Source organism: Pseudoxanthomonas daejeonensis (assembly GCF_010093205.1).
GTDB classification, from domain to species: Bacteria; Pseudomonadota; Gammaproteobacteria; order Xanthomonadales; family Xanthomonadaceae; genus Pseudoxanthomonas; species Pseudoxanthomonas daejeonensis.
Genome location: NZ_PDWN01000009.1, coordinates 1 through 57,671, shown reverse-complemented (window position 1 = coordinate 57,671; position 57,671 = coordinate 1). Strand labels below are relative to the sequence as shown.

Here is a 57,671-nt window from a genome sequence, read left to right as displayed (position 1 = left end):
ACAGGCCTACCAGATTACTGAGCGTGGCCGCGTGATCTGACTTGGTCCGCAGCGCGGTCAGGTAGGCACGTTCGGCACCCCGGGAGTCGCCCTGGCGCAACAGGAGCACACCCATGTTGTTCCAGGCCGGGACGAAATCGGGCGCGTCGGCCAGCGAGGCCAGCAGCGCGGAGCGGGCGCCGAGCGGATCGCCGGCGGCCATCAGCTCGGCGCCCCGGTTGTTGTGGAAGTGCGCCATGGCGCGCTGGTCGGTGATCCCGCGCGGGCGGTTGCGCGCGGCAAGGATGTTGGTATCCACGTCCACCACCTGCCATTGCATGGTGGTGCGCACGCCGACATTGACATGGTTGGCGTTGTAGATCACGCCTTCGTCCTGGTACCACGCCAGCACCTCGCCCACTTCCTGCACCTGCGCCTCCAGCCCGGCTTCGCGCGCCAGTGCGACGAACAGCAGGGTGAAGGAGAGGCAGTTGGCCTTGCGGTCGCGGTAGACCTCGGAAACCGTGCGCGTGGTTTCGTTGTCGTATTCCAGCGCAAGGCCATCGTCGCCGAAGACATAGCCGGCCAGGCGTTCCAGCTTCTGGTCGCGCGACCCGCCCGGCAGCACGACCCGCTGCCTGACCTGCTCGCGAAGTTCGTCGGGGACGGCCATCACCTGCGCGGTCGTGGGCACGGACGCCGGCGGGGGCGGATGACCACCGTCATCGGGGGCGGCGGCAGGCGCAAGCGCCAACGCAGCGATCATCGTCCAGCTGTTCAGCATGGCAATCTCCCGGTGTCCTGCGTGCGGCCAGTGTATGCCTATCCGTGGGCGGTGGCGGTGACCGCACCGGTGCCGGTCCGGGTGTCTACCGGCTCCGTTGCAGGTGAGGTCGGCGCGCTGGCCGGCGGCGCGGCCAGCGCATCCGGCACGGCGTCCGGGGTGCGGTTCAGCACGACGATGCTGATCCGGCGGTTGATCGGCGCACGCGGGTCATTGCGGTCGAAAGGCACCGACGAGGCCAGCCCGACCACGCGCGCGATCCGCTCTTCGTCCAGGCCGCCCTCGAGCAGGGCACGGCGCGCCGCATTGGCGCGATCGCTCGACAGTTCCCAGTTGCCGTACCCGCGCGGGGCCTGGAACGGCGTCTCATCGGTGTGGCCGGCGAGGGCGATCTTGTGCGGCGTATTCGAGAGCAGCGTGCCGAGCTCGTGCATGACCTCGATGGTGTAGTCCTTCATGCTCGAGCTGCCCAGGTCGAACATCGGCCGGTTGAGCCGGTCCACGATCTGCACGCGCAGGCCTTCGGGAGTGAGGTCGATCAGCAGCTGGTCCTTGAACGGAGCCAGCGCCAGGCTCTTCTCGACGGCCGCTTCCAGGTCCTTGCGCAGTTCCTCCAGCTGGCGCCGGTCTTCTGCCGCGGCGGCGGCACGCGCATCGGCGTCGGCTTCGCTCGGGATCCGGCTGCGGGTGGCCTCGCCAGGCTCGCCCACTTTCGGCCCGATGCCGCCGGGCATCGACAGGGCATTGGCCGTGGGGATCAGCTTGTCGGACGCGCCGCCCGGGCCGAGCGAACTGGTGCCCGGGATGGCCGCGGTGCCTTCGACCGCGCTGGGATTCTTGAAGTACTCCGAGACCGCGGCCTTCTGCTCCTTGCTGGCGATGCCGACCAGCCACATCACCAGGAAGAACGCCATCATTGCGGTGACGAAGTCGGCATAGGCCACCTTCCACGCGCCCCCGTGATGGCCGCCGCTGACCTTCTTGACCCGGCGGATGATGATCGGCTGGTTCTTGTCCATGGCCGGTCAGCGGTTGCTGCGCAGGTGTGCTTCCAGGTCGGCGAACGCCGGGCGCACGTCGGAGAACAGCAGCTTGCGCGCGAACTCGACCGCCACGCTCGGCGGATAGCCACGCAGGCTCGACACCAGCGCCATCTTGATGATCTCGAATGCCTTTCCTTCCTCGTGGGCGCGGTGCGCCATCGACGCAGCCAGCGGGCCGACGAATCCATACCCCAGCAGGATGCCCAGGAACGTACCGACCAGCGCGGCGGCGACATGGTGGCCGATGGTGGCGACATCGCCACCGATCGACGCCATGGTCACCACGATGCCCAGCACCGCAGCCACGATGCCGAAGCCGGGCAGGGAGTCGGCCAGCACCTGCAGGGCGTGCGCCGGCTCGGCGGCTTCCTGGTGGTGGGTCTCGACCTCGATCTCGAGCAGTTGCTCCAGTTCGTGCGGCTCCATGTTGCCGCTGACCATCAGCCGCAGGCAGTCGGTGGTGAACTCCATCAGGTGGTGGTCGGCCAGCAGCTTGGGATACTTGGAAAACACCGGACTGGACCCGGGATTGTCGATGTCCTTCTCGATCCCGATCATGCCTTCCTTGCGCGCCTTGACCAGCACGTCGTAGACCATCGACAGGATGTCGACGTAGTCGTTGCGCTTGTAGCGGGCGCCCTTGAGCAGCCCGGGGATGCCGATGATCGCCGCCTTGACCACCTTGAGCGGGTTGGCGACCAGGAACGCGCCGAACGCCGCGCCGCCGATGATCAGCACCTCGTAGGGCTGCCACAGCGCGGCGAGCTTGCCGTGCGACAGGACGAAGCCCCCGAGCACGCTGACGATGACGATGATGAAGCCGATGATGATGAGCATGACGGCGCGCGGTTGGGGTCGGTCCGGTATCGGCACGGTCGCGGCGAAGTTGAGGCGAAGTTGGGGCCCGCGACCTGCGCTAGACTCCGGGAACCGACGACTCGTCCACAGGGGGACGCGATGGCCAGGCGGAACAGGAGCGGGATCATTGCCGGCGCACTGCTGGCGTTGCTGGCGACCACCCATGCCGGCGCGGCCCCGGTGGTGGACAGCATCGAGCTGAATGGCGCCACGGTGTGGAAGACCAGTGCGATCCCCGACGGAGTCGTGGGCGAGTATCTCTACGAAAAGCAGGGCGAGCCGAAGATCGTGCTCGCCGCCGACGGCACCGGCAGCTTCCAGGCGCACATGGTCGCCCCGATCCCGATCCGCTACTGGGTCCTCGCCAACGAGGCGGGCGAACCGGTGAAGGAATCGGGCGGAGCCAACTACCGGTACACCATCGTGCTGCAGTACGGCCCGGGTGGAGGCGGCAACTATCCCGAGGGCGGCTTCGACAGCTGGTACTGGACGTGGCTGGCCGATGATGGCTGCGCCAACATCCTGGGCGAGCGGTTCAAGTGCGGCTGAGCCCACGGCTGCCGTGACCAGGGCGCCGGTACATCGGGTATCCGTGCGCTGATCGACCGATGCGGACGCCATGACCGAACCAAAGACACGCCCGACCGGTGAGCCTGTCGAGGATTTCCTCGGCAGGTTCGTCGAACCTCGCCGCACCGAAGCGCGTGCGCTGGTGGAGCTCATGCAGGAAGTGACCGGCGAGCCACCGGTGGTGTGGGGCGGCGACATCGTCGGCTTCGGCCAGTACGCCCAGCGCTATGCCGATGGCCGCCAGTTGCCCTGGCCACTGCTCGCTTTCTCCCCGCGAGCGAAGGAACTGTCGATCTACCTGATGGACGGCTTCGACGGGCGCCAGGCGTTGCTGGCCGAACTGGGGCGCCATCGCGCCGGGAAATCATGCCTGTACCTGCGACGGCTCTCGGATGCCTCGCCCGAGGTATTGCGGCGGCTGCTCGCCGCCAGCGCCGCGACGCTGGAACCCCTGCGCATCCGCTGAAGGCCGCCGGTGTATGCTGCGCCGCCGTCGCGGTCAACCGCCGACGTGATTCCCGAGACCCTCGCAAGGAGCCCCCCCATGATCCAGCGTTTCGAAGTCGGTCCGCGCATGTCCGAACTGGCCGTCCACAACGGCGTCGCCTATCTCGCCGGACAGATTCCGGAAGACACCTCGCAGGACATCGTCGGCCAGACCCGCCAGGTCCTGGAGGCGATCGACGCGCTGCTTGCCCAGGCCGGTACCGACAAGTCGCGCATCCTGCGAGCCGAGATCTTCCTGGCCGACCTCACCGAGTTCGCCGGCATGAACCAGGCCTGGGACGGCTGGGTCGCCGCCGGGCACACGCCGCCGCGCGCCACGGTGCAGGCCGCGCTGGCCAAGCCCGACTGGAAGGTCGAGATCGTGGTGACCGCCGCGGTCTGAGGTGCGCCGCCTTCGGGCGGCATCCCCTCAGGCGGAAGGCGGCTGGAGTCGTCCCAGCGCCCGGTGCGCGCGGTGGGCAAGGGCGCCGTACAGCAGCGTGCTGGCGATGGCACAGGCGATCGCCGCGCCGGTTGCGCCCAGGCGCGGCACCAGCAGCATCAGCAACATGACTTGCAGCAGCGCGGCGACGGCCACGCTGCGGAACAGCGCGCCGTTATCACCGCGATGCTTGAGATAGGTCGGCGCCATCGCCAGCACCGTGCTCAACGCGGTGCTGGCAGCCAGTATCCGCAGCGCAGGCGCACCATCGGCGACGAATTCCGGCCGGAACAGACCGATCAGTTCCGGCGCGAAGGTGAACACCACCAGCAGGTAGACCAGCAGCGGCATCGCCAGCCAGCGCAGGCGCTCGCGGCGCAGGCGACGGATCCCGTCGATGTCGCCCCGCTCCAGCAGCAGCGACAGCCGGCTTGCATAGACCCGGTTGGTCGCGGTGGCCAGCACCTGCGCGATCGCCGCGGTACTGAACGCGGCGGCGAAACCGCCCACCGCGCTCGCCGGGGCCTGCCCCCACTCCAGGGCGATGATGCCCCCTTGGGCGAAGATCGCGAGCGAGACGCGGTAGGCCCAGAACGGCCGCGCCTCCCGCGCCCAGCGCTCCGCTTGGACGACCGGCGCGACCGAATACACCGGTGGCGGCAGTGCGCGGCGGAGCTGCCATGCCATCAGCACCAGCGCCACGCACCAGGACACACCCCAGGCGGCGATCGCCGCCGGCGCATGCAGTTCCAGCGACAACGCGAGGGCGAGGCCGACCAGCGCGAGCACGGTGCCAGGCACCACCAGCCGGAACACCCGCGTGGCCGGCATGGCGCGGCCGGATGCGGCCAGCACTTCCAGCACCAGGTGCACCAGGGCGCCGGCCGGCAGCGACACGCAACTGATCACGATACCCAGGCGGGTCTGCGCATGCAGGTCCTGTGCATGCCACGCCCACAGGCCGACCGGGATGCCGACCAGCGCGCTGCCCAACAGGATCCGCCGGCAGGAGAAGCCGAGGAAACCACGCAGCACGTCGTGCTGCCGGTGTTCCAGCAGCGTCGGCACGAGCTTGAGCGTGAACTTCTCCAGGCCCTGCGGAACCAGCGTCACCATCAGGATGAACGCCGCGGCCGCCACCACGTAGCTCTCGAAGCCCGCCACGCCCAGCTGCCGGGCCAGGACGATTCCCAGCGCGTAGGACACCGCCTGTCCGGACAGCGACAGCAAGGCAAGCCGGGTTTCCCAGCTCGGGCGGATCACGGCTTACCCGTGGCCACGGACGCGAAAGGCGCGCAGCGGGCGCATGCCGGCCGGAGGGCGGAGAGCCACGACCCCGGCCGGCATGCACGTGTCAGAAGGTCAACCTGCCGCGCATGCTGAACACCCAGATCGCGTCCGTGGAACGGTTGAGCGCCGGGTCCACCTGCACCTGCAGGTCGGGGGTGATCGCGAAGTGCGGGGTGACGTGGAAGCGGTAGAACACCTCGGCGGTGTACTGGTTGCGCAGCTGCGGACTGGCGGGCTGCAGTCCACCGATGGCGACGCCGAACAGGTCGGAGAAATGCTCGGTAGGGCGCCAGCCGATGCCTACGGCCGCGTTGTTGTCCACGAACCAGCCATCGGACCAGCCGGCACGCGCGAACCACATCATGCTCGGCCCGATCATGTAGTTGGCGTTGAACGCCAGCCCCTTGGATCGCGGCAGGCCACCCTGTTCGGGATCGCGATACCAGGCGGTGAGGTGGATGTTGTTGGCGTCCATCGCCGCCCGTGCCTGGATCGGCGTGCCGGTCCGGGCCAGCGCGCTCCAGCCGACCTCGAGCATGTAGAAATGCTCGTCCTTGCTGAAGAAATCGTCGATGGTGCTGCCGGTGTCGTCGCTGTGGACGGTGAAGATGCCGGGCTTGAGGTAGAACCCGGTGGTGGTCGGATACCACGCCGCGACCGCACCGAAGCCACGCAGTGGCGCGGCGATGCTTGGGCTGGTCGAGAACGCCTGGGTCAGGAACTGGCGGTTGTCGTCGAAGAACGGATAGGCGTTGAGGAAGTTCGGCGCGAAGATCTTGCCGATCGTGTACTGGAAACGGTTGTCGGCCAGGTTCTGGCGGATGTAGGCCTGGGTCACGCCGAGGCTGAAATCACCGTAGGTGGCCGCGGTGGGAATCAGCGAGCCGGTGGCCATGCCCGCCTGCAACGGCGCCAGGTCGGTGCCCACCGGGCGCCGGTCCTCGACCGCGATGTCGAACGACAGCGCATTGGCCTGGCCGCGGTTGAACAGGTCGTACGAGGCATTCAGCGTCAGCTTGCTGCCGACCGCGTTGTGCTCGTCGATCAGGCTGTGGGAGTAGTTCTGCCACAGCATCATCCAGGAACCGCCGATGGTGAGGCCGGTGTCCTGGCGCAGCTGGTTCTTCCAGCCGAACCAGGAGTTCATCCCGGTCTCGCGACGCAGCCAGCCGGTCGGCACCGCGGTGTCTTCCTGCAGGTCGCCCTGTACCGACATCGAAGTGTCGAGCAGGTTGGGGTAGAGCTCGTCCGCGGCGGCATCGGCCAGGGTCAGGTCGAGTGGGGCGGACGCAGCCGCTGCTTCCGCCGGCGGGGCGGGGGGTGCTTCCTGGGCCTGTGCCGCCAGTGACGACATGCCGCAGAGCAGTGCGACCGCCAGCGCGTGGCGGCGCCATTCGGGGGAGGAAACAGGGCGATCGCGCATCCTTCAACCCTCCCAGCGCGGCAGGTCGCTGCCGCGCACGGTCACCAGCGGATCGCGCCATTGCCCGGGCGTCTTCGACAGGCGCACCTGCGGCACGAGGCGTTCCACTTCGCCGTAGGGTGTCTGCCGCTTCATGGTCTCCGGTGGCGACATGCGGTTTTCGGGGCGCGAGGCATCGAAGCGGATGTCGGCGAAATGGCCCAGGTCCTGGAACCACATCGCCGCCCGGGCCAGGTTGACCCGCACGTGCCAGGTGCCGCCTTCGACGGCCTGGCGACGCAGTGCCGCGAGGATGCCGGCCGCGCCGATGTAGCCGGTGATGTAGTCGTTCATGACCAGCGTCGGCGGGAAGCGCGGGACGCCGGTTCCGCCGCCCTCGGTCATGGTGAAACCGGTGGTGGAGACGCCCTCCATGTCGAAGGCGGCGCGATCACCCCATGGTCCTTCCCAGCCGTAGCCACGCACCGACAGGTAGACGATGCCGGGCCGCTTGGCCGCCACCTCCTCCACGCCGAAACCCAGCCGTTCCATCGAGCGGCCGCGGAAGCCTTCGATGAACACGTCCGCATCCGGCAGCAGGCCGGCGAAGTTGGCGTTCTGGGCCTTGTTGCGCAGGTCGACCCAGGCCGAACGCATGCCGACGTTGACGTCCACCACCAGCGCCTCGTGCTCGAAGCTCTGGTCGCGGGCGATGTGCAGCACATCGGCGCCGTACTCGGCGAGCGTTCGCGCCGCCGTGGTGCCGGCGATCACGTGCGTGCAGGAGATCACTTTCATGCCCGACAGTGGCCGGGCGGCCTGTGGCGCGAACTTGCGGGGCGGGGCATCGCCGACCTTGACCAGTTCGATCAGCGGCGTGCCGGCCAGGTACTTGCCCTGCGGGTGCGCCAGCCATTCCTTGCGGGTGCGATGCAGGGCGGCCACGCCGTTGCTGGCGGCGAGCGTGTCTTCCAGTTCCTGTCCATCCCACTTCTTGACCGCCGCGCGGATCGCGGTCTGGTCCGCCGTGACCTTGAGCACGTTGAGGATGCGATCCATCAGGTGCGGGTAGATGCCCGTCAGGTTGATGAAACGGCCATCGCGCGTCTCGAAGGCCTGGAACGACAGCGGATTGTCCAGGCCGATCGGGGCCTGCAGCATCAGTCCGTTGACGCTGGGCTTCCACGCGGTGAGCGCGGCCGGGATCGGGTCGCTGGCCGGGATCAGGCCGACCGCCTGCATCTTGGTATGGACCATGCCGATCAGCGGATTGGTGTTCCACACCGCCTGGCGCAGGTCCACGCTCAGGTCCTGGCCCTCGCCGGTGCGCTGGCGCCAGATGGCGGCCGCGCCGACGCCGGCGGCCATCGCCGGGATCGCCATGCACGCGCCGATGCGGAAATGGCTGCGCAGCAGCGGGTCCGATCCGGTGAACTGCACCTTGCCGCCGGCATCGGTGGCAGCGCCCCCGATGTCACGCATGAAGTCGGCGAAACGCGTGTCGATGTCGAACGTGGTGGCTGCCTGGGCCATCGCCGAATCCATGGGGAAGCGCATGGCAAGCGCGGCGCCGACGGCCGCGCCAGTACCCACCTTCAGAAACGTGCGGCGATCCGGATCATATTGCGACATACAGCCTCTCCTTGAGGGGGAACATGCAGCCGGGCTCGGGATTACGGTTGTTTCCGTGGTGGGTACTTTCAACGTGCGGGGTGCGGCCTCGCGATCGTTACCCTGCAAAGTTCCTGTCGCGGCCGGATCTGGCGGGCCTTGGGCGCGATGTCGCAGGAAACGGCGGGCCGGCATTGCCGGCGTGCAGGACGCGGATTGCCGTCGTGCACGACGCGCTATTCCTCTTCCGGCGTTGCGTCGGCGGGTCGATCGACCACGCTGGCCTCGCGCAACTCCCGCTTGGCGTCGTTGATGGCGCGGCCGTCGAGCGGACGGGCACTGGCGATGCGGCAGGGCGGGGCGATGGTCGAACCGTTCGCAGCCCGGGGCTGCACGCTGTCCATGCGCACGTTGACCATTCCCAGCGAGTTGCTGATGGTGATCGAACTGGCGAAGGACAGGCCGGAACAGCGCGTCCGGAATTCGATCAGGTAGCCCTGGTTGGGCGTGTTCCAGATGGCCAGGGCCTGGTCGCCCAGCGGCGTCCAGCGGGTGACCCCGGCGATCCTGTCGATGTTGAAGCTCCCGACCGGTGGGCCTGCATGCGCGCGATAGAGCTCGAGGCGGTCGGCGCTGCTGAGGGCCGCGCCGGAGTGTGCGCATCCGGTGGCAAGCAGGGCGAGGGCGAGCACGAGCAGGATCCGCTTCATGACGATCACTCCATCCCGGAACGATGGCTACTTCAATACCGCGAAACACCGTCCCGGCTCAAGAGCGCGTGCGGCAGGCGCCCCTGGCGAACGTCCCGCCCAGTCAGGCCAGGCATTTGCATGCCCAGCGGCCTTGTGGCCAAACTGCCGGGAACATCAGGTGCCTGCGCATCCGGATCCGGGGAGGGTGGGGCGCAGGCGACCGGTGCCACGACGCGGTGCATGCGACGCGTGCCCGGTCCTGTCCATTACCCAGAATCCCCGACGCATGGAAGGCCGCATGCCCGCATCGGTTCCGAAAACACGCGCTGGCGGATTCCCGCTTGCGGCAGTCCGCAGCCTCGTGCTCGGATTCGTCATCGCCGCAGCGATCCCGGGATGTTCGTCGCTGCCGCGCAACCCGGTTCCTCCCGCACTGGTCGAGCAGGCGCAGATTCCCGGCATGCCCGACGTGCGTGCCCGTGCCGGGCGGCCGGCACCTGCGATGGAGCGCGACTACCTGCTATCGCTGCAACAGGAATCGCCCGAGGATTTCCCGGTCGCCGCGGACGGGATCATCCACTACCCGCACCTGGCCCTGTCCGGTGGCGGGGTCAATGGCGCCTTCGGCGCGGGTTTCCTCAAGGGCTGGACGGAGACCGGTACGCGCCCGGTGTTCAAGATCGTCACCGGCGTCTCCACCGGCGCGCTGATGGCGCCTTTCGCCTTCCTCGGCCCCGGGTACGACGAGTCGCTGCACAAGTTCTACACCACCACGACCACCGCTAACGTGTTTACCGAGCGCTCCCGGCTCATGGCGCTGATGCGCGGCGACGCGCTCGCCGATACCGCGCCCCTGGTAACGCTCATCGAGCGCTACATCGACACGGCCTTGCTCGAACAGGTCGCCCAGGCGCACCGGCAGGGCAGGCGGCTGTTCATGGGTACGGTCGACCTGGATACGCGCAGCTTCATGGTCTGGAACATGGGCCTGATCGCCTGCCAGGCCGACGATGCCGCGCTGGCCCTGTTCCGCAAGGTCATGCTGGCGTCTTCTTCGGTGCCCATCGCGTTCCCGCCGGTGCTGTTCGAGGTCGAGGCCGACGGCAAGCGTTACGACGAGATGCACGTGGATGGCTTCGTCTGGGCCAACGTGTTCCTCAATGGAGGCATCTTCGACCCGGCCAAGCTGCACACCAGCGCCGGTCGCGCCCCTGGCCGCGAGGACATCTTCGTCATCCACAACGGGCAGTTGAGTGCGCCTCCCGCTTCGACCACGCGCTCGCTGCGTGGCATCACCGTGCGCACCATCGACATCTCCGGGCGCGCCGGCATCGTCGGCGACCTGTTCCGCGAATTCACCTTCGCCCAGCGTAACCAGGCCGATTTCCACTGGGTCACGATCGACGAAAGCGTCGTGCTGCCGGACCTCACCGCGTTCGATCCCGCGCAGATGGCTTCGCTCTACCAGGCCGGTTACGACGCGGCGCGGGCGGGGCCCGCCTGGCGGACCCAGCCTCCCGGTATCCGGGGAGAGTAGGGCGGCACTGTCGCGCTGCGATGCAACCACGCGTTCAAGCCGCCGCGCCTACTGCTGCGACGGATCCGTGCGCGGGTCCGGCTCCACGGGCAGGCCGTCCCAGTACGCGCGCGGTACCAGCTTGGGGCTCTCCGGATCGGCCTCGTAGTTGGGCGACATGATCTGCACGCCCGCGGCGTTGAAAGCGTCCTGGATCTGCGCGTGCAGTTCGCTGAGCACCAGGGCACGACGCAGCGCCTCGGCCACGCGCACCCGCAGGCGATAATCCACGTAGAAGTCAGAAAGCGCGGTCTGCAGCACGAACGGCGGCGGATCGACCGCCACGCCCGGGGTGCGCGAGGCGGCCTGCAGCAGCAGCCGGTGCACCTGGCGCCAGGGCGCGTCGTAACCGATGGTGACGCCAGTCTCCATCCACATCCCCGGACCCTCGGGATGGCGCGAATAGTTGTGCAGCTGTCCGCCGAGCACGACGTTGTTGGGAATGCTGACTTCCACGCCGGCAACGGTGCGCAGGCGCGTGGTGAACAATCCGATCTGCATGACCACGCCTTCGACCTCGCCGCTGCGGACGTAGTCACCCACGGACATGGTCCGCGAATAGAGGATGGTGAACCCACCCGCCGCCTGGCCGACGATGCCCGACGCACCCAGCGAAATCATCAGGCCGACCAGCACGCTCAGCCCCTTGAACGCATCGGTTTCCGAGCCGGGCAGGTAGGGGTAGGCCATGGCCAGTGCGAACAGCCAGATCACGACATTCACCAGCTTGCGCGTGGGCTCGGCCAGCACCTGGTCGATGCCGAACAGCTGGAACCGGCCATCCTGCACGCCGCGGAAGGTGATGGTCACCGAGTGGGTGAGCAGGCGCGCCAGCACGAAGATCAGGACCGCGGCCACCAGGCCCGGCAGCGCCGCGGCGGTGGACTGGGCCCAGCTGCGCAGCAGGTCCAGCATCCAGCCGGTCATCGCTTCGGCCCACGGCCGGGTGAAGCCGAATTGGCCCAGGACGAACCGCACCCATTCCTCGATGATCACGAAAATGGTCAGGGCAATGAACACGCGCATCAGCCAGCCGATGACGATGCGTATGCCACCCACCAGGTGGCGTATCGCGTCGCGCTCGATCGTTTCGCTGCGCGCCTCGACCAGGCGCTTGAGCCGATCCCGGATCCGGCGGCCCAGCCACAGCACGCCCACGGCCAGCGCGATCGCGATGACGGTAGCCAGCAGCGACCACAGCAGGCCCTGCAGCAGCCGGGCCGGCGCCTGTTCCCGCCGCGCCGTGTCGACGGCCTCCTGCAGGCGCCCGGCGATCGCGATGCGGGCCTGGCCCATCGTCTCGCCATGCAGTACGTCCAGGTCGCCGGTCGTGAACATCATCACCAGCTCGTCGGACAGCAGCACCAGCAATCCCTCCGAGGACTGCTTGAAGTTGACCTTCACCGGACCGGACTCTTCGACCACGCGGCGGATGGCCGCCTCGGTGGTGCGGGCACGCAGCTCCGGCGTCCGGCCCAGGAACTCGGCGCGCAGGGTCACGATGTCGCGGTTGTAGAAGCGGACCGTGGCCTCGGAGTCTGCCGGGGTCTCGACCGCGGGAGGCGGCGCGGCGCCCGGGAGTGCCGGCAAAGGCGACGTGGCCGGTGCCGCACCCAGTGCCACGGCCAACGAAAGCAGGCCCAGGACTGTTACGCCACGCAGTGCTGCGAGCAGATGGCGTCGGCCACCGGGAGACGACTTCGCGTTCGGTTCCATAAGCGCCCCAGGAACGTACACGGGGATTCCGGCTCCATCGCCAACCGCGGCCACGACCCCGATCCGTGGTCGCGCTAGGTGTACCGCAGAAGCCGACTGGGCCGCCATTGGCAGAAGGGGCCTATGGATTCCTTCCCTGCGGCCCCTAGGTCGACATAATGTGCATTATGCGAAATACAAGATGGCTGCGATACGTGGGCCGTGTCCTCTTCGGTTTCTACCGCTATGGGCTAAAGGTCTAGTCACTTGCACGCCGCTGCGACGTACTCATCCCACGATCTGAGTGATTCAATGGAATGCCCTTGACGTGGCCGCGACGCTTGCAGATTAGCGTCTCGCGTTCGCTTCGCTGCTTCGCATTGACCAATGCTCGACGGCATCGAATAACCTTGGGATCCCGAATTCGTAGAGCGCTCTGCGCGCCTAGATCGGTCCAAGTAGCGCTGATCGGCGGTCACGCTCGCTTGAGCTTGCGCAGCCGTCATGCGGTCACGATCACGCGCATCGCCAGTGCCCTCAAACTCGGCATTCCAACCGGCTTCGGTGGATGGGCAAGGGCTCGACGAGTATGCGACCGCGTCGGTGCGCGGATGCTTGCATTTATTGATCGACTGTCCGTGTGCTGCCGGCGACAGCGCCAGCAGGATCAGCAACGTTCCCCGAAACATCCATTCCCCCCGAAATGGTGGCCAGTACGACCAGGTGCCCGACATAGTATCCGAGGAAGGTCCAGCGCCAGCGCGGCAGCTCCGCCTTGGTTTTCCCCAGCACCCGGATTAGCGGGAGCGCCACCAGCACCCAGCCATTGCCGTTGTAAGCGCAGATCCCGGCCAAAGCGGCCAAAGCGGCTGGGAGTGCTCTCCCCTCCCCTCGCAGCCACTGCCAGGCGGCGAAGGTCAGCGCCACGCCGGCAGCTCCGTAGTCCACCCACAGGGAGGCGACCAGGCCGACCCGACTAGAACTTGCACGCCTGGGCCACGTATCCGTCCCACTTGCGCAGATCCTGCATCTTCCGCCATGGCCCCAGCCGGTAGAGCTCGCGATCACGGTGGGTTTTGGCGTCCTGGCAACGCCCGATCGTGGATGTGCGCTTTGTACTGGCCTGGGGCTGGGATCGTCGGACCTTGCGCGAAGCCTGCGAGGTCATGTCGCGCGGTCGGTTCGCTTGCTCGATCTCGCGGATTCGCTGCAGGTCTGCCTCCCGAGGTGGCTCATAGCTTCCATGGCTCCAGGCCTTCACGGTGGTCGCGCCTTCCGCGCAAGGCGCCGACTGGTAGGCGACCTGATCACCTGCGACGCATTTGTACACGTGCTGCGCGCATGCATCCGAAGAAACCAGCCCCACCACAAGGCAACTCAACTGGAGCGCATGCATTCCCATAGGGGAATCGTATCCCCGACTCCGCAGCGGTACCCGGTGCGAAGTACCGACTGGAAGGTCGGAATTTCCTGAAGTTCCTGTAGGACACGCACGGCGGATGCCCGTGCATCGCCCGACGCATCATCCAGTTCCAGCGCTCATCGATGTCCGATCGATCAGAGCGTCGTCTCCACGTATGCGTAGATGTAGTTCGAGCCACCATTGACGCTGCCCAGCAGGCGCGAGCTGGCGAAGATGCCGGAACGGTGCGAGATGCCCAGACCGAAGTAGGTCTGTTTCCAGTCCTTGTTGCCAAACAGGTCGCCCAGGCTGATGTCGATGGTCGGGTCCAGGTAGTTGAGCAGCTTTGACGTCGGGCGTTCGCGCCGCGCCTGGCTGGTGACTTCCGGCGATGGCACGTGGTTGGAGTACGAGATACCCGCGCCCATGCCGAACCGGGTGTTGACCCGGTGGCTCCACGGGAAGCCGTAGAAGAAGCCCTTCATGTAGGCGTCGAACTGCCACGCATCGGGTGCGATCGTGTTCATTTCGTTGCGATAGAGGAAGCCGGCATAGCCATGGAAGTCGATCGGCCAGCCGTTGATCCGCTCCACGAACGGCTTGCCCAGGTGCACGCCGGTGACGCTGCTCGGGTTCTCGTGGTCCAGCGACGTGCAGCTGAGCGTCATGATCTTGGCCATGTGGCAGCCATCGCCCGACGCCCGGCCGTAGAACACCTTCATCAGCAGCGGTACGTCTTCGTCGTCCCAGCGTGCGATCGCGGTGCCGAAGTCGTAGACGGCGCCGGCGAAGATCGCCGGCTGCAGGCCGTCGCGGATGATCGGGCTGTCCTCGATGACGCTGTCGTGCGCGGTCACCGCGACGCCGCCGATCAGGCGCCAGTTCTTGAGGAAGCCGTAGGTGCCGTACAGGCCCACGGTGACGTCGGTGCCGCTGCCCGGCGCGTAGGCCGGCCGGTCGACCGTGGCCTCGTAGGGCCTCACGCCGTAGTAGTAGTTGTTGAGGTCGGCGTCGCGGAAGGACACGCTGACGTCCGGGCGCAGGCTCCAGCGGTCGCCGCTCCAGGTGTACGAGTAGCCCAGCCGCAGTTCACTGCCGTTGGAGGTGCTGCTGACGTCGGCCAGCGCGGTCGCGCGCAGGGTTCCCCAGTCCAGGCTGTGCCGGTAGCGCATGCCCAGGTCCGCACCGGCGTTGCGCGGCACCATGCCTTCGAGGATGTCCGGAATGTCGTCTTCGGCGAAACCTTCCAGCCGGCGCGACAGGAAGGCATCCAGGCGATGGGTGCCGTCGTCGACGAACTTGACCCCTGCCCGGTCCGCGTTGAGGTAGAAGCGCTCGCCTTCGTACAGGTACAACGGCAGCAGGTCGCTACGTTGGCCGGCGTCCTTGTAGGGCGATTCCTCGAAGCGGTAGAGGAAACCCAGGCCCGCGCTCCCGGGCTCGTCGATCAGGTCGGAGATCGCATCGGTATCGACCTGCGCCAGCGCGGGCGCGCTGGCCAATGCACCGGCGATCGCCAGCGCGAGCAACGATCCGCCGCGCAGGCCGGGATGGAGCGAATGCAGGAAACCGGTGTGCCGCGCGCGCGTGGTGTTCATCAAGCTCCCGTCTCGATCGTTGCCTGTTGCGTACGAGGGACCCGGCGCCATGCAGCCATGCCTCCCTCCCCTTGTCGCCGGTCCGGCTGGATCAGAAATCCACGCCGTCGCGGATCAGCGGACAGGTCATGCAGTGGCCGCCCCCGCGACCGCGGCCCAGTTCCGCGCCGACGATGGTGATCACCTCGATGCCTTCCTTGCGCAGCGCGGTGTTGGTGGTCGGGTTGCGGTCGTAGGCCATGACTACGCCCGGCGACAGCGCCACCAGGTTGTTGCCGCTGTCCCACTGCGAGCGCTCGGCGGCGTAGTGGTCGCCACCGGCCGCCACCATGCGCAGCTTCTTCAGCCCGAGCGACTCGGCGACCACGTCGTTGAAATGCTTCTTCTCGACGGTCACCTCGAAACCCGGCGCCTTGTCGCTGGGACGCAGCGAGATCGGCGTGATCTGGTCGACGATGTGCGGGAAGTAGGTCGCCACGTCGCGGTCGGCGAAGGTGAATACCGTATCCAGGTGCATCGCCGAGCGCAGCTTGGGCATGGAGGCCACCACCACCCGCTCGGCGGCCTTGTTGTCGAACAGCGCCTTGGCCATCTGCAGGATCGCGGTGCGCGAGGTGCGTTCGCTCATGCCCACCAGCACCACGCCGTTGCCGGGCACGAGCACGTCGCCGCCCTCGAGGGTGGCATTGCCGTGGTCGACGGTCGGGTCGCCGTACCAGGTCGGGAAATTCGCCGTCGCGAAATCCGGATGGAACTTGTAGATGGCGGTGGTGAGGATGGTCTCCTCGTGGCGCGCCGGCCAGTACAGCGAGTTGACCGTCACGCCCTGGTAGATCCAGCAGGTCGTGTCGCGGGTATAGAGCATGTTCGGAAGCGGCGGCAGCAGGTAACCGAACATGTCCGGCACCTCGCGCGCGGCCCTGAGGATGGGGCCGGCGAAATCGTCCGGGACATCGAGCACGCTCAGCCCGCCGATCAGCGTGATCGCCAGTTCCTGTGGCGAGAGGCTCTCCAGGTAGGCGCGCACGTCGACCATGACATCCAGGCCGACTTCGTTGGCGTTGATCTGGTGGTCCAGGATCCACTTGCGCGCCTCGGGCAACGCCGCGGTCTCGGCAAGCATCTGGTGCATCTCCACGACATCCACGCCGCGGTCGCGCATCTTGGAGACGAAATCGAAGTGGTCGCGCTTGGCGTTGTCCACCCACATCACGTCGTCGAAGAGCAGGTCGTCCTTGTTCCTGGGCGTCAGGCGCATGTGCGCCAGGCCGGGGGAACAGACCAGGACCTTGCGCAGCGTGCCGACTTCCGAGTGAACGCCATAGACAGGTGCGGACATGCCAATCTCCAAGCTGGACGTGGAATGTGGTGGTGCCGCCGCCCTTCCGCCCGTAGCCATGTCCTGGGCGATGCGCTTCGCGGCCCTGATCGTTCAGCTCATCTTGACACCGGCCACGGTCGCCTGTCGATCACACCCCGGGGTGGATACGGGGCATGCCCTTGCGCATGCCGTCGCATGGGGAGTATGAATGTCCGGGCAATCCGATGCCGTTATGAACCTGCGTCCCGACAACCAGCGTGTCCGGAGTATCGCGTGTTCCCGGAAGACAAGGGGGGAAGCGAGGCGCCACTCGCAACCGAATTCTTTCAACGGAGGAACCTGATGAAGCAGACGAAGATCATTGTTGGTGCAGCGCTGGTCCTGGGTATTGCCGCCCTGTCCGGATGTGCGACCCATAACAACCCCAACACGTTTACCCGTTCCGAAGCCGGAAGGGCGCAGCACGTCGAAACCGGCACGGTGACTGCGGTGCGCGCGGTCCAGATCCAGAACGATTCGCGCGGCGTTGCCACCGCCACGGGTGCGGTCCTGGGTGGACTGGCCGGAAGCACCGTGGGCGGTGGACGCGGCCAGACCGCGGCGACCGTCGGCGGCGCGGTGGCGGGCGGTGCGGCGGGCAATGCCGTGGCCGGCACCACGCGTCCTGGCGTGGAAGTCACCGTGCAGCTGGAGTCGGGCAGGACCATGGCGGTCGTGCAGGAAGGCACCCCCGACCAATTCCGCGTCGGCGACCAGGTGCGCGTGTCTTCCGACGGCGTCACCACCCGCGTTTCGCGCTGAGCACTCCCTGCCCTCGCGGGCTGGGACTGGCGCGAACAATCAAAGCCCCGGCGATCCGCCGGGGCTTTTTTTCTTGCATCCTGCCGCACTGCCTCGATCGTTACAGGACGATGTAACCGGTGGCGATCCAGTAGATGCCGACGATCGCACCGAGCGTGGCCAAGGCCAGGATCACGATGTCCGAGGTGCGCTCGAATACCTTCTTGCCCTGCTCGCGCCGCGCCCAGACGTACAGCAGGCTGCCCGGCGCATACAGGATGGCCGACAACACCAGCAATTTCAGGCTGCCGGCATAGAGCAGGTAGCCGGTATAGACCGTGGCCACCGCGGCGATGAGGATGTGCCGCGAGCGCAGCGCCGAGCGTTCCTGCTCGTAGGTTTCGCCACGCGTAGTCAGCTGCAACGCATACCCGGCCACCAGCAGGAACGGGACCAGGGCCATCGAGCTGGTCAGGTTGAGCATCAGCCCAAAGGCGTCGGTCGACCAGTAGGTGGTGATCACGATCACCTGGATGACAATGCTCGTCGCCCACATCGCCACTACGGGCACCTTGTTCTTGTTCTCGCGGGCGAAGATCGCCGGCATGGCGCGGGTGCGCGCGGCGGCCGACATCACCTCGGCGCAGATCAGCGCCCACGCCAGGTAGGCACCGAGCACCGAAACCAGCAGGCCTACGCTGACGAAAACCGCACCCCAAGGGCCGACAACCGCCTCGAGCACGCCAGCCATGGAAGGCTGGCGGATGCCGGCGATGTCCTCGCGCGGCATCACCGCGTAAGGCAGCAGCGTGACCAGCACCATCAGCGAGGTCACCCCGACGAAGCCCACGATGGTGGCGAAGCCGACATCGCGCCGCTCCTTGGCGTAGCGCGAATAGACGCTGGCGCCCTCGATGCCGATGAACACGAACACCGTGACCATCATCGTCATCCGCACCTGCTCGAATATCCCGCCATCCAGTCCGCCGCCGTAGAAATTGAAGCGGAACATCTCCATGCGGAAGGCGAAGAACAGGATCAGGATGAACACCACGATCGGAATGATCTTGGCGATGGTGACGATCATGTTCAACGCGGCGGCCTGCTGGATCCCGCGCAGGATCATGAAATGGAACAGCCAGATGCCGATCGACGACACCAGGATGGCGACCAGCGTGTTGCCTTCGCCGAATACAGGGAAGAATGCGCCCAGGGTCGATTTGATCAGCACCCAGTAGGACACGTTGCCGATGCAGCTGCCGATCCAGTAGCCGAACGCGGACAGGAAGCCCGGATAGTCGCCATAACCGGCCTTGGCGTAGGCGAACACGCCGGCGTCGAGGTCCGGCTTGCGCTCGGCCAGGAACTGGAACACCCGCGCCAGCATGTACATGCCGGTGCCGGCGATCAGCCAGGCGATCACCGCACCCAGCGGGCCGGTGGCGCCTGCGAAGGTGCGGGGCAGCGAGAAGATCCCCGCGCCGACCATGCTGCCCACCACCATCGCGGTGAGCTGGAACCGGGACATTTTCGCGTCAGCTGATGCCATACCCCACCCCTTCAATGGGCCGCGGCTGCGGCAGTCAGGACCATGCTGTGCGGCGGACGGACCAAAAGTAAACCGGGGCCCGCGATCCGTACCGGCAGGTACGGGCCATGATCGCGGGCCACCGGCGTGTTCATCTTGCATGTGGCCGCAGCTTTGGCGCCCTTGCGTTCGAGGAGAGGCAACAGTCGTTTCCTCCCCGTAAGGCCACCTCCGGATGCGCATGCGTCCGTGCGGTCGCCATGTCACGCGCGGCACCCTATTGGAGGGCCCACGGATGGCCGACACCGTCGCTCCCGAGTTCGTCCGTTTCATCGAGACCGAACGCAGCGCAAAGCGCCTGCCACAGGCCGCGGCGCGAACGAAGATCGCCGAAGGCGATGTGTTCCCCACTGTGTTCGTCCCCGCCACGCGGCTCACGCCGCTGTTGCGCGTGGGGGCGGGTCGCGCCGCCGGTTTCTTCCGTGCGACGAAGAAGACTGAAGTCATCTGGGTCCAGGGTGACAGCGAGCTGGCCGTGGGATTCGCCGCAGTCGACGTGAAGCTGGCCGACGGTGCGCTGCAGGTCAGCATCCCGGTGCGTTGCGACCAGATCGGCAAGGGCACGGTCACCATGCTGTTCGTGGTCGGTTCGGCGGCCTCGCCTTCCGGACTGTATGCGGCCACCGCCAGCAGGCCGATCGGCCCCGAGCCGGTGGTGGCGATCTGGAGCGAGGCGCTGGTCGCATTCGCCTGGAACTGCCTGCTCGAACTGGTCGGCGGCATGGCCGCCGCGGTGGGCAAGGACCAGCGCGGCAACCTGCTGGTGCCGGTCGAGCTTTCGGCCCGCAAGCAGGGCATCGAGATCGTGCCGATGGCGCGGTTCCGGTTCTCCGGCACGAGTTCGCTGAAGAGCACGGCGGTGCGCTCGTGAGCCTGGGCAGCGGTGATTTCGGAGTCCTCGGCAACCTGGGCAAGGCGCTGGGCATATTCGATGCCGAGGGCGATCCCAACCAGGACTGGTTCGCCAACCCGGAACATTCGCTCAGGACCATCCTGGCCAGTCCCGCGCAACGCGAGGCCCTGATGGCCTTCGTCGATGAGGCGATGGGCGGCGCGGAGCGCAGCACAGACAACGGCCTGACCTGGTTGCCGCTGCTGCAGATCGAGGACCCGCCGCTGCAGGTGGCCGTGACCGTCGACGAACGACCGACGGAAGGCCTGCACATCGGCCTGGGCCTGCGTTGTTCGACCACCGACCCGGGCTCGGCCACCACGCTGGCGATCCCCCTGTTCCGCGCACAGAAGGAAGGAGGCTTGCCGGTCGAGCCCCTCCTGCTCGGCTCCAGCGGCGGACGCATCCGCCTGGGCAGCACGATCACGCTCGATGCCGCGCCGCCGGTGCCCGGCCAACCGCGGCTGGGCGGCGTGGGCCTGGAAATCGATCTGCCCACCTCGCCGTACGATCCCGCAGCGCCGGTGTTCGCGCTGTTGCTCCAGGGGCTGCAACTGCCGGGTGCACCGACCCCGCGCGACGTCCGCGTCTCGGCCGATGGCACCGATGCACTGGACGATGCCCTGCTCGACCTGGTGCTCTCGCTGGTCAAGGCGCAGGCCGATGCCGCCGCAGCCTCGCCCGAACTTTCGGCGCTTGCCGGCCTGCTCGGCCTGCGCGATGGCGACCAGGTTCCCGACTTCCCGATCACGACGCTGCCGGCGCGCGGCGCGCTGGCGATCGCCGACTGGATCCGCGGCATCCTCCTGGACACCGCTGCGCGTGCCGACTGGCTGGGCCACCTGGCCGGCCTGCTCGGTGGCAGCGTGGCCGCGGGTGCGGCGCGCTTCGATCTTGGGGGTGCGGCACAGCTGGAACTCGCCCTGCGCGTCGACAACGGGCCCAGCGGCAACCCGCGCCTGACCCCGTCGCTTTCGGTACTGCTCGGCACCGGCAATACCCGCGTGGAAGCACGCGCGGACCTGTTGCGCATCGACCTAGTCACGGGCCAGGCCACTGCCCTGCCCTCGCTGGGACTGTGGGCCGCCGCAGGCACGCCGGCCAGCCCGCTGCTGGACAGCACTGAAGCACGAGCCGAGACGCTGCGCCTGGGCTTCGCCCTGGATGGGGCGCGACGCCTCACCTTCGTGCTGGCAGCCGACGGCGTGCAGGTGCGCGGGACTTCCTACGGCACGCTCGACCTGAGCACGCCCGATGCGGTGATGGGGGCCGCCGGCGCCATCGTTTCCGATGCACTGGACGAGATCGCCGACGAGGTACTCGCCGGACTCGGCGACGCATTGGGCCTGGTCCGGCGCCTGACCGGCCTGTCGCCCCCTGCCGGGGTTCCAGCGATTTCCGCGCAGCAGCTGCTGGCCGATCCGCTTGCCGCCGTGGCCGATTACTGGCGTGCCCTGCTGGCCGTGCCCACCGCCGCTGCCAGCGTGCTCGAGGACCTGCGTCGCGCGATCGCCGATGCGGCGCAGGACGCGGTGCCATTGATCGGCGACGGCACCCGTGCCGCGCCCTGGCGCCTGTCCCTGGCCGGACCGCTGAACCTGGAGGTCTGGCGCGACGGTGACGTGCTGGTGGTCGACCTGGGTGTTGAAACCGTCGTCGCCAGCCTCGGTGCGGCCTCGACCGTGCAGTCGCGGATCGCGGCACGGCTGGCAAGGATCGACCTGGCCAATCGCGGCGTTGAACTGCTAGGCCAAGTGGAAGCGCTGCTGGCCACGCGTGCACAGGGCAGCACCCCGCTCGCGCGCCTGGCACTGGCCGACGGCCTGTCACTGGAGGCCGGCCATGCCGGCCTGCGCATGGCCTGGTCGCCGGCGGCCGGATTGTCGGTGGCGGCGGACGTGCCGGCGCTGGCCCTGCATCGGGATGCGACACAGTGGCCGATCCGGCTGCCGGCCATCGCCGCCGATGGCCGCGTGGATCTCGCGCCTGCCGACTGGGATGGCGTGGAGGCGCTCGCCGGCCAGCTGGGCCGCCTGGCGGGTGGCTTCACCGCCGAACTGGTCGCGGTACTGGGCTGGGATGGCCCGCCGGATGCATCCTCCGCCCAGCGGCTGCGTCTGCGAGACCTGGTCGATGACCCTGCCGCGGCGTTGCGCGCGTGGTTGCCCTCGCTGCTGGGCGGCGACCTGCGCGAACGCGCATTGGCCATCGCCGCCGACCTGTTCTCCGGCACCCCGGCATTGCCCGGTGTGCTCGCGGGTATCGGTCGTCCGGATGATCCGTACCGGATCGCGGTCGACCCGGCGCTGCCCGAGCTTGCGCTCTGGTTCGCTCCCGAGGGCATCGCATCCGCGGCGCCTTCGATCGACGACCTGCTCGATGGCTGGCAACCCGGACAGGCCGGGCTGCCGCCGGCCGTACTGCAGGCGGCATTGGTCGCACGTGCCGCGCTTTCCGCCGACCTGCGTGCGCTGCTGTACGGACGCGACGTTGAAGCCGCGCTGGCCGCGCTGCAGCAACGCTGGGCCGGTGGCGACGGGCGCATCGTCATGCCCGCGACCGCACCTGCAGGCGTGACCCTGCATACCGCGCCGCTGTCTGCGGTGCAGTTGCCTGGACGCATCAACCTGCCCGCGCTGCTGGGCCGTCCGCTGACCACCATCGTGCACGTGGCACTCGGCACCGATGCCTGGCCCGATGCCCCCGCCGGTCGACGCATCGACCTGTGCGGCAGCGGGCGCGATGCGTCGATGTTCACCTTGCCCGCTGCGGCCACGGGCGAGTGGTACGTGGCGCTGGGGACGCGCGCCGAATGCCGGGGAACCGGCGGCGGCGACGGTACCGCGGGGCAGGCTGAGCGGCTCGCACGCTGGCTCTCGACGCTGAGTGCGGTGGACAGCCAGGTCGTGGTGGTCGCCGTGGCGGGAGCGGGCCATGCCGCGCGCGTCGCTGCGCAGAAGCCCGAATGCGCTTGCGTGACCGCACTGGTCACCTTGGGTACGCCGCTGACGCCGGTCTCGCTCACTGCCCTGTCGATCCAGCCCACGGCCGATGCGCTGCGGCTGCTGCAACGCCTGCTGCCGGCACCTGACTCTGCCGACTCGGCCGAACTGCAACTGGGCCGCGGCCTGGTCCGCTCGATGATGGAACTGGCCGCCCTGCCCGATCCGGCCGACGACCTGGGCCTGCCCGATGTCCCCCCGCCGCCGCCGCGTGCCGGGCTGGATGTGCGCGCGATCTTCGGCGTCGTCGCGGAAGCGGATGTGGCGCGCGCACTCACCGCGATCGTCGCCGCCGGCCTGGGCGCGCGTACCCAGACAGCGTCCCCTGCCACCGCGATCCGCGCCGGCCTGCACTGGCCGCTACCGTCGGGCGCGGCTGGCACGCTGAACCTCAGCGGCGGCGCCCAGCTCGAGCTTGTCGGCAGCGACATGGCCGGCAATCCGCAACTGGCGCGGGCGCTCCACGTGCAGGTCCGGATCGACGATGCGATCGGCTGGATCGTCGCCACCGATGAGCTGGAACTGCGCGCGGTCTCGATCGCGCTGACCCTGCCGCTGGCGGGCGACCTGCCGGCGTCCGCGCGCGTGGTGCTGCACGACGCGCGCATCTATGGCCAGTCCTGGGAGGCGCTTGCCTGCGGCGGGCCGGCCGATGCGGTGGCCGCGGTCCTGCCGGAAGCGCGCGTGCTGCTGGCGGCTGCGATGCAGCGACTGACCCGCGACACCGCCAGCCAGGCATCACTGGCGCTGTCGCAGCTGCTGAAGGCGCTGGGCATCCTCGATGGCGCCTTCGGTCTGGTCGGCGACGCGCTCGACCAGTTCGTGCACGATCCGGCCGGCCTGGTCCGCCAGCGCATGGCCAGCGCAGGCAGCGAAGTCGCCGCTGCAGTGGCTTCGCTGCTGGGCCAGCGCGGCATCGGCATCGACCTGCCGGCGCGGCGCGTGTACGTGGAAGGCGAAGGTCGCGGCCGCTTCGACTGGTCACTGGATCTGTCGGCGGGCGCCGATGGCCCGGTAGGCCAGGCGCGACTGGGGTCGATCGACGTGCCGGTGACCGGCGGTCTGCAGTTGCAGCTCGACCTCGATCCATTCCGCGTCGCGCTGGACTGGCAATTGCCGGGCGGCGGCTCGGAAGCCGTCGAACTCTGGCCCCTGCCCGATCCGCAGGCACTGGCTCGAATGGCGGCGCGTGCCGCGCCCGGCCTGGCTGCGCAGGCAGCCGTGGAAACGATGCGCCGTGCCGATGTAGCTGTGCGGCCGGTGCTCGACAGCGCGCTGGACACGCTTGGCATGCTGGCCGGTGTTGCCAGCGATGCGCAGCGATCGTTGCGGCCGCTGGTCGGCATGTTCGCCGATCCGGTCGCGTGGCTGCGCGGCAGCGGCGCGCTGGCTACCGATCCGGTCCGGATCCAGGCGTTGCTCGATGCGTTGCGACCGCTCATGGGCTTGCCAGGCAGCGTGGGCCAGTCGCTGGCGCTGGCGCCGGGTGTCACGCTGGCCGTGGCCGCCGACAGCGGTGGCGCGCGCCTGGCCCTGGGTGTGGATTCCTCCTCGTGGAATGCCGCCCCAGCGGTAACCGGCCGGTTGGCCTGTGGCATCGGTGCCACGCTGGCCCTGTCTGCCGGCGCAGCACCACGCCTCGGCCTGGAAACCCGCATCGGCCTGTCCGGGGGGATTGGCGATCGCCAGTCGCTGGCCGTTGCACTTGGCGACAGTGGCCTGCGCGTGGCGCTGCGACCGGCCAGCGGTGCCGACATCGCCTTGCTGCCGTTCGCCGGCCTGGGCTCGCTGGTACAGACCGCGGCCGAATCGGTGTTGCCCTTCCTGCTCGACCGCATTGCCGGCCTGAACGGCACGCCCGGCGATCTGGTTCGCGCGGTTGGCGACGCACTCGCGCTGCGTCGCAATGCGAAGTTCGACGTCGATGCCTTGCGTGCGTGGGCGGCTGACCCGGCTGCGGCCCTGTCCGGGGCGATTCCCACCCTCACCGGCGGCGCACTGCAGGCCATCGCGCCGCTGCTCGACGACTTCCTGCCTGCGGCCGTGCAGGCCACGGCGATCCCGGCCCAGCTCGACGTCACCGTCTCCGGCGTCACCTTGGTCTGGCGTCCGGGCGAAGGTCGCATGCAGGTTCTGGCACCCTCGCTCGCCGTGCCCGGCATCGAAACGCTCGGCTTGAAGCTTGCGGTCAGTGCGGCCGGACTGGACGAACTCGCCGTCGCGGTCGGACCGGCACGGATCGACGCGGGCGGCGTGCTGCTGCGACCGTTCGCCAGCATTGCCGCCGGCAACGCACCGGCCGGTGGCCGCCGCGTGCTGCTCGGCCTTTCGGCCGACGACACGCATCATTTCGCCGCACGCTGGAACCTGGACGGCGGCAGCTTCGACGTAGTTGCCAGCGATGGCGTGCTCGCCGACGCGATCGCGACCACGGACCCGGCCCAGGTCGCTTTGCGCATCGTCGACGTGGTCGCCGACGTGGTCGCAGCGATGGCCATGGCCCAGCAGCCGGTGCAGGACCTGCTCGACACGTCGTTCGGCTCGGCCGCCGGCTCGGATGTGCGCAGGCTGCTGCAGGGCGTGCTGCTGGACGATGCCGATCCGGGCCAGCTCATCGACGGCCTGTTCGATCCGGAGGCTCTGCTCGAACGCGTCCAGCGCCTGTTCCGGAATATTGCCGGCGCCGCATTCGAGATCGATGCCGGCGACCTCAAGCTGGCCATCACCAGCTCCGGCGATGGAACGATCGGCCTGCAGGTCGGCATCGACAACCGCTTCGCCCTGGTCGAGGGCGATGTCTGCCTCTGGCTGGAGAACGATGCCGACTGGATCGAGGATGGCAGCAGCGACCCGGGCGGCGGCGTGTTCGTGGGCCTGATGAAGACCGGACCGCTGGCGTTCACCCCCAGCCTCGCGGTGCGCGGCGTCGGCCTGCGTGTTGGCAAGTCCAGCGGACCGTTGCTGGATGCAGGGATCAGCATCGGTTCGGTGGCGCTGCATGTGTTCGCAAATGTCGATGGCGACACCGCGCCCGACCTCGGCCTGCAACTGCAGTTCTCGGAGCTGGCCGTCGCCACCTCCGGCGCACAGGGCGACAACGGCGTCGCCCAGGGAATCATGCGCGACACCGGCCCGACGCCACCCAAGCCTGCGTTCTCGCCGGCGCTGGCGATCCAGTCGCACGACGGCGGCCCGGTCAACGTGTCGCTTTCGGCCGGCGATGGCGCCGGCCCCTGGTGGATCGGCATCCGACGCGGCTTCGGTCCGCTGTACCTGGAACAGATCGGCTTCGGCGCCACCTCGCTCAACGGGCGCCTGGAGCGCATCTCGCTGCTGATGGACGGCTCGGTGTCCATGTTCGGCCTGACCTGCACGGTCGACGACCTGCAGATCACCTACTTCGCCGGCAACGACGATTTCTTCAACCCCGCCAACTGGCAGGTCGACCTCGCCGGGCTGGCGGTATCGGCCGACATGGCCGGCGTGTCGCTGGCCGGTGGCCTGCTCAAGCAGACCACGCCGAAGGGCACCGAGTACCTGGGCATGCTGCTGGGCCGTTTCGCGGTCTACGGGCTGACCGTGTACGGCGGCTATGGCGAAGGCGAACAGGACGGACAGAAGTTCACCGCATTCTTCGCCATCGGCGCGGTCAACGGGCCGATCGGCGGCCCGCCGGCGTTCTTCCTCACCGGCATCGGTGGGGGCTTCGGCATCAACCGCCAGCTGCGGTTGCCATCGGACCTGGCCCAGTTCGGCGACTATCCGCTGATCCAGGCGCTGGACATCGCCGCGTCGCCCAGCGACCCCATGACCCAGCTGCGCGAGCTCGGCAGCTACTTCCCGATGCAGCGCGGCACGTTCTGGTTCGCCGCGGGCATGTCCTTCAACAGCTTCGCGCTGGTGGATGGCATCGCCGTGGTCGGTGTCCAGATCGGCGATGGACTGGACATCAACCTGCTCGGCCTGGCGCGCATGGCCTTGCCGCGTCCGCAGGCTGCGCTGGTCTCGATCGAGTTGGCGCTGATGGTGCGCTTCTCCAGCAGCGAAGGCGTGCTCTGGGTGCAGGGCCAGCTCACCGACAACTCCTGGCTGCTGTACGAGGACGTCAAGATCACCGGCGGGTTCGCCTACGTGATCTGGTTCAAGGGCGAGCGCGCCGGCGAGTTCGTGCTGTCCCTGGGCGGCTACCATCCCGACTTCAACCGCGACGGCTATCCGGTGGTGCCGCGGCTGGGCCTGCGCTGGAGCATCGGCAGCAACATCGTCATCAAGGCCGGTACCTACTTCGCGCTGACTTCCGAAGCGCTGATGGCCGGTGGCGATTTCGAGGTCTCCGCCCGCTTCGGCCCGGCATGGGCGGAGGTGAAGTTCGGTGCGCACGGCATCGTGTTCTTCGATCCGTTCCACTACGACGTGAGCGCCTACGCGCGGATCGCGGCGGGCGTGACCATCGACACGTGGCTGTTCGGCGAAATCACCTTCTCGATCAACATCGGGGCGCGCATCCACGTGCTGGGCCCGGATTTCCGCGGCAGCGCGACCTTCGAGATCGGGCCGATCGAGCTTACGGTCAGGTTCGGCGGCAGCGAGAAGGCCGACCGCAACCTGCTCGGCGCCGACGCGTTCATCGGCAAGTACCTGGAAGCGGCCGACAACGGCAAGGCCCGCCCGCATGCGGTGATGGTCAACACCGGCGCCCTGCCGGCGCGTGGCGAGGATTCCACGCCGGACGGCTCGGCGTCGCGGCCGTTCGTCGTGGTCAACGAGTTTTCGATGAGTTTCACCACCACCGTGCCCGCCACTGGCGTCGCGCGCACCCAGCCACGCCCGGGGCAGCAGGCCAGCACATCCCATCCACCCAGTGCCGCCCTCGGCGTCGCACCCATGGGCGCGGCGATGACGGCTTCGACGATTGGCCTGGCGTGGCGGGCCGATGGCGCGGACCGACCATTCCCGTTCCGCGACAGTGCACGCCCGCACGGCAGTTTCCCCATGGGCATCTGGGGCCCGGAGCAGGATCCGAACGCGCGCAAGGTGCCCAAGGGCGAGATGGTCAAGGCGCTCAACGAACTTGACCTGGTGTGCAGTGCCGAACCCAGCGGCGGCGGTCCGCAGATCGCCTACCACCAGGTGGAGATCGGCAAGCGCAAGCCGCTGCCCTTCAGTCGCCGCCCGGCCGCGATCAGTGCGCAGCTGGCGGCGGCGCAATCGGTCGCGGCACTGGTGCAGCAGCCCGGCACCACCGCCGCGGCATTTGCCGTTGCCCGCGACTATCTCGCACGCACCGCCACGCCCACCGCGCTGGCCGCGCTGCGTGGCGAACGGCAGTCGCCGCCGCGCGTCGGTGCGCTGACCGAGGGCCTGGAGATCGCGCAGGCCACGACCGTGCCCGCGCCCGCATCGCCACCGGCGGTAGCCGATTACGACCACTTCATCGATGCCCCGGTGGTCGTCGGCCTGCTCGACGGCGTGACGGTTGGCGTGTCGGTCGCGCCCAGGACACGCACGAGCGTCAAGGGATCGGAGCGCGGCTGGCGCATCGCACCGCCCACCCTGGCAGCGGTCGACGCCGGTCGCAGCCGTTCGATCGCCGCGCGACTGACGGTGGTCGATACGCCCGCGCTTGCGAGCCGCAATGGAACCGTGCTCGCGGCCAACACGCTGCCGCCCACCGCGATCGCACACGCGGCCAGCGCCAGCGTGGCCCGCCAGGGCTCGGCGCAAAGCGACGCGTTGACCGGCTTTGCCGCTGCGATGAGCACCCGGGCCGCGGTCGTGCGCCCCCGGAACCGGCGCGCTGCCGCCGCCTCGGGAGCCACCCTGGCCGCGGGACAGACCGTGATCCTCAAATTGCCGAATGCCCGCGCCGATGTCGCCAGCAACGCCGAGCGTCCCCGGCTCGTGGTCTCAGGCATGCCCGCTCGCGTGGTCCTGCTGGCGCATGGCGGCCGTTGGCTGGCCGACCGGCAGGTCGGGCCGGGACAGGACGCGGCGTCGCTGGAACTGCCGGTGGGAACCGAACGGATCATCGCGATCGGCCAGGGCAGCATGGACGCGGGCGCTGTCGCCGCACGCGGCCTGTCCGGCTGGCACGCCGGCATGCAGCTGCCTTATGCGGGCTGGTCCACGGCGGTCGCTCCGGGGTGCGTCGTGCGCGCACGCGGCCAGCGCCTCGCCCTGCATGGCGAACGCCAGGACGCCGGATGGGTCGGCGGCGCCGAGCTCGTGCGAGGCACCGGCACGGTGGCCACCACCTTCAGCGGCGCGCCACGCATGCTGCTCGTGGCGCTGGACGATCCGGCCGTGGCCGGCGATCCCTCCGCTGCGCGCCAGCTGCTGCTGGGCCTGGACGGCGCGGTGCGGGTGCGTGATGGGGCGAGCGACCGGCCGCCGGTGCTGCTGGTGATGGACAACCGCAGCGTGCTGGCCTACGACATCGTCGCCGACGGCGACCGGCCAGTGGTGGTGACCATCGCCAGCGACGACGACTGGTCGCTGGTCGGGGTGATGGCTTCGCCGGACCTGGATGCGAAGTCGGCGATCGCCATGATCGCTGCGCGCGGCCTGGACGCGGTCGTGGCGCCCTTCGCGCCTGCCTCCATTGCGGGCAACGCTGCTTCGAGCCTGCTGGCATGGCAGGGACCGGTGCGCGACCGGCAGACGCGGATCGCGGCAAGGGCCCAGGCCGGACGCCCGTTTGAAAGCGGAGCCACGAAAGAACCCGCCGCGAAGAAGCCGTCCCGCGCGTCCCCGAAGAAATCCCCCGAACCCGCACGCACGCGGCACGGCAACGCACGCAAGAATGGAGCGCCCCGCTGATGCCCCCGAATACCGGCCACTTCATCCTGCACTCCAACGTGATGCCGCGGATCACCGCAGGCCGCTACCAGCTGTCGACGCGGCAGACCGGCCAGCCCTTCGAGGTCGAACCGGAGATCACCCACATCCAGGTTTCGTCGCCGCGCTTCACCATGCCGACCGACCAGGTCCTGTCGAGCTTCCCACCGGCCAATGCCGAGGGCGCATTCGGCGAGAGGCTGCCGCAGATCGTGCTCAAGCGCCGCACCCTGCCCTGGGAGCGCAACCCCGCCGGCGGCCTGGAGCCATCGCAAACACCCTGGCTGGCGCTGGTGGTGGTGGCCGAGGGCGAGGCCGAACTGTCGACCGCGACGCGCGTGGCCGACTGCGTGACGCCCGGCACTTCGCTGTCGCATCCGGAAGATCGCGATGTCGAGCAGGGCCTGTACCTGGCGGTCACCGAAACGGTGGTGCGCAAGATATTTCCCTGCCGCGAGGACCTGCCGCTCCTAGCCCACGTGCGCGAGGTGGACGTCAACGACACCGAGCTGGCCAATGGCGACGACGATGGCTGGCTCGCCGTGATCCTGGCCAACCGTCTGCCCGTGTTCGACCACGCCAACGGCAAGGCGGTGCGTTACATGGCCTGCCTGGTCAACCTGGAAGGCCAGCTCGACGCCCTGCCGCCGCCGCAGACCATCGCCGACAGTTTCGTGTTCGAACTGGCCCAGGACTGGTCGGTGCTGGCGAACCTGGAAGCGCGCAGTCCGGACCTGCGCGTACTGGGTGGACTACCGATGCCGCAACCGCTGCGCACGCCGCGCGACACCCCGGTGGCCGCCGCAGTCTCCGCCCCCACGGCCAAGGCCTCGCCGATGGGGCCCGCGCTCGACGGCATGGCTTCGATCCGGGACGTACCGGTGACCCGCCAGTGGTCGCCCGTGACCGCGCAGGTGACCGCGGCCGCGCGCGAGCCCGATGCCAAGGTGCTGGTCCGCGACACCATGGCCAAGGGTTTCCGCCTGCCGATCGAGCTGTACGCCCGGGAGAAGACCCTGCGTTTCCCGGTGCTGTCGCACTGGTCGTTCACCACCGCTGGCGAAGTGGACTTCGAGAACCTGATGAAGGATCTGGACGTCGGCCTGCTCGGCACGCTGCCCGAGGCTCCAGCCCCGGCGGCGACGGTGCCGGAAGTGGTGCAGACCGGGCACATCGGCCTGGACCACCGCACCCGCCGCGGCGATCCGGTCCGCGCCTGGTACCGCGGCCCGTGCGTGCCCTTCCCCACTGCGCGCAATGGCGATGCCGCCACGACGGCCGCGGCACTGGCGCATTCGGCCGACCAGTTGCGGCGTGTGATCCCCGACGGCCGAGAAGACCTCGGCCTTGCGGCGGCATTCGAGATCGGCCGACTGATGGCGCTGTCACAGCTGTCGGTGGTATCGGCGCTGCTGCGGTTCCGTGCCGAGCAGTTCGGTGCGGGCCGGGTCCGCGAGCTGCTGGCCGGACTGGTCGGCTTCGAACTGCCGACCTTGGGCGCGGCGCGGGTGGACCTGGGACGCTTCGTCGCCCTGCACGCACTCACGAATTTCACCCGCGACCCGGGCACCACGTTCGGCCTGCGCCGCCCTGTCGCCGATCCGGGCCGACCGTTGCGGATTTCGGGCGATCTCGACGCGGTGATCGCCGAAGGCCTGGGGCTGGACTTGTCCGCCGTGCGCAAGCAGGCCGACAGCATCGGTGTGATCGCGGCGCTGGGAAGCACGACGGCGCCACTGGCCAGTCCCGGCCGGCCGCCATCGGACAAGGTCATGCTGCCGGCCCTGCAGGCCGCGCTGCGCGGCGAGCTGCAGCGCACGCTGGAAGTCGCCGCGCCGAAGAAAGCCGTCCAGCGCGACACGCGTGCCCGCTCGGGCGCCGCCTCGAGAACCCCGGTGCGCGACGCGCTGGACGAACTGCTGGACAGCCTCGCCGCGGATGAGCGGGTCGGCGACGAAGACGGGGAGGAAACGCCATGAAGTCCGCCATCAACGCGCAGGTGGCGCTCAAAGCCGCCCTCAAGGCCACGCAATACGCCGACCTGGTCACCGATCACGATCCGGACGATGGCAACCATGTCGTGCCGGGTGAACTGCGCCGTTTCCTGGCCCGGCTGCGCCTGCTGCACGGCGTCCCCTTCAGTTACCTGGTCCCGGACGCGGACCTGCTGCCGCTGGAATCGATCCGCTTCTTCCACCTGGACCGGGCCTGGACCGATGCACTGGTCCAGGGTGCGCTGAGCGTGGGGACCATCACCAGCACCGACCGCGCCCAGCTCGAAGCGGTCTATCCGCATATCCGCGACGAGGTGGATGAAGCCGAGCGCAACATCCGGCGCCCGGCGCGCGAGGACCTGCTCAAGGCAGGCGGAGGTGCGATCACCGGCTTCGTCATGCGTTCGCGCCTGGTGTCCGGATGGCCCAACCTGCACGTGCGCGCCTATTCGGTGGACTCGCTGCCGGACAACGCGCTGACCACGCAGGCCGAATCGAGCCCGTACCGGATGAAGGTGCTACGCCTGGAGCGGCTCGCCCCCTCGGTCCTGCTGGTCCTGTTCGATGGCGTGCCGGCGGTGGTGCACATCGAGGAACCCCGCCAGGGGCTGCAGTTCGGCGTGCGCACCACGCGCAACAGCCAGGGCAGCAGCCAGGCGCGCCTGCCGGTGCGCGACTGCGCCAACGGCAATGGCGTACCGCCCCTCGATGCGATGGTGGACGCCAACTCGGTGGCCGTGCCGTTCCGCGCGAACGCGCCGGGCGTGATCAACATCCACGAGCTGCGCAAGCGCCTGGCCATCAAGGCGCCCCATTCGGGGGGGTCGCTGGAATCGAACGAGTTCGCGCTGCAGATGCTGCGTTTCCCGTATCGCCAGGTGTTCGGCGACCCGGACAACAAGGAGCAGCAGCGGTTCTACCCGCTGGACCAGTTCAAGGTGACGCTGGCGCTGGACACATGGAAGACGCAACTGGCCGGCAAGCTCGACGGAGGTCCCTGATGGCTACCCGGATCCGCAAGGGAGACACCGCCGTGCCGCCGGCCGGTGCGGCCGCCAATCCGAACGCCGCGACCCGCGAACTGTTGCGAGGCAAGCGTTTCCTCGCCGCCGACCGCGCCGCCATCGACCTGGGCGAGATCGCGACATGGGACAGGTACCTGCTGCGCGAGCGGCGCCTGCTCGCGCCGATCGACGTGCAAGCCTTGTACGTCCCGCCCGGCGGCAGCGAGCCGATGGTGCGGTTGCCGATGCTGGTGGCCGGCGCTGGCGGGCATGCAGTGCAGGACGTCGAGGACGGCATGCCCGACCCGTTCGACCCGGGCCAGCCGCGACCGGCCGGCGTGCACCTGCACTGGGCCATGCCCGACGCACTGCTGCGTGGCGAAATGAAGTCCGCCGCCGATGGCGCGCCGAACCGCCTCGCCCTGCCGCCGCTGCCCGACCGCTGGATCGTACTGAGGCTGCTGTTGCCTTCGGGAGCCGCGAAGCCGGTGGTGACCGGCTGGGTCCTGGAGGCCGATCGCGCGATCGCCGTGCCGCTGGCGCAATGGACCGAAGATGGCGCCGCATCGGCCAGCGCGACCCCGGCGGGCACTGCGATCGACGCCGACGCGCTGACCGGCACCGTCGGTGGCGCGGTCAGCTGGTCGGGCGTGTACGACGCCGTGCTCAACCGCTTCGCCTTCCACGATCCGCTCGACGACGTGGATGCGCTGGCGCGACCTGGCGTGGAAGAGGACTGCGCGAGCTACGTCGTGGCCGGCTGGTGGAGCGATCCGGGCCGCGACCCGCTCGACGCGGCGCGCAGCAAGGCCAGCCTGCATGAACTGCTCGAGCGCATGCGCTGGCGGCTGCTCTACGAATGGGGCGACGAGACCGCCGAGCGCAGTCGCCAGCAGGCGCAGGACGACTTGCGCAAGGCGCTCGGCCTGACCAGCGCCGCGCGCACCGATGCCCCGCGTCCAGCGAAGAAGACGGCGCGACAGGCACGCGCCGCCGCGCAGTCGGCCAAGGCCACGGCCTATGTGCCGCTGGACAAGACCGTGCTTGCGTTACAGCCGAATCTTTCCGCCTCGGTGTTCGCGGCCGATGCCGTCCAACGCTTCGTCGCGCCAGCCTGGCAGCTTCGCTCCTGCCTGCTGCATGGCGTGATCCATGGCGTGCCGGTGCGCGGCGAACCTGCAGTGGACAGACGCCCGGACAGCCGCACCCTGGAAGTTTCCCTGGGCTTGCAGGAGGACGACCTGCTGGCCGCGCTCGCAGTCCCCGGAAGCGCGGGCATCGAAGCGCGTCGTGCCGCAGACCGGCTGCTGACCGCATTCACCGCGCAGAAGGTCGATCGGCTCGGCGCCGCCGATGGCGCGGTCGAACTGGAGGAATACGAGCATGGCGTCGCCTTCGCCTCGTTGCCCGCCGGCTCCGCGGGTAACGACCGCTACCTCAAGCGCGTGCAGACCGGCGGCGTCGGCGGCCTGGCGCTGGGGCGCAAGCGCGGCATCGAGGTCGCCGCGCGCCAGAAGAGCAAGACCGGTGCATCCGCCGCGCAATCGCCGCTGCTGCAGGCGCAGACGCATTTCTCCGTGCATGCGCGGCCCTCGCTGATGATCGCCAGCGAAGCGGCGATCGGTGACCTCGCCCGATCCCGCGTCGGCGACGTACTGACCCCCACCGAAGCACGCGTGGTCGACCGCCCGGCCCCGCGCCACGCCTTCCCCACCGAACCGATGGTCGCCGTGCGCGGCGCCAGTCGCAGCCTGCGCCATGGCAATGACGGGCGCTTCTCCGCGGACGGCAAGCTGACCTGCCGCTGGCCGAGCCACGTCGTCTCGTCCATCGATGGCGTCATCGCCAGCGACCGTTTCATCGCCTCGCTGGGCAACGGTTCGATCCCCGCCGAAGTCCTCGGCCTGGCCCGCGAAGCGCTGCTGCACGACCCGTACCACGACGAGTGGATCGCCGCGGCGCTGGCACCGGCCGGAAGCAGCCGCACCGCATTGCTGAAACGACTGAAGGCCGAATCGGTGCTGCGCTATGGCCGCGATGGCACCTACGACGGTGCGACGGTCGCCTTCGATCCGGTGCTTGCGCGGGCCACGCCGGCGCGCGCGATGGCCGCCCGCCAGCAGGTCCGCGCCGGTGCCTGGCAGCAGCAGAAGCGGGTCGCCGACGAAATGCGCCGCTTCTCGCTGTTCAAGGGCGCCGACCCGGATCCGGTCGGCGTCACCACCTGGGCCCAGCCGTGGATTCCGATGTGGCTGGAATGGGAAGTGAAGGTCGAGGGACTGGATCCGCCCAGCCTGGAGGCCTGGACGCTGGGCGCGGTCGACTTCGAGAACGCCACCGTGACCATTGCCGGCGGCACCGCCCAGGTGCGCGGGCGAGCGCAACTGGCCACCGGCGCGGCAAAGACCCTGCACGACGCCATCGACGACTGGCTGCGCAAGGAGGACGCGCTGGACGCCGCCGAAGCCGGCCTGGTCGACGAGGACGTGGAAGACAGCTATCGCATCCTGGCCGATGCGGTGGAAGGGCTGGACGTGGTGACGGCCACCCTGGATGGCCTGCGCCACCAGTTGCTCGGCCTGGAATCCACCGATGGCCTGCGCAGGCCCGCGATGCCCGGGGGCGTCGCCGAACCGGCTCCCGTGGCGCCGCCACGCGGCCTGCTGGCCGGCACCCTGGCCCTGACCCGCGCGCGCCTGCTCGATGCATTCGGGCGCACGCTGGAAGTCCCGGTCGATGCGGTACGCACGCCGGCGCGCGCCGCGTTCGATGATCGTCCGGACGTGCTGGCCATGCCACCGCGCCTGTTGCGACCGGCCCGCTGGCAGTTCCGCCTGGTCGATGCCGCGACGCCTGCCGGTGCCGAGGGCATCGAGGCGCGGGTGGACCAGATCGAACCGGCGTTGCAGGTCAGCCCGGTGGCCGGTTTCCTGATGCCCGACCACCTGGACGAAAGCCTGGAGTTGTTCGATGCCGGCGGTGCGCCGGTCGGCGAGCTGCTGCACGAGCCTGGCAGCGGTGGCGTGATGTGGGAGATCGCCGCGGGCCGCGAAGGTCCGGCCGACGCCGGGCCGCATTACGGGCTGGCCCCGGCGCAGAGAGCGCTGGGCGACTTCGCCGCCGCACTGGTGGCCGCCGACGCCGCAGCGCGCCAGGGCGCCGCGCTGGATCCGGATGGTCCGGGCGAGAGTGCGCTCTCGGCGATGCTGCGCGCGGTCGACACCACGCTGTGGTCGGTCGACAGCTTCGCTTCGCTCGGCAGCGAACACGTGGCCGGACTGGTCGGGCGACCGCTGGCGATGGTCCGCGCGCAGTTGCGGCTCGAGCTGCGCCCTCCCGAGGACATCGACCTTTCCGATCCGCAGTGGGCCGAAGCCTGGCGCCAGGCCGAGCGCGACGCGGCCAGGTACGCGTTCCCGGTCAGGATCGGCGAGATCACCCGCAGCGACGACGGCGTACTGGGCTTCTTCGTCGATGACGACTATTCGCGCTTCCGCCTCGTCGACAAGGCGATTGCCGGGGCCGCCACCGAGTCCGGTCGCAGTCGCGGCCAACTGGGGCTGTACCCGCCGGCGCCGGGAATGCCCGCCAACGATGCGCTGGTCCATCCCTACATCGCCGGCAGCGACGATGCGGACACCTTGCACCTGCACCTCGGCCAGCAGGTGACGCTGACCATGCTGATGCATCCCGCGGGCAAGGCCACGCTCACCTCGGGCCTGCTGCCGCGCAAGCAGCTGGCGCTGGCACGCGACTGGGTCGGCCCCGGCCTGACCGCGCTCGCGCCATCGCTCAGGACCGGGCCGGTGCTGGTCGAAACCGACCTGGCCAGCGAAGGCCAGGTGCGCCTGCCCAAGGTGTCGGTTTTCGGCAAGGACCAGAACTTCCTGTGGCGGGATACGCCTGCCACGTGGCGCACCGACGCCATCCTGGCCGCGACCCAGACGGCGCTGCTGCCCGACAGTCCGGCCGAGCTCCGCGAGGGCTGGATCCGGGTCGCACCGGACCGTCCCGAAGGCACGTCCTGACCTCCCGCATCGCCATCGACATCCAAACCGTCGTAGAGGCTTCCATGGGCCGCCATACCTGCATGATCTGTTCCCCTTTCGTCCCCGGCCTGACCCAGGCCGGCAGCGTGCGCGACATGGCCGATGACCTGGCCAGCCAGGAGCGCGTCGACAACGTGCGCGTCACGCCGCTGCGTGTCGGCACCGGGCGCACGCGTGCCGCGGTGGAGCGCCTGAAACTCTGGGAGAACGGCCGGATCCTGCGCATCCGCTTCCTCGATGGCCTGCCCGAAGTGCAGGCGCGCGTGCGCGAAATCGCGAAGGAATGGGAGGCGCTGGCCAACCTGGAACTGCGCTTCGTCGACAGCGGTGCGTCGCAGATCCGGATCAGCTTCGCCGAGAAGGATTTCTCCTGGTCGACCGTGGGCACCGACGCGCTCACCGTTCCTTCTTCCGAGGCGACGATGAACTACGGCTGGCTCGAACCCGGCACCGCGTTGCGCGAGTACCAGCGCGTGGTCCGGCACGAATTCGGCCATGCGCTGGGCATGATCCACGAACACCAGAATCCGGCCGCCTCCGGGCGCATTCCCTGGGACCGGCCCAAGGTTTACGCGTACTACGCGCAGCAGGGCTGGAACCGTGCCGACGTGGACCACAACATCTTCGCCGTCTACGACGAGGACAGCACCAACCACAGTGCGTTCGATCCGGACTCGATCATGCAGTACGCGGTGCCCGATTCGCTGACCGTGGGTTCGTACGCGATCGGCTGGAATACCGTGTTCTCGCCGACCGACATCGAATTCATGCGCCGGCAGTACCCACGCAACGTGGCGCCCATCAGCGAGCTGCAGGCCGGCGGGCCGCGTCTTGAAACCGACCTGGCCACGGCCGGCGAAGTGGACAGTTTCCATTTCCAGGTCGCGCAGCCCGGCACTTTCATCATGACCACCGAGGGTCCGACCGATACCGTGCTGACCCTGCACGGCCCGAACGACCGCGGCGCCGTCCTGGCATGGAACGACGACCTGGGGCGTGGCCTCAACGCCCGCATCGTGCGCAAGCTCCACCCCGGCGAGTACTGGCTTACCGTCCGGCACAAGCGCGCTTCGGCCACGGGAAGGTACAGTATCGGGATCAAACTTCGCGCATAATATTATTGTTAATCAATTATTTATCGATACTTGTTAAAGTGTATTGACGCAAGACTTGACCCTTGAGGGCGCTCAAGGGTTGAGACTACCCGCATGGATCAACGCGGGTTTGAACGATGAACATCGGCCAGCTGGCGCGCCAGACGGGCGTGCCGATCGACACCATCCGCTTCTACGAACGCGAGCGGGTGTTGCCCACGCCCCACCGCAGCGCCAACGGCTACCGCCACTACGGACCGGCCGACACGCAGCGGCTGGGATTCGTACGCCGGGCCAAGGAGCTGGGTTTCGCCCTGGACGAAATCCGTGGACTGCTCGCCCTGAGCGATGCGCGCAATGCCGACATGGCCAGCGTGCGCAACGCTGCCCAGGTGAAGCTCGAGCTCATCCAGCAACGCATCTGCGAACTGGAGCGCGTCCGCGATGCGTTGCGCGGGCTGGTGGACTCGTGCCCAGGGCACGGGGAACTCGGCGACTGCCCGATCATGTCCGCGCTGGCGGGGGCCGTCGATTGAACACCCATTCCCATACCCACGAAGCGGCACCCAACGCGACAGGCAGCTGTTGCCACTCACCCCACCCGACCCATGAAGGCGCGCCGGTCGCCGGGGAGAGCATCGTCGATCCGGTCTGCGGAATGACCGTCGACCCGCAACGCTCACCCCACCAGGCCAGCCACGACGGCATCACCTGGCACTTCTGCTCGGCCCGCTGCCAGGAGCGATTCCTCGCCGACCCACAACGCTACCTCGCGCCATCCGCCTCTGCGGATGCGCCCATGGCACCTGCCGGAACCCCGTACACCTGCCCGATGCACCCGGAGATCGTCCGCGACGGACCGGCAACCTGTCCGATCTGCGGCATGGCGCTGGAGCCGGTCGTGCCGGGCCTGGACGACGGCGAGAACCCGGAGCTGGTCGACTTCCGCCGGCGCTTCCTGGTGTCGCTGCCGCTGACCGCGGCCACCATGCTGCTGGCGATGGCGGGGCATCTGCTTCATGGCCTGTCCGCCAGCACGCGGACCTGGCTGGAGCTGGCCCTGGCCACGCCGGTCGTGCTGTGGGCCGGCTGGCCGTTCCTGCAGCGCTGGGCCGCCTCGCTGGCGACCCGCAACCCGAACATGTGGACGCTGATCGGAACCGGCGTGCTGGCCGCGTATCTCTACAGCGTGGTCGCCACGCTCGTTCCCGGCTGGTTTCCGCCGGCCTTCCACGAACATGGACGCGTCGGCGTCTACTTCGAAGCCGCCGCGACCATCGTTTCGCTGACCCTGCTCGGCCAGTTGCTCGAACTCAAGGCCCGCTCGCGCACGTCCTCGGCGATCCGCGCGCTGCTCGAGCTGGCCCCGGCGATGGCGCGCCGCCTGCACGAAGACGGCAGCGAAGAGGACGTGCCGCTGGCGCAGGTGCGGACCGGCGATCGCCTGCGGGTGCGTCCCGGCGAGAAGGTGCCGGCCGATGGCGTGGTGATCGAGGGCCGCTCGCACGTGGACGAATCGATGCTCACCGGCGAGGCCATGCCGGTCGCCAAGAGCACGGGTGATGCCGTCGTGGGCGCCACGCTCAACGGCAACGGCGCCCTCGTTGTCCGCGCCACGCGGGTCGGCGAAGCAAGCGTGCTGGCGCGGATCGTGCAGCTGGTCGCGCAGGCGCAACGCACGCGCGCACCCATGCAGAAGCTGGCCGACCGCGCCTCGTTCTGGTTCGTCCTCGCCGTGATCGGCGTCGCCGCCATCGCCTTCCTTGCCTGGGGCCTGTTCGGCCCGGAACCGTCATGGACCCGGGCGTTGCTGCACGCGATTTCGGTGCTGATCATCGCCTGCCCCTGCGCGCTGGGACTGGCCACGCCGATGTCGGTGATGGTCGCCACCGGGCGCGCGGCGCAGGCCGGCGTGCTGTTCCGTGATGCCGAAGCGATCGAGCGCCTGCGCCAGGTCGACACCGTGGTGGTCGACAAGACCGGCACGCTCACGCAGGGCCGGCCGGAGTTCCGCGACGCCGTCGCACTGCCGGGCTACGACGCCGGGCGCGTGCTGCAGCTGGCCGCCAGCCTGGATGCCGGCAGCGAACACCCGCTGGCCCATGCGATCGTCGCTGAAGCGCGTAGACGCGGCCTCTCGCTGTCGCCCGCCAGCGAGTTCGAATCCGGAACCGGCACCGGGGTACGAGGTCGCGTGGATGGCCACGACCTGCTGCTCGGATCTCCGGCCCTGATGCGGCTCGAAGCGGTCGACTTCCCCGACCTGGACGCGCAAGCCGCTTTCTTGCGGGACGAGGGTGCAAGCGTCGTGTTCCTGGCCATCGACGGACGCGCCGCGGGCATGCTCGCCGTCTCCGATCCGGTCAAGGACAGCACGCCCGAAGCGATCGCGCGCCTGCATGCGGCAGGCCTGCGCGTGGTCATGGCCAGCGGCGACGGCGTCGCCACCGCACGGGCGGTGGGCCGGAAGCTGGGCATCGACCAGGTGCATGGCGAGATGACGCCGGCCGGCAAGGTCGCCCTGCTCCGCCAGCTGCAGGACCAGGGCCGGCGCGTGGCGATGGCCGGCGACGGCATCAACGATGCCCCAGCACTGGCTGCAGCCGACATCGGCATCGCGATGGGCACCGGCACCGACGTGGCCATGTCCAGCGCGCAGGTGACCCTGGTCAAGGGCGACCTGCGCGGTATCGCCGACGCGATCGCCATCTCGGCGACCACGGTGCGCAACATGCGCCAGAACCTGGGCTTCGCCTTCCTCTACAACGCGCTGGGCGTGCCGATTGCGGCAGGTGCGCTCTATCCATTCACCGGCATGGTCATGTCGCCGATGCTCGCCGCTCTGGCGATGAGCCTGAGCTCGGTATCCGTGGTCGGCAACGCATTGCGGCTGCGATTCAGCGGCCGGAAAGCCTGGTGAGCCTCGCGTCGGATGAATGGCTGCCTGGAACCGCTGCAGGTGAACGCATCACGCAAAGCTAGCGATCGCTCCACTCGTGCTTTACCGGCCGTGCCGGATGCTGTCCACGCGGTCGATCAGGCCGCGCGTTGGAACCGCACGATCATGAAGAACCAGAAAAACCAAAACGATCAGCAACGCCAGCACCCGAAGCCCGAGCCCGACCAGAACCGCCAGCAGCAGCAATGGCAGGATCCGGAAGGCCAGAAGGGTCACAACCCGCAGCAGCGTCCGCAGCAGGACGAACAGCACAAGCAGCAGCGCTGACCCATGCCTCGATGACCCGCTCCGGGCATCGCCAAAAGAAAACGGGCCCGCATTTCTGCGGGCCCGTCTGCTTGTATGGCGTCCCCACGGGGATTCGAACCCCGGTCGCTACCGTGAAAGGGTAATGTCCTAGGCCTCTAGACGATGGGGACGTGTTACCTGGTCGCTCTTCCGCCCGAAGGCGAGAATTTGGTGGAGCCAGCCGGGATCGAACCGGCGACCTCTTGCATGCCATGCAAGCGCTCTCCCAGCTGAGCTATGGCCCCACGAGCTGAGGAGCGAAATTGTATGCAGCCTTTGAGGGACGCGCAAGCCTTCCCGTGAATTTTCTTCAGGCCCGGTCGCGCCGGCGGGTTCGCCGGTCACTCCACCTGCGGGCGCAGTTGCGGATCCAGCGCCACGCGCTCGTCGAACACGAAGCAGTTGCCCTCGTAGCCCAGCCCACCGACCTGCTCGAAGTAGTTGAGGATTCCACCTTCGAGCTGCAGCACGTTGTCCATGCCGTCCTGGCGCATCCACAGGGCCGCCTTCTCGCAGCGGATGCCGCCGGTGCAGAAACTCACCACGGTTGCATCACGCAGCGCGTCGCGATGCGGAAGCAAGGCGTCCGGCAGTTCGGTAAAGCGGGTGATCGGCAGGGTCAGGGCGCCGGCGAAGGTTCCGTGCTCCACTTCCTGCTGGTTGCGGGTGTCGAGCATGACCACGGCGCGGCCGTTGTCGTCGCGCCCGCCCTGCCCCAGCCAGCGCGCCAGGGTTGCCGGGTCGATCGACGGGGCGCGCCCGTCGACGGCCAGCGGCGTGGCCTGCGGATGGCGGAAGCTGATGATCTCGGGCTTGACCTTGACCTTGAGCTGGGCGAACGGCTGCCGGGTGCTGGCGCTGTATTTGACCTGCAGGCCGGCGAAACGCGGATCGGCGCGCAGCGCATCGACGAACGCATGCAGGGGCTGCTCCTCGCCTGCCAGGAACAGGTTGATGCCTTCGACGGCGACCAGGACCGTCCCCTTGAGCTCCGCCGACGCGGCGGCCTCGTGCAGGTGGTCGGCGAGGCCGCGCGGGTCCTCGACGTGGGTGAAGTGGTAGGCGGCAGCGTTGATCATGGCCCGTATTGTAGGCGCGCGCCCTGCACTGCCCGCTGAGCGGATGCGTCCGTCGCGCCCGGATCACCAGTGCGTCCCAAGGGCTTCGGGCACAAACGGAGGAGGGTCAGCGCAGCAGGAGCCAGGGCAAGGCCAGCATCAGCAGGACGATCGCCACGATGGCCGCGAGCCGGGGCAGCACGTAGCCGGGCCGGCGGCGCAGGAGGTCGATGAACCGCTCGCTCCCGTGCTGGCGGGCGTGTTCCCGGGCCTGTTCGCGCCGGGCCTGCTGGTAGTCGTCGAGCAGGCGCCTGGCCTGCGGATAGGCATCGGCGTCCTGCAGCCACAGGGCGGGTGAGGAAATGCCCCACGGACCGGGAGCGGTTTCATACCACTCGATCGCGTGCGCGGTCAGCAGATCGCGCACCTCGTCGGCCTCGTCGTCGGGCACGTTGCGCAGGTTGAACAGGCGTTTCGTCATGGGCGCATGATACCGGCGCCGCGCCGGCCGGCCGTGCATCGCATCGGTTACCCTTGCCGCCCCTCGAATCGACCCCTGCCATGCGCCGCATCCCCGCCCTGCTCTGCCTGCTTTCAGTCCTTTTTCTGTCCGCCTGCCAGGCCGACCAGGGTCCGCCACCCGGCGGCAGCGTGGCCGAGCTGCAGCGCGTCGACGAGCAGGTCGGCAGCGGCGCCGTCGCCACCGCCGGCAGCGACGTGACCGTGCATTACACCGGCTGGCTGTACGACGAAGGCGCGGCCGACAAGCGCGGCGCGAAGTTCGACAGTTCCCGCGACCGCGGCGAGCCGTTCACCTTCCTGCTCGGCGCCGGCCAGGTGATCCGCGGCTGGGACGACGGTGTCGCCGGCATGCACGTGGGCGGCACGCGCACGCTGCTGATTCCTTCCTACCTCGCATACGGGCGCAACGGCGCGGGCGGGGTGATACCGCCGGGTGCATCGCTCGTCTTCGAAGTCGAACTGGTCGACGTCAGGCCGCACTGAGCACGGACATGCCGGTACAGGATCCACCGTCAGGCGTCGAAGCACTGCCCGGCATCGCGATCGTCGGCGGCGGCCCGGCCGGGCTGATGGCCGCCGAGGTCGCGCGCGCGGCAGGCGGGGAAGTGGATCTGTTCGAAGCCAAGGGCTCGGTCGGGCGCAAGTTCCTGATCGCCGGCAAGGGCGGCCTCAACCTGACCCACGCCGAACCGATGCCCGGTTTCGGCGCGCGCTACGGCCTGCGCCGGGACGCGGTCGGGGCCTGGTTGCGCGACCTGGGCCCGGACGAGCTGCGCCGATGGGCGCGTGGGCTGGGCGTGGAAACCTATGTCGGCACGTCCGACCGCGTATTCCCGCTGGACCGCAAGGCCGCGCCGCTGTTGCGCGGCTGGGTCCGCGGGCTCAAGGACCAGGGCGTGCGCTTCCATGTCCAGCACCGGTGGCTGGGGTGGGACGAGAGCGGCACGTCGCTGCGTTTCGAGACCCCTGCGGGGATCCGCCGACTGCACGCCGGCGCGACCGTGCTGGCGCTGGGCGGCGGCAGCTGGCCGCAACTGGGTTCCGACGGTGCCTGGGTCGCCGCCCTGCAGGATCGCGGCATCGACGTCGCGCCGCTGCTGCCGAGCAACTGCGGTTTCGACGTCGACTGGAGCGGCCACTTTGCCGCGCGGCATGCCGGTGCCCCGCTCAAGCCGGTAGTGGCGTACCGGCGCGACGCAGCCGGTGTCGAACACGCGCTGCAGGGCGAATGCGTGGCGACATCGACCGGCATCGAGGGCAGCCTGGTCTATGCACTCTCGGTGCCGTTGCGCGATGCCATCGCCCGCGACGGACAGACGACCCTGTGGCTGGACCTGGTACCGGGTCGGACGCTGGAGCGCCTGAGTGCCGACCTGGCCAAACCCCGCAACGGCCGCAGCCTCAGCGAACACCTGCGACGCCAGGCGGGTATCGAGGGCGTCAAGGCCGCGCTACTGCGGGAAGTACTGGACGCCGATGCGCTCGCGGACATGCAACGGATTGCCGCCACGCTCAAGCGCCTGCCACTGGTGCTGCGTCGCCCCCGCCCGATCGACGAAGCGATCAGCAGTGGCGGTGGCGTGCGCCTGGAGGCCCTCGACGAAGGGCTGATGTCGCGGGAGTTGCCCGGCGTGTTCTGCGCCGGCGAGATGCTGGACTGGGAAGCCCCGACCGGCGGCTACCTGCTCACCGCCTGTTTCGCCAGCGGCCAGCGGGCGGGCCTCGCCGCCGCGCGCTGGTGCCGCGAGTCCAGGCAGTAGCTCACGAAGAACCGCCACGGCGCAGCGCGTCACGCTGCTCGCGGCTGATCACTTCCGGTTCGCGCGACGGCCTGCCCTGCCCATCGAAGAACGGCGCACCCGCGCGCCGGCCACGCAGGCGCGACGCGATGACCGGCCCGAAGATGTGCAGGCCGCACAGCAGCAAGCGCAGGGGTGATGACTTGACGGGGGCGGTGGCCGAACCGGTGTTCACGGCGACCCGGTCGCGCGGCCCCAGCGCCGCGTCGAGCGCTGCGGGGACCACGGCCACGCAGGACACCACGCCGGTGTAATACAGCTTCGGATCGCGCGAGGTGTTGGCCAGTGGCGTGCGACAGCAGGCCGCATACCAGCGCAGCAGGCCTTTGGGTCCCATCGACATGCATGCCAGGTGCTCGCTGCCGGCCGTGATGCGCAGCCCGTCCGGAGCGATCGCCACGATATCGGTCCCGCCACGGGAATCCAGCACCCCGGCCTGGCCCAGGAAGCGCGCGAATGCCTGGCAATCGCGGCAGTAGCAGGTGGCGCGGGCGTAGGTGCGGGCCGGATCCAGCTCGCCCCGCACCTGCCCGCAGCGGCAGGCGAATTCCATGACCATGAATCCTTCTCCCTTGCATGCCCTGCGCCGTGCGGCGCGTCTTTGCGCGCAGGTTACAGCTTGCCGTCGCGGGCGCCGAACACCCCGCGCCGGCCGGCCCCGGCTCAAGTCCCCCGGACCCATGCCGATACGGGTCCCATGGACATCCTCAGCCTCGTCGGTCTACTGCTCGCACTGGTCGCGCTGGTTGGCGGCAGCATCCTCAAGGGTGCCGGGCTCGGCTCCCTGTGGTCTTCGGCCGCGTTCGTCATCGTCATCGTCGGCACGATCGCGGCGATCTTCGTGCATACGCCGCCGACCGTGTTCAAACGGGCGCTGCGCATCGCCAGCTGGATCCTGAAGCCGCCGGCCGCCGATCGCGAAACGCTGATGGCGCAGATCCTGGAGTGGAGCAACATCGCCCGCCGCCAGGGCCTGCTGGGCCTGGAGCAGCAGGTGGCCGAGCAGGACGACCCGTTCCTGAAGAAGGGCCTGCAGATGCTGGTCGACGGTGTCGAACCCGAACAGATCCGGCACATGCTCGAGATCGACCTGGACGGCCAGGAGCACCAGGACCTGGCCGCCGCCAAGGTGTTCGAGGGCATGGGCATCTATGCGCCGACCCTGGGCATCATCGGCGCGGTGTTCGGCCTGATCGCGGTGATGAAGAACCTCGCCGATCCGAGCAAGCTGGGCCACGGCATCGCCGCCGCGTTCACCGCGACCATCTACGGCATCGCCTCGGCCAACCTGTTCTTCCTGCCGGTGGCCGCCAAGCTCAAGAGCGTGATCGCCCGCCGCACCGGCGAGCGCGAGATGATCATCGAGGGAATCATCGCCATCGCCCAGGGCGAGAATCCGCGCAACATCGAATCCAAGCTCGCCGGCTTCCTGCACTGAGGCCCGACGTCGATGGCCCGGAGGAAGAAGCACGAGGAACACGGCAACCACGAGGCCTGGGCGATCCCCTACGCCGACCTGATGACCCTGCTGCTGGCCTTTTTCGTGGTCATGTATGCGATTTCCTCGCTCAACGAGGGCAAGTACCGGGTCATGGCCGACGCGTTGAACGCGGCGTTCGGCGGCGCACCCCGCACGATCAACCCGGTGCACGTGGGCAACCAGCAGCTGCAGGGCGCCGACTTCGACCGGCCATCGCCGATGAAGTCCGGCGCCAAGCAGGGCCCGTCCGCGCCCTCGCCCGCACCCAACCCTACCCTGCTGCCGTCGCTGGCCTCGCACCTGCGCACCGGCCAGCCGATGGACGTGGCCAACGCCGACGCCGTGCGCCGGGCGCGGCGCCAGCTGGGCGACATTGCCACCCAGATGGAAAGCGCGCTGGCCTCGCTGGTTGAAGCCAAGCTGATCACGATCAAGCGTTCGGACCTGTGGCTGGAAGTGGAGATCAACAGCGACATCCTGTTCGACACCGGCTCGGCGAGCCTGGATCTGTCCGCGCGCGGCGTGCTGGCCAAGCTGGCCGCCGTGCTACATGACACGCCCAACCCGGTCCGGGTGGAGGGATACACCGACAATCGGCCGATCAATACAGTGCAATTCCCGTCCAACTGGGAACTGTCGGCCGCCCGCGCGGCGAGCGTGGTCCACCTGTTCGCCAGCCAGGGCGTCGCCCAGCCAAGGCTGGCGATGGTCGGCTACGGCGAGTACCGGCCACGCGCGGACAACGAGTCCGAGGAAGGCCGCAACCGCAACCGGCGCGTCGTCCTGATCGTGCTTGCCAGCCCCGACGACGACACCCGGCCGCAGGATGCGGTCAAGACCGTGGCATCGGCGCCGATAACCGCAGTGGCCCCGGCGCCCGTCGCGGGCAACGGCCTGGTGCCGGTGGGCGCCAACCCCTAGGACAAGGACTGAACGATGCGCGTATGGGCGATCGCCAACCAGAAAGGTGGTGTGGGAAAAACCACCTCCACCCTGGCCCTGGGCCGAGGCCTGGCCTTGCGCGGTGAGCGCGTGCTGCTGGTCGACCTGGACCCCCATTCCTCGCTGACCCGCGCGTTCGGCATCCCCGCCGATCCGGCGCCGGAGGGCGTCCTGGAACTGTTCGCCACCCCGCCGCAGCCGCTGGCGGCGCTGGCGCGCCCCAGTGCCATCCCCAACCTTGCCTACGTCTGCGCGCAGACCGCGCTGGCCACGCTGGAACGCCGCAGCGCCAACCAGCCCGGCCTGGGCCTGGCCCTGTCGCAGGCGCTCACGCGCCACGCCGGGCAGCACGATTACGTGCTGCTGGATTGCCCGCCGACGCTGGGATTGCTGATGATCAACGCGCTGGCCGCGGCCGATCGCGTGGTCATCCCGACCCAGGCCGAACCGCTGGCCCTGCACGGGCTGGCGGGCATGCGCCGCACCGCGGAGATGGTCGAGCGCTCGCGCCGGCGCCCGTTGCCCGTGTCGGTCCTGCCCACCCTCTACGACCGTCGCACCCGCGCCGGCCAGGACGCGCTGCGCAAGATGCAGGAAGACCACGGTGAGCGCGTGTGGGAAGACGCGATCCCGGTCGATACGCGGCTGTGCAACGCCGAACAGCTGGTGCAGCCGGTTGGCGAGGAAGGCGGCTATCCGGGTCGCGCGCTGTCCAGCTACCGCCGCGCGCTGGAATGGATCCTGGCCAGCGATGGCGAACAGGCGCTGGAGCGTGCCGCATGATCCCGGCCGCCGCCCTCGACGATTACCTCGACGAACTGCTGGTGCTCGCGCCGGCGGACGAACACAAGCCCATCGAGCAGGCCCCGCTGCCTGTCGCACCGACACCGGCGCCGCCCCGGCTCGCGCCGATGCCGCCGCGCACGCCAGTCCAGCCGGCACCGATCCCGATCCCGAGGATTGCGGCGGCTCCGGCCGCCTCGCTCGAGCCCGAGGAACCGGTCTCCTCCCACTCCCACCGCCGCGCCGCCGACCGCAGTTCGCGCTGGCTGCGGCTGCGCTGCGCCAACCAGGCCTACGGCCTGGAGCTGCTGAAGGTGCAGGAGGTCGTGCTGGCCACCCCGCTCCTGCCGCTGCGCGGCACGCCGCCGGCGATGCTCGGCGTCATGAACCTGCGCGGCCAGGTGGTGCCGGTGATGGACCTGGGCGTGCACCTGGGCCAGGCAGCGCAGCCGGGCACGGGCGCCACCCGGATCGTGGTGCTGGAGGAGAAAGGCGAAACCCTGGGCCTGCGCGTGTCGGCCGTGGAGGACGTCGTCAACCTCACCGACCACCAGATCGAACCGCCGGACAGCAACCGCGCCGGCCGCATCCACAGCGACCTGTTCCGCGGCATCGCCCGGCAGTCGGCCGAGCCGGTGATCCTGCTCGACGCCTCGCAACTGCTCGTGCCCACCGGCGCGGCCGCGCACTAAAGGTCGAGCCATGCCAGCCGCTACCAGTTGCAATCCCAATTCCGGAGACGCGATGAACACCGTGTCCCTAGGCGACGACCTCGGCATCGAAGCCAGCGCCGACCTGAAACAACGCCTGTCCGCGCACCTGGAAGACCCTGCGCTGGCGCTTGACGGCAGTGCGGTCAAGCGCGTGCACACGGCCGCGATGCAGGTGCTGTGCGCGTTCTTCCTCAGCCGCGGCGAGCAGGGCCGCCAGACCGAACTGGCCTCCTGCAGCGACGCGCTGCGCGATGCCGCCCGCCTGCTGGGCCTGTCCACGCAGCTGGGCCTGGCCACAAACGAATCGTCCGGCGACGGACAGCAACCGAAGCAACCCGTGGAGAACCCCGCATGAGCGCACGCATTCTGGTGGTGGACGATTCGGCCTCGATGCGCCAGATGGTCTCCTTCGCCCTCACCTCCGCCGGCTTCGCCGTGGACGAGGCCGAGGACGGCCAGGTCGCACTGGGCCGCGCGCAGGGCCAGCGCTTCAACGCGGTGGTGACCGACGTGAACATGCCGAACATGGACGGGATCTCGCTGATCCGCGCGCTGCGCGGCCTGCCCGACTACCGCTTCACCCCGATGCTGATGCTGACCACCGAATCGGCGGCCGACAAGAAGGCCGAAGGCAAGGCCACCGGCGCCACCGGCTGGCTGGTCAAGCCGTTCAACCCCGAGCAGCTGGTCGCCACCGTCCAGAAAGTCCTCGGTTGACTCCCGCCGTACCCCATACCGAGCGCGTCGCCATGAGCATGGACCTGCAACGCTTCCACGCCACCTACTTCGAAGAGAGCCGCGAAGGCCTCGATGCGATGGAGGCCGGCCTGCTCGCCCTCGAAGGCGGCAGCCTGGATCCGGAGGTGGTCAACTCGGTGTTCCGCGCCGCGCACTCGATCAAGGGCGGTGCGGCGACGTTCGGCTTCGACAAGATGACCGCGCTGACCCACGTGCTGGAGACGCTGCTGGACGAGATCCGCTCCGGCAAGCGCGCACTCGCGGCCAGCGCGGTGGACGCGATGCTCGGTTCGGTCGACGTGCTGCGCGCACTGCTGGCCGAATCCGAGCACGGCAAGCCGGCCGATCCGGTCGCGGTCGCCGCGGTCCACGCGCGCCTGGGGCAGGAACTGGGCGGCAGCGGCGAAACGAAGGCCGCAGCCAGGGTCGATGCCGAGCCCGAAGGCTGGGACATCGCCTTCTCGCCGGCGCCGTCGCTGTTCATGAGCGGCAACGATCCGCTGCGCATCCTGCGCGAGCTCGAGCACCTCGGCCCGCTGGACGTGGCCGCCCGGCTCGAGCGCCTGCCCGCCTTCGCCCAGCTTGACCCGCTGGAAGCCTGCATCGCATGGGACCTTGGCCTGCAGGCCAAGGTGCCGCGCAGCGCGATCGACGACGTGTTCGCCTGGGTGGTGGACGACTGCACGCTGGATATCCAGCCGCAGCCAGCCGTCGCGGCCGTCGCGGTTGCCACCGCGGCGGTCGCGGCGGCCCCTGCCCCCGCGCCCGCCACCACCGGCACTGCGGCTGCGGCACCGTCCGCGGCTGCCGCCGAAGCGGAGAGTTCGATCCGGGTCAGCGTCGACAAGGTCGATGCGCTGATCAACCTCGTCGGCGAGCTGGTCATCACCCAGGCCATGCTCAAGCAGGTCAGTGGCGGACTGGATCCGGGACTGTCCGAACGCCTCACCGCCGGGCTTGAACTGCTCGAACGCAACACCCGTGACCTGCAGGAAGCGGTGATCGGCGTACGCATGCTGCCGGTCGATGCGGTGTTCCGTCGCTTCCCGCGCCTGGTCCGCGACCTGTCGGCGCGGCTGGGCAAGCAGGTCCGCCTGCGCACGATTGGCGAAGGCACGGAACTGGACAAGGGCCTGATCGAGAAGATCGCCGATCCGCTCGTGCACCTGGTCCGCAACTCGATCGACCATGGCCTGGAATTGCCCGAGGCGCGACGCGCCGCCGGCAAGGACGAGACCGGCACGATCACCCTGGCCGCCTCGCACCAGGGCGGACACATCGTCATCGAAGTCGCCGACGACGGCCGTGGCCTCAACCGCGGACGGATCCTGGAAAAGGCCGCCGAACGCGGCCTGGCGATTCCGGAGAATCCCACCGACGCGCAGGTCTGGGACCTGATCTTCCAGGCCGGCTTCAGCACCGCCGACCAGGTCACCGACCTGTCCGGGCGCGGCGTGGGCATGGACGTGGTCCGCAGCAACATCCAGGCGCTGGGTGGCGAAGTCCAGCTGGAAAGCGGCGAAGGCCGTGGCACCCGCGTGGTGATCCGCCTGCCGCTGACCCTGGCCATCCTCGATGGCATGGTCGTATCCACCGGCGGCGAGATCCTGATCCTGCCGCTCAACCACGTGCTCGAGGCCTTGCAACCGGAAGCCGACGACATCCGCACCGTCGCCGGCGATGGCCGCGTGCTGCGCGTGCGTGGCGAGTACCTGCCGTTGCTGTCGCTTTCCGGCCACTATGGTTTCCAGGATCCGGGTACCGAATCGCTGGTCGTGGTGGTCGAGGGCGACGGACAGAAGCTTGCCCTGGAAGTGGAAGAACTGGTCGGCCAGCAGCAGGTCGTGGTCAAGAACCTGGAACGCAACTACCGGCGCGTGCCCGGCATTTCCGGCGCCACCATCCTGGGCGACGGCCACGTCGCGCTGATCGTGGATGTCGGCGGGCTGGTACGCCTGCGGCACCAGCTGCCGCAGGCTGCCTGATACGACGCAGCCGGACGCGCGCAAACCGGGACTGTTGACGATGCCCGCCACCTGGCGGGCATCGTCGTTGCCGCCTGTCGCCGCGGGTTTCGCCCCCGCTCCACCAACGTAACGGCCGCGATCGCACGCGGGTTGTCAAGCCTTTCCGCGTCCGGCCGCTAATGGAGAACAACTCCTCGCGCCGTCGGTCCGTCACCGGTCCGCGGCCATTCCATCCGCTTCGAGGTTCCGCCATGAACTGGTTCAACAATCTCCCGATCGCAAGGAAGCTGGCCCTGGCCTTCACCGCGACCACGGTCATGACCGTGGCCCTGGGCCTGTTCGCGCTGCTGCGCCTGGGCACCGCCAACGACCAGATCCGGGAAAGCAACAGCAACTGGATGCCCGCCGTCGTCCACCTCGGCGAAATGCTGTCCCTGCTCAACGAGTACCGCACCTACGAGCTGGCGCAGCTGGGCAAGCAGGGCCTGGCGGAAGAGATCACCGACTACAACAAGCGCCTCGCCGACACCCGCGCGAACATCGAGGCTGCGGAGGCCGCGTACAACGCGATTCCTGCCGCGTCCGACGCCGACGAACTGGCTCTGTACGAGGCGGTGAAGGAGGCGCGCGCCGGCTACTTCGCCTCCCACGACAATATTGCAGCGGCCATCGCCATCGACGATTTCGTGGCGGCCGAGGACGTGTCCAGCGGCGAGTCGCGCAAGATGCGCCGCCAGTTCGCCGAATCGCTCAAGGCGCTGATCGAGTTCAATGTGCAGGGTCTGGATCGGCAGGTGCAAGCGGCCGAATCAGCGCACCAGCGCACCGTGGCCGCGATCTGGATCGGCATGGGCCTGCTGGTGGTGCTGGCCGGCCTGCTCGGCTGGCAGATCGCCCGCATGATCGCCAAGCCCCTGCAGAAGGCCACCCGCGTCGCCGGCCAGATCGCCCAGGGCCGCCTGGACAACGTGATCATGGCCGAAAGCAGGGACGAATCCGGCCAGTTGCTGGAGTCGATGCGCGCGATGCAGGAGCAGCTCAAGGCAGTCATCGCCGCGCAGAACGACATGGCGCGCCTGCACGACGAAGGCACGGTCAGCTACCGCATGGACGAGGCGGTCTTCCCGGGCGAGTACGGCCAGATGATCCGCGGCACCAACCAGCTGGTCGGCGCGCACGTGGATGCGATCCTGGATGCGCTGTCCATCATCAGGCGCTATTCGATCGGCGACCTGTCCGTGGACATCGCGCGCCTGCCGGGCGAGAAGGCGGTGATGACCGACACGGTCGATGCGGTCAAGCTCAGCCTCGGCGCGATCAACTCCGAGATCAAGCGCATGTCCCAGGCCGCCGCGCAGGGCGACTTCAGCATGCGCGGCGACGAGTCCGCCTACCAGTACGACTTCAAGGTCATGGTCCAGGGCCTCAACGCGATGATGGACACCTCCGACCGCAACCTGGGCCAGCTCTCCCACCTGCTGCGCTCCATCGCCGATGGCGACCTGACCACGCGCATGGACGGCGACTTCCACGGCGTCTTCGCCCGCATGCGCGACGACGCCAACGCCACCGTCTCCCAGCTGTCCTCGATCGTCGGCCGCATCCAGCAGGCCTCCGGCGCGATCAACGTCGCTTCCACCGAGATCGCCGCCGGCAACAACGACCTGTCGCGCCGCACCGAGCAGCAGGCCGCCAACCTGGAAGAAACCGCCGCCTCGATGGAGGAGCTCACCTCCACCGTCAAGCAGAACGCCGACCACGCCCGCCAGGCCAACCAGCTCGCCATCGGCGCGGCCTCGGTCGCCTCGCAGGGGGGCCAGGTCGTCGGCCAGGTCGTCACCACCATGACCGACATCCAGGCGTCCTCGCGCAAGATCGCCGACATCATCTCGGTCATCGACGGCATCGCCTTCCAGACCAACATCCTGGCGCTCAATGCGGCGGTCGAGGCGGCCCGTGCCGGCGAACAGGGACGCGGCTTCGCCGTGGTCGCCACCGAGGTGCGTTCGCTGGCCCAGCGTTCGGCCACCGCGGCCAAGGAGATCAAGTCGCTGATCGAGGACTCCACCAGCAAGGTGTCCGACGGCTCGGCCCTGGCCGAACAGGCCGGCAAGACCATGGACGAGCTGGTCGCCTCGGTGCAGCGGGTGACCGACATCATGGCCGAGATCTCGGCGGCCTCGCAGGAACAGGCCGCCGGCATCGAACAGGTCAACCAGACCATCGTGCAGATGGACGAGACCACCCAGCAGAATGCGGCGCTGGTGGAAGAAGCCACCGCGGCGGCGCGTTCGATGGAAGAACAGGCCGGCGGGCTGGCCCAGGCCATCGCCGTGTTCCGGATCGAGGGCGACGCCGCGGTGGCCCTTGCCCCGGCCAGCGCAGCGGTGGCCGTGCCGCTGCCGGCGCGCAAGGCTCCGGCGCGCTCCCCGGCCCCGCGCGCTCCCGCACCGCGCACCGCCGGCAACACCGCACTCAACGAGGCCGACTGGGCCGAGTTCTGAGGCCGGCACGACCGCGGCATGTCCAAGAACCCCGGCTCCGGCCGGGGTTCTTGCTTTGCGGGTCAATTTTTCCCGCCACGGGCCGATACGTCGGTAACCGAAGTCCCGTCGCAAGCTCCGATGCAGGAAATGCACGACTCCCTCGCCGAACCGCAGGACCTGGAGGATGCCGCACGTTACGTGCTGCACGATCCACGCGAGATCGCGCGCGTCCTGCAGTCCCTGGTCGAGGCCGGAGCCCTGATCAGTGCGCACATCATGCCCGGCGGACTGCCCTGCCCGACCGCTTTGCTGGACGTGGATGTCGACGGCAACGTGCTGGTGGACGGCAACCACCAGGAGAGCATCAACCAGCGCATCGTGACGGCCCACCACCTGACCTGTGTCTCGCAACTCGACCGGGTGAGGATCCAGTTCCGGCTGCAGGACCTGGTGCGGGTCGACAACGACGGGCGGACCGCCTTCTCCGCACCGGCGCCGGCATCGCTGCTCAAGCTGCAGCGGCGCGAACTCTACCGGCTGCAGCTGGTGCCCGGCCCGCTGGTGACGGTGCAGGTCCCCGCCGTCGCCGACCGCGACCCTGCCCTGCAGGTCCGGGTGCTCGACCTCAGCGGCGGCGGCCTTGCCCTGGCGGTCCGCGAGGAGGACGAGCGCCGCTTCGCCGCGCGCACCGTGCTGTCCGACTGCCTGCTGCGGCTGCCGGACATCGATCCGATGCCGGTCCAGCTGGAAGTGGCGCATGTGTCCCGCCGGGACCCGCCACCGGGCGCAGCCCTGCGCGCCGGCTGCCGCTTCATCGGCCTGTCGCCGCATTCGGAGAAGCAGGTCCTGCAGTACATCTTCCGGGTCGAGCGCCAGCGCAACGCCCGCGAGCGGCGCGCGGTGTGAGCGCCGCTAAAGTTGCCGCCGCCGCGGCCGATCCTTCCATCGAACCGATCCGCGCGCAGGCGCGGCCAAGCCCTGCAGGAGCGCACCCATGAGCAGCACCCCGACCCCCACCCCCGGCGAGTTCCTCACCTTCACCCTGGGCGAAGAGCACTACGGCGTCGACATCCTCAAGGTCCAGGAGATCCGCGGCTACGACGCGGTGACCCGGGTCCCCGATGCCCCCGAATACATCAAGGGCGTGATCAACCTGCGCGGCACCATCGTGCCGGTGATCGACCTGCGCCTGAAATTGCGCCTGCGCGAGGCACGCTACGACAGCCTGACCGTGATGATCGTGCTCAACGTGAAGGATCGCGTGGTCGGCATCGTGGTCGACGGCGTTTCCGACGTGGTGCCCCTGCTGCAGGAACAGATCCGGCCCAAGCCCGAGTTCGGCGCCGCGGTCGACACCCGCTTCATCAGCGGCATCGGCACGCTCGACGAGCGGATGCTGATCCTGCTCGACATCGAAATGCTGCTGGACAGCACCGACCTGGGCGCGGAAGCGTCCTCGCTCGAGGCCGCCTGAGCCTGACTAAAGTCCTGCGGCCGCGCGCCGATAGGCACCCTACAGGGCGCTTGCCCGGATCCGCACCTTTTTCCTGGAGTACTTAAATGAAGCCGACCTTCCACATGCTGATCCTCGCCGCCGCCGTGCTGGCGGCCGCCCCGGTCGCCGCCCTGGCCGTCGACGCCATCCCGGCCGAACAAGCCGCCCGTTTCGTGGGCAAGGACGGCATGGTCTGCGGCAAGGTGGAGAAAACCCGTTACGCCCAGAACTCCGAAGGCGAACCCACCTTCCTGTACATGGGCGGCGCCTTCCCGCGCCACACCTTCTCCGCCCGCATCCCCGGCGACCAGCGCAACAAGTTCAAGCCCAGCCCCGAAGAGCTCGAGGGCAAGGACGTGTGCGTGATCGGCACCATCCAGCGCGATGCGAGCCGTGCCGAGATCGCGGTCACCTCGCCGTCGAACCTCAAGCTGGCGACCATCAAGTAATAACGCCGGCCCGGTCGCATCGCGCGCCCGGGCCTGCCCTGCTGCAACGTAAAGGGGAAACGTTCAATGCATTGGCTGAAGAACCTCAAGCTCACGCCCAAGCTCATGCTGGCGTTCGGGGTGGTGCTGGTCCTGATGGTGGTCCAGGGCCTGGGGGCCTACTACGGGCTGTCTTCGCTGAATCGGGCCACCACGCAGCTGGCGGGAAACACCATGGACACGGTGTCCACGGCCGCCGAACTGCGTTCGCTGCTCGGCGAGTTCCGCATCGCGTCGTATCGCGGCCTGACCCGCGCCAGCGATGCGGTCAAGCAGGATGCGCGCAAGCAGACTGCCGACTTGTCGGTGAAAGTCGACGAGGCGGTTGCCGACTACGCGAAGCTGGCCAGCAGCGACGAAGAACGCAAGCTGCACGGTGAATTCGTCGCCGCCTGGGCCGAAGCGAAGGTCTCCTACGACTCGGTCAACGAGATGATCGACCTGGACCTTCCGGACGATGCCATCGATACGTTCCTCGGCGAAACCGCCGAACGCCACAACCAGGCCAGCGCGGTCGTCACCGCCCTGATCAAGGAAGCGGACCGCCAGGCCGACAAGGCAGGCGACGACGCAAAGGGCACGTATGCCGCGTCCAGCCTGGTCACCCTGTTCATGCTGCTGGCGGGCATCGGCGGTGGCCTGGCGATCGCCTGGCTGCTGGCCCGCAACCTGACCGGCGCAATGCGCGGGGCAGTCAGCGTGGCCAACGACGTGGCCAGTGGCAAGCTCGACACCCGGATCGATACCACGCGCAGCGACGAGATCGGCGACCTGCTCAAGGCGATGCAGCGCATGCAGCACGACCTGCGCGAGCGCACCGAACGCGACCAGAAGGTGGCCAACGAGAACCTGCGCGTCCGCACTGCGCTGGAAAGCTCCACCACCGGCCTGATCATCACCGACCCGGAGCTGCAGGTCGTGTACACCAACCCCGCCCTGCGCGGCATGCTCGACTCCTATGCCGAGCAGATCGTAGGCGCCCTTCCCGGCATCGACCCGGCGCGTCCGCTGGTCGGCCAGCCGGTGACCGTGCTCGAGCACGGCGGCAAGATCGATCCGGCGTTCCTGGGCCAGCTGGAGAAGGACGGCCGCGGCGAACGCGAGGTGCATTACGGCGAGGCGGTCTTCTTCCAGAACATCTCGGTCATCCGCGATGCCCAGGGGCAGAACGTGGGCACCGTGGCCGAGTGGCGCGATCGCACCACCGAAATCCATGTCGAACAGGAAGTCGCGCGGATCGTCGAAGCGGCTGCCGCGGGCGACCTGTCCGGACGCATCGGCACCGAAGGCAAGCATGGCTTCCTGCTGCAGCTGGCCGGCCAGCTCAACACCCTGCTCGACGCCAATGCGGTGAGCCTGTCGGAAGTCTCGCGCCTGCTGACCTCGTTGTCGCAGGGCGACCTGACCACGCGCATGGACGGCGACTTCCACGGCGTGTTCGCCCGCATGCGCGACGACGCCAATGCCACCGTCTCGCAGCTGACCTCGATCGTCTCCCGCATCCGCGGGGCATCCTCGGCCATCTCCACCGCTTCCACCGAGATCGCCTCGGGCAACAACGACCTGTCGCGCCGCACCGAGCAGCAGGCCGCCAACCTGGAAGAAACCGCCGCCTCGATGGAGGAGCTCACCTCCACCGTCAAGCAGAACGCCGACCACGCCCGCCAGGCCAACCAGCTCGCCATCGGCGCGGCCTCGGTCGCCTCGCAGGGCGGCCAGGTGGTCGGAAAGGTCGTCGCGACGATGGCCGACATCCGTGCCTCCTCGCGCAAGATCGCCGACATCATCTCGGTCATCGACGGCATCGCCTTCCAGACCAACATCCTGGCGCTCAATGCGGCGGTCGAGGCGGCCCGTGCCGGCGAACAGGGCCGCGGCTTCGCCGTGGTCGCCACCGAGGTGCGTTCGCTGGCCCAGCGTTCGGCCACCGCGGCCAAGGAGATCAAGTCGCTGATCGAGGACTC

General features: G+C 68.9%; 43 protein-coding genes, 2 tRNA genes and 1 pseudogene (1 of these 46 running past the window's edge). 28 read left to right on the top strand and 18 right to left on the bottom strand.

Features of this window, described 5'->3' with window-relative positions:
* The 3 genes in view from CSC65_RS10215 to motA are tightly spaced (at most 38 nt apart) and all read right to left on the bottom strand, a layout consistent with a single transcriptional unit that may run on beyond the window.
* Nucleotides 1-763: the 5' portion of a tetratricopeptide repeat protein gene (locus tag CSC65_RS10215; RefSeq protein WP_238390349.1), read on the bottom strand. The gene continues 356 nt to the left of window position 1, outside the view; 763 of the gene's 1,119 nt are visible here — the first part of the coding sequence; it begins with the start codon at nt 761-763; its stop codon lies beyond the left edge, outside the window.
* 38 nt (nt 764-801) lie between these two features.
* Nucleotides 802-1,782, bottom strand: coding sequence for a flagellar motor protein MotB (gene motB / locus CSC65_RS10210; RefSeq protein ID WP_162410471.1), 981 nt, complete (start codon nt 1,780-1,782; stop codon nt 802-804).
* Between the two features lie 6 nt (nt 1,783-1,788).
* The gene (gene motA / locus CSC65_RS10205; RefSeq protein WP_162410470.1) at nt 1,789-2,643 is read right to left on the bottom strand and encodes a flagellar motor stator protein MotA; all 855 of its coding nucleotides are present in this window, start codon (nt 2,641-2,643) and stop codon (nt 1,789-1,791) included.
* 120 nt (nt 2,644-2,763) lie between these two features.
* On the opposite strand from motA, the gene CSC65_RS10200 reads away from it, so the two are divergent.
* From CSC65_RS10200 to CSC65_RS10190, 3 genes are all read left to right on the top strand, one after another.
* Nucleotides 2,764-3,213: a hypothetical protein gene (locus CSC65_RS10200; RefSeq protein WP_162410469.1), complete on the top strand. Its 450-nt coding sequence runs from the start codon at nt 2,764-2,766 to the stop codon at nt 3,211-3,213.
* Nucleotides 3,214-3,283: 70 nt separating this feature from the next.
* Nucleotides 3,284-3,700, top strand: coding sequence for a DUF1801 domain-containing protein (locus CSC65_RS10195; RefSeq protein ID WP_162410468.1), 417 nt, complete (start codon nt 3,284-3,286; stop codon nt 3,698-3,700).
* A gap of 78 nt (nt 3,701-3,778) precedes the next feature.
* Nucleotides 3,779-4,123 (top strand): RidA family protein, encoded by a 345-nt coding sequence (locus tag CSC65_RS10190; protein ID WP_162410467.1) that lies wholly within the window; start codon nt 3,779-3,781, stop codon nt 4,121-4,123.
* 27 nt (nt 4,124-4,150) lie between these two features.
* Here the strand turns inward: CSC65_RS10190 and CSC65_RS10185 are convergent, their stop codons facing one another.
* The 4 genes from CSC65_RS10185 to CSC65_RS10170 form a co-directional block, all read right to left on the bottom strand.
* Nucleotides 4,151-5,425 carry a lipopolysaccharide biosynthesis protein gene (locus CSC65_RS10185; protein WP_162410466.1) on the bottom strand — a complete coding sequence of 425 codons (1,275 nt, stop codon included), beginning with the start codon at nt 5,423-5,425 and terminating at the stop codon, nt 4,151-4,153.
* Between the two features lie 91 nt (nt 5,426-5,516).
* Nucleotides 5,517-6,875: a carbohydrate porin gene (locus CSC65_RS10180; RefSeq protein ID WP_162410465.1), complete on the bottom strand. Its 1,359-nt coding sequence runs from the start codon at nt 6,873-6,875 to the stop codon at nt 5,517-5,519.
* Between the two features lie 3 nt (nt 6,876-6,878).
* The gene (locus tag CSC65_RS10175) at nt 6,879-8,486 is read right to left on the bottom strand and encodes a CoA transferase (protein ID WP_162410464.1); all 1,608 of its coding nucleotides are present in this window, start codon (nt 8,484-8,486) and stop codon (nt 6,879-6,881) included.
* A gap of 215 nt (nt 8,487-8,701) precedes the next feature.
* On the bottom strand, nt 8,702-9,175 hold the full coding sequence (locus CSC65_RS10170) for a DUF6491 family protein (protein WP_162410463.1): 474 nt from the start codon (nt 9,173-9,175) through the stop codon (nt 8,702-8,704).
* Nucleotides 9,176-9,518: 343 nt separating this feature from the next.
* Here CSC65_RS10170 and CSC65_RS10165 point away from each other — a divergent pair, with 343 nt between their 5' ends.
* Nucleotides 9,519-10,694 carry a patatin-like phospholipase family protein gene (locus CSC65_RS10165; RefSeq protein WP_202922867.1) on the top strand — a complete coding sequence of 392 codons (1,176 nt, stop codon included), beginning with the start codon at nt 9,519-9,521 and terminating at the stop codon, nt 10,692-10,694.
* A gap of 48 nt (nt 10,695-10,742) precedes the next feature.
* Here CSC65_RS10165 and CSC65_RS10160 read toward each other — a convergent pair whose 3' ends face one another.
* The 5 genes from CSC65_RS10160 to CSC65_RS10140 all read right to left on the bottom strand — a co-directional run bounded on the left by CSC65_RS10160 (nt 10,743) and on the right by CSC65_RS10140 (nt 16,767).
* Nucleotides 10,743-12,449 (bottom strand): mechanosensitive ion channel family protein, encoded by a 1,707-nt coding sequence (locus tag CSC65_RS10160; protein WP_162410461.1) that lies wholly within the window; start codon nt 12,447-12,449, stop codon nt 10,743-10,745.
* A 600-nt stretch (nt 12,450-13,049) separates the two neighbouring features.
* On the bottom strand, nt 13,050-13,496 hold the full coding sequence (locus CSC65_RS10155) for a TraX family protein (RefSeq protein ID WP_274379403.1): 447 nt from the start codon (nt 13,494-13,496) through the stop codon (nt 13,050-13,052).
* Nucleotides 13,405-13,824 carry a hypothetical protein gene (locus tag CSC65_RS10150; protein WP_162410459.1) on the bottom strand — a complete coding sequence of 140 codons (420 nt, stop codon included), beginning with the start codon at nt 13,822-13,824 and terminating at the stop codon, nt 13,405-13,407. Before CSC65_RS10150 ends, CSC65_RS10155 begins: the two co-directional genes overlap by 92 nt.
* Nucleotides 13,825-13,985: 161 nt before the next feature.
* Nucleotides 13,986-15,428: a MipA/OmpV family protein gene (locus tag CSC65_RS10145; RefSeq protein ID WP_162410458.1), complete on the bottom strand. Its 1,443-nt coding sequence runs from the start codon at nt 15,426-15,428 to the stop codon at nt 13,986-13,988.
* Between the two features lie 91 nt (nt 15,429-15,519).
* Complete coding sequence (locus CSC65_RS10140; protein WP_162410457.1) at nt 15,520-16,767, bottom strand: arginine deiminase; 1,248 nt, start codon at nt 16,765-16,767, stop codon at nt 15,520-15,522.
* A 324-nt stretch (nt 16,768-17,091) separates the two neighbouring features.
* On the opposite strand from CSC65_RS10140, the gene CSC65_RS10135 reads away from it, so the two are divergent.
* On the top strand, nt 17,092-17,550 hold the full coding sequence (locus CSC65_RS10135) for an outer membrane lipoprotein (protein ID WP_162410456.1): 459 nt from the start codon (nt 17,092-17,094) through the stop codon (nt 17,548-17,550).
* 100 nt (nt 17,551-17,650) lie between these two features.
* On the opposite strand, the gene CSC65_RS10130 is transcribed toward CSC65_RS10135, so the two are convergent.
* Nucleotides 17,651-19,078, bottom strand: a complete 1,428-nt coding sequence (locus CSC65_RS10130; RefSeq protein ID WP_162410455.1) for a basic amino acid/polyamine antiporter — start codon at nt 19,076-19,078, stop codon at nt 17,651-17,653.
* A 274-nt stretch (nt 19,079-19,352) separates the two neighbouring features.
* Between CSC65_RS10130 and CSC65_RS10125 the strand changes: the two genes are divergently transcribed.
* The 9 genes from CSC65_RS10125 (at nt 19,353) to CSC65_RS10085 (ending at nt 41,215) form a co-directional block, all read left to right on the top strand.
* Nucleotides 19,353-19,988 carry a hypothetical protein gene (locus tag CSC65_RS10125; RefSeq protein WP_162410454.1) on the top strand — a complete coding sequence of 212 codons (636 nt, stop codon included), beginning with the start codon at nt 19,353-19,355 and terminating at the stop codon, nt 19,986-19,988.
* On the top strand, nt 19,985-29,830 hold the full coding sequence (locus tag CSC65_RS10120; protein WP_162410453.1) for a DUF6603 domain-containing protein: 9,846 nt from the start codon (nt 19,985-19,987) through the stop codon (nt 29,828-29,830). Before CSC65_RS10125 ends, CSC65_RS10120 begins: the two co-directional genes overlap by 4 nt.
* Nucleotides 29,830-31,827: a hypothetical protein gene (locus tag CSC65_RS10115; protein ID WP_162410452.1), complete on the top strand. Its 1,998-nt coding sequence runs from the start codon at nt 29,830-29,832 to the stop codon at nt 31,825-31,827. Before CSC65_RS10120 ends, CSC65_RS10115 begins: the two co-directional genes overlap by 1 nt.
* Nucleotides 31,824-32,843, top strand: coding sequence for a hypothetical protein (locus CSC65_RS10110; RefSeq protein WP_162410451.1), 1,020 nt, complete (start codon nt 31,824-31,826; stop codon nt 32,841-32,843). Before CSC65_RS10115 ends, CSC65_RS10110 begins: the two co-directional genes overlap by 4 nt.
* A complete protein-coding gene (locus tag CSC65_RS10105) occupies nt 32,843-36,874 on the top strand; it encodes a hypothetical protein (RefSeq protein ID WP_162410450.1) in 4,032 nt (1,343 codons plus the stop codon). Before CSC65_RS10110 ends, CSC65_RS10105 begins: the two co-directional genes overlap by 1 nt.
* A gap of 62 nt (nt 36,875-36,936) precedes the next feature.
* Nucleotides 36,937-38,010, top strand: coding sequence for a M12 family metallopeptidase (locus CSC65_RS10100; protein WP_162410449.1), 1,074 nt, complete (start codon nt 36,937-36,939; stop codon nt 38,008-38,010).
* Nucleotides 38,011-38,126: 116 nt separating this feature from the next.
* Nucleotides 38,127-38,525, top strand: coding sequence for a heavy metal-responsive transcriptional regulator (locus CSC65_RS10095; protein ID WP_162410448.1), 399 nt, complete (start codon nt 38,127-38,129; stop codon nt 38,523-38,525).
* A complete protein-coding gene (locus CSC65_RS10090; protein ID WP_162410447.1) occupies nt 38,522-40,909 on the top strand; it encodes a heavy metal translocating P-type ATPase in 2,388 nt (795 codons plus the stop codon). The genes CSC65_RS10095 and CSC65_RS10090 overlap by 4 nt, the downstream gene beginning before the upstream one ends.
* Nucleotides 40,910-40,948: 39 nt before the next feature.
* Nucleotides 40,949-41,215, top strand: a complete 267-nt coding sequence (locus tag CSC65_RS10085) for a hypothetical protein (RefSeq protein WP_162410429.1) — start codon at nt 40,949-40,951, stop codon at nt 41,213-41,215.
* A gap of 76 nt (nt 41,216-41,291) precedes the next feature.
* On the opposite strand, the gene CSC65_RS10080 is transcribed toward CSC65_RS10085, so the two are convergent.
* From CSC65_RS10080 to CSC65_RS10065, 4 genes are all read right to left on the bottom strand, one after another.
* Nucleotides 41,292-41,367, bottom strand: a tRNA-Glu gene (locus tag CSC65_RS10080).
* 38 nt (nt 41,368-41,405) lie between these two features.
* Nucleotides 41,406-41,481, bottom strand: a tRNA-Ala gene (locus tag CSC65_RS10075).
* A 96-nt stretch (nt 41,482-41,577) separates the two neighbouring features.
* Nucleotides 41,578-42,315, bottom strand: coding sequence for a sulfurtransferase (locus CSC65_RS10070; protein ID WP_162410446.1), 738 nt, complete (start codon nt 42,313-42,315; stop codon nt 41,578-41,580).
* Between the two features lie 106 nt (nt 42,316-42,421).
* A complete protein-coding gene (locus CSC65_RS10065; RefSeq protein ID WP_162410445.1) occupies nt 42,422-42,775 on the bottom strand; it encodes a DUF6164 family protein in 354 nt (117 codons plus the stop codon).
* A gap of 89 nt (nt 42,776-42,864) precedes the next feature.
* Between CSC65_RS10065 and CSC65_RS10060 the strand changes: the two genes are divergently transcribed.
* Both CSC65_RS10060 and CSC65_RS10055 read left to right on the top strand, forming a co-directional pair.
* Nucleotides 42,865-43,299 carry an FKBP-type peptidyl-prolyl cis-trans isomerase gene (locus tag CSC65_RS10060; protein ID WP_238390357.1) on the top strand — a complete coding sequence of 145 codons (435 nt, stop codon included), beginning with the start codon at nt 42,865-42,867 and terminating at the stop codon, nt 43,297-43,299.
* 8 nt (nt 43,300-43,307) lie between these two features.
* A complete protein-coding gene (locus CSC65_RS10055) occupies nt 43,308-44,576 on the top strand; it encodes a TIGR03862 family flavoprotein (RefSeq protein WP_162410443.1) in 1,269 nt (422 codons plus the stop codon).
* Between the two features lies 1 nt (nt 44,577).
* On the opposite strand, the gene CSC65_RS10050 is transcribed toward CSC65_RS10055, so the two are convergent.
* Nucleotides 44,578-45,168 (bottom strand): DUF6151 family protein, encoded by a 591-nt coding sequence (locus CSC65_RS10050; RefSeq protein WP_238390348.1) that lies wholly within the window; start codon nt 45,166-45,168, stop codon nt 44,578-44,580.
* A gap of 144 nt (nt 45,169-45,312) precedes the next feature.
* Between CSC65_RS10050 and CSC65_RS10045 the strand changes: the two genes are divergently transcribed.
* From CSC65_RS10045 to CSC65_RS09990, 12 genes and pseudogenes are all read left to right on the top strand, one after another.
* A complete protein-coding gene (locus CSC65_RS10045) occupies nt 45,313-46,053 on the top strand; it encodes a flagellar motor protein (protein WP_162410442.1) in 741 nt (246 codons plus the stop codon).
* A 12-nt stretch (nt 46,054-46,065) separates the two neighbouring features.
* The gene (motD, locus tag CSC65_RS10040; RefSeq protein ID WP_162410441.1) at nt 46,066-47,016 is read left to right on the top strand and encodes a flagellar motor protein MotD; all 951 of its coding nucleotides are present in this window, start codon (nt 46,066-46,068) and stop codon (nt 47,014-47,016) included.
* 15 nt (nt 47,017-47,031) lie between these two features.
* Nucleotides 47,032-47,820: a ParA family protein gene (locus CSC65_RS10035; RefSeq protein WP_162410440.1), complete on the top strand. Its 789-nt coding sequence runs from the start codon at nt 47,032-47,034 to the stop codon at nt 47,818-47,820.
* 152 nt (nt 47,821-47,972) lie between these two features.
* Nucleotides 47,973-48,512 (top strand): annotated as a pseudogene (locus CSC65_RS10030) (chemotaxis protein CheW); the annotation flags it as partial.
* 52 nt (nt 48,513-48,564) lie between these two features.
* Complete coding sequence (locus tag CSC65_RS10025) at nt 48,565-48,888, top strand: STAS domain-containing protein (RefSeq protein WP_162410438.1); 324 nt, start codon at nt 48,565-48,567, stop codon at nt 48,886-48,888.
* A complete protein-coding gene (locus tag CSC65_RS10020) occupies nt 48,885-49,250 on the top strand; it encodes a response regulator (protein WP_162410437.1) in 366 nt (121 codons plus the stop codon). The genes CSC65_RS10025 and CSC65_RS10020 overlap by 4 nt, the downstream gene beginning before the upstream one ends.
* Nucleotides 49,251-49,282: 32 nt before the next feature.
* On the top strand, nt 49,283-51,256 hold the full coding sequence (locus tag CSC65_RS10015; protein WP_162410436.1) for a chemotaxis protein CheA: 1,974 nt from the start codon (nt 49,283-49,285) through the stop codon (nt 51,254-51,256).
* A 233-nt stretch (nt 51,257-51,489) separates the two neighbouring features.
* On the top strand, nt 51,490-53,742 hold the full coding sequence (locus CSC65_RS10010; RefSeq protein ID WP_162410435.1) for a methyl-accepting chemotaxis protein: 2,253 nt from the start codon (nt 51,490-51,492) through the stop codon (nt 53,740-53,742).
* Between the two features lie 129 nt (nt 53,743-53,871).
* Nucleotides 53,872-54,630 carry a flagellar brake protein gene (locus CSC65_RS10005; protein WP_238390347.1) on the top strand — a complete coding sequence of 253 codons (759 nt, stop codon included), beginning with the start codon at nt 53,872-53,874 and terminating at the stop codon, nt 54,628-54,630.
* A gap of 88 nt (nt 54,631-54,718) precedes the next feature.
* On the top strand, nt 54,719-55,198 hold the full coding sequence (locus CSC65_RS10000) for a chemotaxis protein CheW (protein WP_162410433.1): 480 nt from the start codon (nt 54,719-54,721) through the stop codon (nt 55,196-55,198).
* Nucleotides 55,199-55,284: 86 nt separating this feature from the next.
* Nucleotides 55,285-55,668, top strand: a complete 384-nt coding sequence (locus tag CSC65_RS09995) for a hypothetical protein (RefSeq protein WP_162410432.1) — start codon at nt 55,285-55,287, stop codon at nt 55,666-55,668.
* A 66-nt stretch (nt 55,669-55,734) separates the two neighbouring features.
* Nucleotides 55,735-57,671: methyl-accepting chemotaxis protein (locus tag CSC65_RS09990; RefSeq protein ID WP_162410431.1), on the top strand; the 1,937-nt coding region annotated here is incomplete at its 3' end.

Coding starts and splice junctions, on each gene's coding strand:
- CSC65_RS10145 (WP_162410458.1), bottom strand. CDS start 15,428: ATGAACACCACGCGCGCGCGGCACACCGGTTTCCTGCATTCGCTCCAT.
- CSC65_RS10025 (WP_162410438.1), top strand. CDS start 48,565: ATGAACACCGTGTCCCTAGGCGACGACCTCGGCATCGAAGCCAGCGCC.
- CSC65_RS10180 (WP_162410465.1), bottom strand. CDS start 6,875: ATGCGCGATCGCCCTGTTTCCTCCCCCGAATGGCGCCGCCACGCGCTG.
- CSC65_RS10115 (WP_162410452.1), top strand. CDS start 29,830: ATGCCCCCGAATACCGGCCACTTCATCCTGCACTCCAACGTGATGCCG.
- motB (WP_162410471.1), bottom strand. CDS start 1,782: ATGGACAAGAACCAGCCGATCATCATCCGCCGGGTCAAGAAGGTCAGC.
- CSC65_RS10035 (WP_162410440.1), top strand. CDS start 47,032: ATGCGCGTATGGGCGATCGCCAACCAGAAAGGTGGTGTGGGAAAAACC.
- CSC65_RS10110 (WP_162410451.1), top strand. CDS start 31,824: ATGAAGTCCGCCATCAACGCGCAGGTGGCGCTCAAAGCCGCCCTCAAG.
- CSC65_RS10170 (WP_162410463.1), bottom strand. CDS start 9,175: ATGAAGCGGATCCTGCTCGTGCTCGCCCTCGCCCTGCTTGCCACCGGA.
- CSC65_RS09995 (WP_162410432.1), top strand. CDS start 55,285: ATGAAGCCGACCTTCCACATGCTGATCCTCGCCGCCGCCGTGCTGGCG.
- CSC65_RS10160 (WP_162410461.1), bottom strand. CDS start 12,449: ATGGAACCGAACGCGAAGTCGTCTCCCGGTGGCCGACGCCATCTGCTC.
- CSC65_RS10045 (WP_162410442.1), top strand. CDS start 45,313: ATGGACATCCTCAGCCTCGTCGGTCTACTGCTCGCACTGGTCGCGCTG.
- CSC65_RS10125 (WP_162410454.1), top strand. CDS start 19,353: ATGGCCGACACCGTCGCTCCCGAGTTCGTCCGTTTCATCGAGACCGAA.
- CSC65_RS10200 (WP_162410469.1), top strand. CDS start 2,764: ATGGCCAGGCGGAACAGGAGCGGGATCATTGCCGGCGCACTGCTGGCG.
- CSC65_RS10105 (WP_162410450.1), top strand. CDS start 32,843: ATGGCTACCCGGATCCGCAAGGGAGACACCGCCGTGCCGCCGGCCGGT.
- CSC65_RS10135 (WP_162410456.1), top strand. CDS start 17,092: ATGAAGCAGACGAAGATCATTGTTGGTGCAGCGCTGGTCCTGGGTATT.
- CSC65_RS10005 (WP_238390347.1), top strand. CDS start 53,872: ATGCACGACTCCCTCGCCGAACCGCAGGACCTGGAGGATGCCGCACGT.
- CSC65_RS10150 (WP_162410459.1), bottom strand. CDS start 13,824: ATGCATGCGCTCCAGTTGAGTTGCCTTGTGGTGGGGCTGGTTTCTTCG.
- motA (WP_162410470.1), bottom strand. CDS start 2,643: ATGCTCATCATCATCGGCTTCATCATCGTCATCGTCAGCGTGCTCGGG.
- CSC65_RS10015 (WP_162410436.1), top strand. CDS start 49,283: ATGAGCATGGACCTGCAACGCTTCCACGCCACCTACTTCGAAGAGAGC.
- CSC65_RS10000 (WP_162410433.1), top strand. CDS start 54,719: ATGAGCAGCACCCCGACCCCCACCCCCGGCGAGTTCCTCACCTTCACC.
- motD (WP_162410441.1), top strand. CDS start 46,066: ATGGCCCGGAGGAAGAAGCACGAGGAACACGGCAACCACGAGGCCTGG.
- CSC65_RS10020 (WP_162410437.1), top strand. CDS start 48,885: ATGAGCGCACGCATTCTGGTGGTGGACGATTCGGCCTCGATGCGCCAG.
- CSC65_RS10190 (WP_162410467.1), top strand. CDS start 3,779: ATGATCCAGCGTTTCGAAGTCGGTCCGCGCATGTCCGAACTGGCCGTC.
- CSC65_RS10130 (WP_162410455.1), bottom strand. CDS start 19,078: ATGGCATCAGCTGACGCGAAAATGTCCCGGTTCCAGCTCACCGCGATG.
- CSC65_RS10175 (WP_162410464.1), bottom strand. CDS start 8,486: ATGTCGCAATATGATCCGGATCGCCGCACGTTTCTGAAGGTGGGTACT.
- CSC65_RS10055 (WP_162410443.1), top strand. CDS start 43,308: ATGCCGGTACAGGATCCACCGTCAGGCGTCGAAGCACTGCCCGGCATC.
- CSC65_RS10195 (WP_162410468.1), top strand. CDS start 3,284: ATGACCGAACCAAAGACACGCCCGACCGGTGAGCCTGTCGAGGATTTC.
- CSC65_RS10065 (WP_162410445.1), bottom strand. CDS start 42,775: ATGACGAAACGCCTGTTCAACCTGCGCAACGTGCCCGACGACGAGGCC.
- CSC65_RS10050 (WP_238390348.1), bottom strand. CDS start 45,168: ATGGAATTCGCCTGCCGCTGCGGGCAGGTGCGGGGCGAGCTGGATCCG.
- CSC65_RS10010 (WP_162410435.1), top strand. CDS start 51,490: ATGAACTGGTTCAACAATCTCCCGATCGCAAGGAAGCTGGCCCTGGCC.
- CSC65_RS10095 (WP_162410448.1), top strand. CDS start 38,127: ATGAACATCGGCCAGCTGGCGCGCCAGACGGGCGTGCCGATCGACACC.
- CSC65_RS10140 (WP_162410457.1), bottom strand. CDS start 16,767: ATGTCCGCACCTGTCTATGGCGTTCACTCGGAAGTCGGCACGCTGCGC.
- CSC65_RS10070 (WP_162410446.1), bottom strand. CDS start 42,315: ATGATCAACGCTGCCGCCTACCACTTCACCCACGTCGAGGACCCGCGC.
- CSC65_RS10100 (WP_162410449.1), top strand. CDS start 36,937: ATGATCTGTTCCCCTTTCGTCCCCGGCCTGACCCAGGCCGGCAGCGTG.